This window comes from Cupriavidus sp. 22TCCZM01-5 (assembly GCF_057798915.1).
In genome coordinates, this window is record NZ_JBYOJR010000003.1 from 223,171 (window position 1) to 279,946 (window position 56,776).

Annotated in this window: 54 protein-coding genes, 1 tRNA gene and 1 riboswitch (2 of these 56 running past the window's edge); of the genes, 21 read left to right on the forward strand and 34 right to left on the reverse strand. The window is 65.2% G+C overall.

All coding sequences use genetic code 11. The features are described from left to right. The 19 genes from nuoL to AC3FNH_RS04760 form a co-directional block, all read right to left on the reverse strand. Positions 1-808, reverse strand: partial view of an NADH-quinone oxidoreductase subunit L gene (gene nuoL / locus AC3FNH_RS04670; protein ID WP_276097942.1) — the 5' portion only. It extends 1,280 nt beyond the left edge of the window; only the first 808 of its 2,088 coding nucleotides appear in the window; its start codon is at positions 806-808; its stop codon lies beyond the left edge, outside the window. 61 nt (positions 809-869) lie between these two features. Next, complete coding sequence (nuoK, locus tag AC3FNH_RS04675) at positions 870-1,175, reverse strand: NADH-quinone oxidoreductase subunit NuoK (protein WP_039010981.1); 306 nt, start codon at positions 1,173-1,175, stop codon at positions 870-872. 17 nt (positions 1,176-1,192) lie between these two features. Then, a complete protein-coding gene (locus tag AC3FNH_RS04680) occupies positions 1,193-1,837 on the reverse strand; it encodes an NADH-quinone oxidoreductase subunit J (RefSeq protein WP_276097943.1) in 645 nt (214 codons plus the stop codon). Positions 1,838-1,985: 148 nt separating this feature from the next. Next, the gene (gene nuoI, locus AC3FNH_RS04685; protein ID WP_011297152.1) at positions 1,986-2,477 is read right to left on the reverse strand and encodes an NADH-quinone oxidoreductase subunit NuoI; all 492 of its coding nucleotides are present in this window, start codon (positions 2,475-2,477) and stop codon (positions 1,986-1,988) included. A 71-nt stretch (positions 2,478-2,548) separates the two neighbouring features. Then, complete coding sequence (gene nuoH / locus AC3FNH_RS04690) at positions 2,549-3,613, reverse strand: NADH-quinone oxidoreductase subunit NuoH (RefSeq protein ID WP_276097944.1); 1,065 nt, start codon at positions 3,611-3,613, stop codon at positions 2,549-2,551. A 27-nt stretch (positions 3,614-3,640) separates the two neighbouring features. Then, positions 3,641-6,016 carry an NADH-quinone oxidoreductase subunit NuoG gene (nuoG, locus tag AC3FNH_RS04695; protein WP_276097945.1) on the reverse strand — a complete coding sequence of 792 codons (2,376 nt, stop codon included), beginning with the start codon at positions 6,014-6,016 and terminating at the stop codon, positions 3,641-3,643. A 12-nt stretch (positions 6,017-6,028) separates the two neighbouring features. Beyond that, the gene (gene nuoF, locus AC3FNH_RS04700; protein ID WP_276097946.1) at positions 6,029-7,324 is read right to left on the reverse strand and encodes an NADH-quinone oxidoreductase subunit NuoF; all 1,296 of its coding nucleotides are present in this window, start codon (positions 7,322-7,324) and stop codon (positions 6,029-6,031) included. Position 7,325: 1 nt separating this feature from the next. Continuing rightward, positions 7,326-7,826 carry an NADH-quinone oxidoreductase subunit NuoE gene (gene nuoE / locus AC3FNH_RS04705; RefSeq protein WP_211947722.1) on the reverse strand — a complete coding sequence of 167 codons (501 nt, stop codon included), beginning with the start codon at positions 7,824-7,826 and terminating at the stop codon, positions 7,326-7,328. Between the two features lie 181 nt (positions 7,827-8,007). Beyond that, positions 8,008-9,261: an NADH-quinone oxidoreductase subunit D gene (locus tag AC3FNH_RS04710; protein ID WP_276097947.1), complete on the reverse strand. Its 1,254-nt coding sequence runs from the start codon at positions 9,259-9,261 to the stop codon at positions 8,008-8,010. A gap of 9 nt (positions 9,262-9,270) precedes the next feature. Continuing rightward, positions 9,271-9,870, reverse strand: a complete 600-nt coding sequence (locus tag AC3FNH_RS04715; protein WP_488719218.1) for an NADH-quinone oxidoreductase subunit C — start codon at positions 9,868-9,870, stop codon at positions 9,271-9,273. A gap of 1 nt (position 9,871) precedes the next feature. Beyond that, a complete protein-coding gene (locus tag AC3FNH_RS04720; protein WP_011297145.1) occupies positions 9,872-10,354 on the reverse strand; it encodes a NuoB/complex I 20 kDa subunit family protein in 483 nt (160 codons plus the stop codon). A gap of 6 nt (positions 10,355-10,360) precedes the next feature. Continuing rightward, positions 10,361-10,720: an NADH-quinone oxidoreductase subunit A gene (locus AC3FNH_RS04725; RefSeq protein WP_488719219.1), complete on the reverse strand. Its 360-nt coding sequence runs from the start codon at positions 10,718-10,720 to the stop codon at positions 10,361-10,363. A 165-nt stretch (positions 10,721-10,885) separates the two neighbouring features. Continuing rightward, a tRNA-Leu gene (locus AC3FNH_RS04730) sits at positions 10,886-10,970 on the reverse strand. Between the two features lie 186 nt (positions 10,971-11,156). After that, complete coding sequence (secG, locus tag AC3FNH_RS04735; RefSeq protein ID WP_488719220.1) at positions 11,157-11,522, reverse strand: preprotein translocase subunit SecG; 366 nt, start codon at positions 11,520-11,522, stop codon at positions 11,157-11,159. Positions 11,523-11,574: 52 nt separating this feature from the next. Continuing rightward, positions 11,575-12,312, reverse strand: a complete 738-nt coding sequence (tpiA, locus tag AC3FNH_RS04740) for a triose-phosphate isomerase (protein ID WP_488719221.1) — start codon at positions 12,310-12,312, stop codon at positions 11,575-11,577. A gap of 98 nt (positions 12,313-12,410) precedes the next feature. Next, the gene (locus AC3FNH_RS04745; RefSeq protein WP_276097950.1) at positions 12,411-13,415 is read right to left on the reverse strand and encodes an NAD(P)H-quinone oxidoreductase; all 1,005 of its coding nucleotides are present in this window, start codon (positions 13,413-13,415) and stop codon (positions 12,411-12,413) included. Positions 13,416-13,580: 165 nt separating this feature from the next. Next, positions 13,581-15,749, reverse strand: coding sequence for a polyribonucleotide nucleotidyltransferase (pnp, locus tag AC3FNH_RS04750; RefSeq protein ID WP_488719222.1), 2,169 nt, complete (start codon positions 15,747-15,749; stop codon positions 13,581-13,583). 434 nt (positions 15,750-16,183) lie between these two features. After that, positions 16,184-16,453 carry a 30S ribosomal protein S15 gene (gene rpsO, locus AC3FNH_RS04755; RefSeq protein ID WP_010809136.1) on the reverse strand — a complete coding sequence of 90 codons (270 nt, stop codon included), beginning with the start codon at positions 16,451-16,453 and terminating at the stop codon, positions 16,184-16,186. A gap of 173 nt (positions 16,454-16,626) precedes the next feature. Further along, positions 16,627-17,877 (reverse strand): branched-chain amino acid ABC transporter substrate-binding protein, encoded by a 1,251-nt coding sequence (locus AC3FNH_RS04760; protein ID WP_488719223.1) that lies wholly within the window; start codon positions 17,875-17,877, stop codon positions 16,627-16,629. A 202-nt stretch (positions 17,878-18,079) separates the two neighbouring features. On the opposite strand from AC3FNH_RS04760, the gene AC3FNH_RS04765 reads away from it, so the two are divergent. Then, positions 18,080-18,607, forward strand: a complete 528-nt coding sequence (locus AC3FNH_RS04765) for a hypothetical protein (RefSeq protein ID WP_488719224.1) — start codon at positions 18,080-18,082, stop codon at positions 18,605-18,607. 132 nt (positions 18,608-18,739) lie between these two features. Here the strand turns inward: AC3FNH_RS04765 and AC3FNH_RS04770 are convergent, their stop codons facing one another. The 7 genes from AC3FNH_RS04770 to AC3FNH_RS04800 all read right to left on the reverse strand — a co-directional run bounded on the left by AC3FNH_RS04770 (position 18,740) and on the right by AC3FNH_RS04800 (position 26,465). Continuing rightward, positions 18,740-20,281: a 2-isopropylmalate synthase gene (locus AC3FNH_RS04770; RefSeq protein WP_276097954.1), complete on the reverse strand. Its 1,542-nt coding sequence runs from the start codon at positions 20,279-20,281 to the stop codon at positions 18,740-18,742. Between the two features lie 317 nt (positions 20,282-20,598). Then, positions 20,599-21,102, reverse strand: coding sequence for a peptidoglycan-binding protein LysM (lysM, locus tag AC3FNH_RS04775; protein WP_276097955.1), 504 nt, complete (start codon positions 21,100-21,102; stop codon positions 20,599-20,601). 131 nt (positions 21,103-21,233) lie between these two features. After that, entirely contained in the window at positions 21,234-22,133 is a 900-nt protein-coding gene (gene pssA / locus AC3FNH_RS04780; protein ID WP_276097956.1) for a CDP-diacylglycerol--serine O-phosphatidyltransferase, read from the reverse strand. 25 nt (positions 22,134-22,158) lie between these two features. Then, positions 22,159-22,812 (reverse strand): phosphatidylserine decarboxylase, encoded by a 654-nt coding sequence (locus tag AC3FNH_RS04785; protein WP_488719225.1) that lies wholly within the window; start codon positions 22,810-22,812, stop codon positions 22,159-22,161. Between the two features lie 252 nt (positions 22,813-23,064). After that, positions 23,065-24,081 carry a ketol-acid reductoisomerase gene (ilvC, locus tag AC3FNH_RS04790; protein WP_018005431.1) on the reverse strand — a complete coding sequence of 339 codons (1,017 nt, stop codon included), beginning with the start codon at positions 24,079-24,081 and terminating at the stop codon, positions 23,065-23,067. 128 nt (positions 24,082-24,209) lie between these two features. Next, positions 24,210-24,701, reverse strand: coding sequence for an acetolactate synthase small subunit (gene ilvN, locus AC3FNH_RS04795; RefSeq protein WP_211947708.1), 492 nt, complete (start codon positions 24,699-24,701; stop codon positions 24,210-24,212). After that, complete coding sequence (locus AC3FNH_RS04800) at positions 24,702-26,465, reverse strand: acetolactate synthase 3 catalytic subunit (RefSeq protein WP_276097958.1); 1,764 nt, start codon at positions 26,463-26,465, stop codon at positions 24,702-24,704. 342 nt (positions 26,466-26,807) lie between these two features. Here AC3FNH_RS04800 and AC3FNH_RS04805 point away from each other — a divergent pair, with 342 nt between their 5' ends. The 10 genes from AC3FNH_RS04805 (at position 26,808) to AC3FNH_RS04850 (ending at position 34,304) form a co-directional block, all read left to right on the forward strand. Then, positions 26,808-27,374, forward strand: a complete 567-nt coding sequence (locus AC3FNH_RS04805; protein ID WP_276097959.1) for an RNA polymerase sigma factor — start codon at positions 26,808-26,810, stop codon at positions 27,372-27,374. Then, on the forward strand, positions 27,371-27,808 hold the full coding sequence (locus tag AC3FNH_RS04810) for a DUF3619 family protein (RefSeq protein WP_276097960.1): 438 nt from the start codon (positions 27,371-27,373) through the stop codon (positions 27,806-27,808). The genes AC3FNH_RS04805 and AC3FNH_RS04810 overlap by 4 nt, the downstream gene beginning before the upstream one ends. A gap of 2 nt (positions 27,809-27,810) precedes the next feature. Then, entirely contained in the window at positions 27,811-28,569 is a 759-nt protein-coding gene (locus tag AC3FNH_RS04815; RefSeq protein ID WP_488719226.1) for a DUF3106 domain-containing protein, read from the forward strand. Positions 28,570-28,697: 128 nt separating this feature from the next. Next, positions 28,698-29,234 carry an RDD family protein gene (locus AC3FNH_RS04820; protein ID WP_276100769.1) on the forward strand — a complete coding sequence of 179 codons (537 nt, stop codon included), beginning with the start codon at positions 28,698-28,700 and terminating at the stop codon, positions 29,232-29,234. Next, a complete protein-coding gene (locus AC3FNH_RS04825) occupies positions 29,231-30,208 on the forward strand; it encodes an esterase/lipase family protein (RefSeq protein ID WP_488719227.1) in 978 nt (325 codons plus the stop codon). Before AC3FNH_RS04820 ends, AC3FNH_RS04825 begins: the two co-directional genes overlap by 4 nt. A gap of 112 nt (positions 30,209-30,320) precedes the next feature. Beyond that, positions 30,321-31,319: a UDP-2,3-diacylglucosamine diphosphatase gene (locus AC3FNH_RS04830; RefSeq protein WP_276097963.1), complete on the forward strand. Its 999-nt coding sequence runs from the start codon at positions 30,321-30,323 to the stop codon at positions 31,317-31,319. A gap of 56 nt (positions 31,320-31,375) precedes the next feature. After that, the gene (locus AC3FNH_RS04835; protein WP_488719228.1) at positions 31,376-32,515 is read left to right on the forward strand and encodes a glycosyltransferase family 4 protein; all 1,140 of its coding nucleotides are present in this window, start codon (positions 31,376-31,378) and stop codon (positions 32,513-32,515) included. Further along, positions 32,430-32,915, forward strand: coding sequence for a diacylglycerol kinase (locus tag AC3FNH_RS04840; RefSeq protein WP_276097965.1), 486 nt, complete (start codon positions 32,430-32,432; stop codon positions 32,913-32,915). Before AC3FNH_RS04835 ends, AC3FNH_RS04840 begins: the two co-directional genes overlap by 86 nt. A 100-nt stretch (positions 32,916-33,015) precedes the next feature. Next, positions 33,016-33,693 (forward strand): TetR/AcrR family transcriptional regulator, encoded by a 678-nt coding sequence (locus tag AC3FNH_RS04845; protein WP_276097966.1) that lies wholly within the window; start codon positions 33,016-33,018, stop codon positions 33,691-33,693. Between the two features lie 26 nt (positions 33,694-33,719). Then, positions 33,720-34,304, forward strand: a complete 585-nt coding sequence (locus AC3FNH_RS04850; RefSeq protein WP_488719229.1) for an LOG family protein — start codon at positions 33,720-33,722, stop codon at positions 34,302-34,304. A 34-nt stretch (positions 34,305-34,338) separates the two neighbouring features. Here the strand turns inward: AC3FNH_RS04850 and AC3FNH_RS04855 are convergent, their stop codons facing one another. From AC3FNH_RS04855 to AC3FNH_RS04875, 5 genes are all read right to left on the reverse strand, one after another. Continuing rightward, positions 34,339-34,944, reverse strand: coding sequence for a DUF924 family protein (locus AC3FNH_RS04855; protein ID WP_276097968.1), 606 nt, complete (start codon positions 34,942-34,944; stop codon positions 34,339-34,341). 34 nt (positions 34,945-34,978) lie between these two features. After that, complete coding sequence (locus tag AC3FNH_RS04860) at positions 34,979-35,398, reverse strand: group II truncated hemoglobin (protein WP_488719230.1); 420 nt, start codon at positions 35,396-35,398, stop codon at positions 34,979-34,981. A 36-nt stretch (positions 35,399-35,434) separates the two neighbouring features. Beyond that, positions 35,435-37,939: an ABC transporter permease gene (locus tag AC3FNH_RS04865; protein WP_488719231.1), complete on the reverse strand. Its 2,505-nt coding sequence runs from the start codon at positions 37,937-37,939 to the stop codon at positions 35,435-35,437. Positions 37,940-38,056: 117 nt separating this feature from the next. Beyond that, positions 38,057-38,659 carry a DUF4126 domain-containing protein gene (locus AC3FNH_RS04870; protein ID WP_488719232.1) on the reverse strand — a complete coding sequence of 201 codons (603 nt, stop codon included), beginning with the start codon at positions 38,657-38,659 and terminating at the stop codon, positions 38,057-38,059. Between the two features lie 94 nt (positions 38,660-38,753). Next, complete coding sequence (locus AC3FNH_RS04875) at positions 38,754-39,851, reverse strand: substrate-binding domain-containing protein (protein ID WP_488719233.1); 1,098 nt, start codon at positions 39,849-39,851, stop codon at positions 38,754-38,756. Positions 39,852-40,047: 196 nt separating this feature from the next. Here AC3FNH_RS04875 and AC3FNH_RS04880 point away from each other — a divergent pair, with 196 nt between their 5' ends. Continuing rightward, the gene (locus AC3FNH_RS04880; RefSeq protein ID WP_488719256.1) at positions 40,048-40,827 is read left to right on the forward strand and encodes an ABC transporter substrate-binding protein; all 780 of its coding nucleotides are present in this window, start codon (positions 40,048-40,050) and stop codon (positions 40,825-40,827) included. A gap of 56 nt (positions 40,828-40,883) precedes the next feature. Here the strand turns inward: AC3FNH_RS04880 and AC3FNH_RS04885 are convergent, their stop codons facing one another. Next, positions 40,884-41,831 carry a LysR substrate-binding domain-containing protein gene (locus AC3FNH_RS04885; protein WP_276097973.1) on the reverse strand — a complete coding sequence of 316 codons (948 nt, stop codon included), beginning with the start codon at positions 41,829-41,831 and terminating at the stop codon, positions 40,884-40,886. 209 nt (positions 41,832-42,040) lie between these two features. Between AC3FNH_RS04885 and xdhA the strand changes: the two genes are divergently transcribed. The 8 genes from xdhA (at position 42,041) to ilvD (ending at position 53,772) form a co-directional block, all read left to right on the forward strand. Further along, positions 42,041-43,543 (forward strand): xanthine dehydrogenase small subunit, encoded by a 1,503-nt coding sequence (gene xdhA, locus AC3FNH_RS04890; RefSeq protein WP_488719234.1) that lies wholly within the window; start codon positions 42,041-42,043, stop codon positions 43,541-43,543. 12 nt (positions 43,544-43,555) lie between these two features. Next, positions 43,556-45,928 carry a xanthine dehydrogenase molybdopterin binding subunit gene (xdhB, locus tag AC3FNH_RS04895; RefSeq protein ID WP_488719235.1) on the forward strand — a complete coding sequence of 791 codons (2,373 nt, stop codon included), beginning with the start codon at positions 43,556-43,558 and terminating at the stop codon, positions 45,926-45,928. A 165-nt stretch (positions 45,929-46,093) separates the two neighbouring features. Beyond that, on the forward strand, positions 46,094-47,086 hold the full coding sequence (gene xdhC / locus AC3FNH_RS04900) for a xanthine dehydrogenase accessory protein XdhC (RefSeq protein ID WP_488719257.1): 993 nt from the start codon (positions 46,094-46,096) through the stop codon (positions 47,084-47,086). A 20-nt stretch (positions 47,087-47,106) separates the two neighbouring features. Continuing rightward, complete coding sequence (locus AC3FNH_RS04905; protein WP_276097976.1) at positions 47,107-48,162, forward strand: adenosine deaminase; 1,056 nt, start codon at positions 47,107-47,109, stop codon at positions 48,160-48,162. A 62-nt stretch (positions 48,163-48,224) separates the two neighbouring features. Then, positions 48,225-49,547: a guanine deaminase gene (guaD, locus tag AC3FNH_RS04910; protein ID WP_488719236.1), complete on the forward strand. Its 1,323-nt coding sequence runs from the start codon at positions 48,225-48,227 to the stop codon at positions 49,545-49,547. 171 nt (positions 49,548-49,718) lie between these two features. After that, entirely contained in the window at positions 49,719-50,861 is a 1,143-nt protein-coding gene (locus AC3FNH_RS04915; RefSeq protein ID WP_276097978.1) for a fatty acid desaturase, read from the forward strand. A 51-nt stretch (positions 50,862-50,912) separates the two neighbouring features. Then, a riboswitch (yybP-ykoY riboswitch) is annotated at positions 50,913-51,137 on the forward strand. Positions 51,138-51,167: 30 nt separating this feature from the next. Further along, positions 51,168-51,743 carry a TMEM165/GDT1 family protein gene (locus AC3FNH_RS04920; RefSeq protein WP_488719237.1) on the forward strand — a complete coding sequence of 192 codons (576 nt, stop codon included), beginning with the start codon at positions 51,168-51,170 and terminating at the stop codon, positions 51,741-51,743. Positions 51,744-51,912: 169 nt separating this feature from the next. Next, complete coding sequence (gene ilvD, locus AC3FNH_RS04925) at positions 51,913-53,772, forward strand: dihydroxy-acid dehydratase (protein ID WP_488719238.1); 1,860 nt, start codon at positions 51,913-51,915, stop codon at positions 53,770-53,772. Between the two features lie 475 nt (positions 53,773-54,247). Here ilvD and AC3FNH_RS04930 read toward each other — a convergent pair whose 3' ends face one another. Both AC3FNH_RS04930 and uraH read right to left on the reverse strand, forming a co-directional pair. Beyond that, positions 54,248-55,459: a urate hydroxylase PuuD gene (locus AC3FNH_RS04930; RefSeq protein WP_488719239.1), complete on the reverse strand. Its 1,212-nt coding sequence runs from the start codon at positions 55,457-55,459 to the stop codon at positions 54,248-54,250. A gap of 31 nt (positions 55,460-55,490) precedes the next feature. Further along, positions 55,491-55,844, reverse strand: a complete 354-nt coding sequence (gene uraH / locus AC3FNH_RS04935; protein WP_276097983.1) for a hydroxyisourate hydrolase — start codon at positions 55,842-55,844, stop codon at positions 55,491-55,493. A 339-nt stretch (positions 55,845-56,183) separates the two neighbouring features. Here uraH and AC3FNH_RS04940 point away from each other — a divergent pair, with 339 nt between their 5' ends. Next, a protein-coding gene (locus tag AC3FNH_RS04940) for a GntR family transcriptional regulator (RefSeq protein ID WP_276097984.1) crosses the window boundary here: on the forward strand, positions 56,184-56,776 show its 5' portion. Its footprint extends 157 nt past the window's final position; the window shows 593 of its 750 coding nt (coding positions 1-593); the start codon lies at positions 56,184-56,186; the stop codon falls past the right edge of the window.

Genomic DNA, 56,776 nt, shown 5'->3' on the forward strand with positions numbered 1-56,776 from the left:
CGGAAATCGGGGTCGGGCCTTCCATCGAGTCAGGCAGCCAGACGTGCAGCGGGAACTGGGCCGACTTGCCCATGGCGCCGATGAACAGGCAGATGCAGGCCACCGTCAGCATCATCCAGTCGGTGCCCGGGAAGATCACCGTCGCCAGCTTTTCGCGGGCGGCGAACACGTCCGTGTAGTTCATGCTGCCGCTGTAGGCCAGCAGCAGGCCGATGCCCAGGATGAAGCCGAAGTCACCGACGCGGTTCACCAGGAACGCCTTCAGGTTGGCGAAGATCGCGGTCGGTCGCGTGTACCAGAAACCGATCAGCAGGTACGACACCAGGCCCACCGCTTCCCAGCCGAAGAACAGCTGCAGGAAGTTGTTGCTCATCACCAGCATCAGCATCGAGAAGGTGAAGAGCGAGATGTAGGAGAAGAAGCGGTTGTAGCCGGGGTCTCCGTCCATGTAGCCGACGGTGTAGATATGCACCATCAGCGACACGAAGGTCACCACCACCATCATCATCGCCGTCAGCGAGTCGACCAGGAAGCCGACCTCCATCTTCAGGTCGCCGATGGCCATCCACTCGTACACGGTGCCGTTGTAGCTGGCGCCGTTCATCACATCGAGCAGCACCATCACCGACAGCACGAAGGAAATGGCTACGCCCAGGATCGTGGCGGAATGGGCCACAATCCGGCCGCCGCGCGACTCCGAGGAAAACAGGTCGAAGAACTTGGTGCCGAACAGGCCGGCGATGGCTGAGCCGACTAGCGGCGCCAGCGCAATCGCGAGCAGCAGGTTGGGGTTTAGCGTGGTTGCCATAGGACGCTTATAGGTGTGCGAGCGGTGAGCGGTCTTGGTTCATTGCGTAGTGCGTCACGGATCAGTACTTCAGGGTATCCATGTCGTCCACGTTGATCGTGTCCAGGTTACGGAACAGCACGACCAGGATTGCCAGACCGATAGCCGACTCGGCTGCGGCCACCGTGAGGATGAAGAAAACGAAAACCTGTCCGGCCAGGTCGCCCATGTAGTGCGAGAAGGCGACGAAGTTGATGTTGACCGCAAGCAGCATGAGTTCGATCGCCATCAGCAGCACGATCACGTTCTTGCGGTTCAGGAAAATACCGACGATGCTGATCGCGAACAGGATCGCACCGAGCACGAGGAAATGGGCGAGAGAGAGCACAGCGTTTCTCCGTGGCTTTAGTTCTTGTTGGCAGTCGCTGCGGCGTCGGCCTGGGCGGCCGGGCTTTCCGCCGCCATCGACACCAGGCGCACGCGGTCATCGCGACGGGTACGCAGCTGCGACGGGATATCCTGGCCCTTGACGTCCTTGCGGCGACGCAGGGTCAGCGCGGTGGCCGCGATGATCGCCACCAGCAGGATGATGCCGGCGACCTCGAAGGCGTAGATATAGTCGTTGTAGATCAGCTTGCCGAGCGCGGCGGTGTTCGAGTAACCGGGGTCCTGCGAACCGGCAGCCACCACCGGCGCGGTCGTGCCGATGAAGTTGCGCACCAGCACGATGGCCATCTCGGCGATGATCAGCGCGCCGACCACCGAAGCAAGCGGCACGTAGGTCCAGAAGTCGCGGCGCAGGTGCTCGATGTCGATATCGATCATCATCACCACGAACAGGAACAGCACCATCACGGCGCCGACGTACACCAGCACCAGCAGGATGGCGAGGAATTCCGCCTTGAGCAGCAACCAGATCGCCGCAGCCGTGAAGAACGACAGTACGAGGAACAGTGCGGAGTGCACCGGATTCTTCGCGGTGATGACTTTCAGTGCGGAGAGCACCAGCACCAGCGCAAAGACGTAGAAGATGGTGGTCGTGAGTTCCATGGTCCTTGTCGGATCCTCTCTTGGCCTTTGGCACAGCCCTTCCCTGTCGGGTGGTCCGCGCCTGCGGCATCCTTCCATTGGCCCCTTGCGGAGCCCGATTCAAATTCACTTGCAGCACCGGCTGGCTGCGCCGGCGCCAACGGATATATCAGCGGTACTTCGCGTCCGCGGCCTTCGCCGCGGCGATCTGCGGCTCGTAGCGGTCGCCCACTGCCAGCAGCATGTCCTTGGTGAAGTACAGGTCACCGCGCTTCTCGCCGTGGTATTCCAGGATCGGCGTCTCGACGACGGCGTCGACCGGGCAGGCCTCTTCGCAGAAGCCGCAGAAAATGCACTTGGTCAGGTCGATGTCGTAGCGCGTGGTGCGGCGGGTTCCATCGGCACGCACGTCCGACTCGATCGTGATGGCCAGCGCCGGGCACACGGCCTCGCACAGCTTGCAGGCGATGCAGCGCTCTTCGCCGTTCGGGTAGCGGCGCAGCGCGTGCAGGCCACGGAAACGCGGCGAGATCGGCGTTTTCTCTTCCGGGAACTGGACGGTGACCTTGCGCGCGAAGAGATAGCGGCCGGTCAGGGCCATACCCTTGAAGAGTTCCTTCAGGAGCAGGCTGTTGAAGAAGTCCTTGATGGCGAGCAGCATGACGATTGCTTCCTAGTGTTTCCCGAGGCGCGCGCTGCACGGTTGCAGCCGGCGCGCGCTCGTTTGGCCGTTCAGTGCCAGATGTTCCACGGCGACTTGATCCAGATCGCCACGATGATCAGCCACACCACGGTCAGCGGGATGAACACCTTCCAGCCCAGGCGCATGATCTGGTCATAGCGGTAGCGCGGGAACGAGGCACGGATCCAGATGAAGACCGACAGCAGCAGGAATACCTTGATCAGCAGCCAGAAGAAGCCGGGGATCGCGTTGGTCAAGAAGCTCGAGAACGGAGGCGCCCAGCCGCCCAGGAACATCAGCGCGGTCATCGTCGAGATGATGATCATGTTGATGTACTCGGCCAGGAAGAACAGCGCGAACGCCATCCCCGAGTATTCGATCATGTGGCCAGCCACGATTTCCGATTCGCCTTCCACTACGTCGAACGGGTGGCGGTTGGTTTCGGCCACGCCGGAGATGAAGTACACCCCGAACATCGGCAGCAGCGGAATCCAGTTCCACGACAGGACATTGAGGCCCATGTCGGCGAAATAGCCCGCGTTCTGGCTGTTGACGATGGCCGACAGGTTCAGGCTGCCCGACACCATCAGCACGGTCACCAGGGCGAAGCCCATGGCGATTTCATACGACACCATCTGCGCGGCGGCGCGCATGCCGCCCAGGAACGCGTACTTGGAGTTCGAGGCCCAGCCGGCCAGGATCACGCCATACACGCCCACCGAGCTGATCGCCATCACGTACAGCAGGCCGGCGTTGACGTTGGCCATCACCACTTCGGCCTGGAACGGGATCACGGCCCAGACCGCCACGGCCGGCATCAGCACCATCAGCGGGGCAACCAGGTACATGCCCTTGCTGACGTGCGTCGGCGTCATGACTTCCTTGAGCAGCAACTTCAGCACGTCGGCAATCGGCTGCAGCAGGCCCAATGGGCCCACGCGGTTCGGGCCCAGACGCACGTGCATCCAGCCGATCAGCTTGCGCTCCCACAGAATCAGGTAGGCCACGCACAACAGCAGCGGCACCACAATGAGCACGGCACGGATGAGGATCCACAGCGGCGTCCAGGCGCCACCGAAGATGGCTTGGCCTTGCGAGGTAATCCAGTCGATCATGTTGCTTTCTCGCTATTCTCGTATGGCTCAGGCCGCCCCGGCCGTTGCCGCAGCCTTCTGGCCGGCGGACAGGTCCACGGCCTTCTCGACCTTGACCGTACCGAACATCGCACCGAGGCTCATCGCAGCCGGGGTTGCGGCCGGGACGCGCACGGTGTTGGCCGGCAGCGTGTTTTCCAGCACGCCCGGCAACACCACGCTGCCTTCGCCCTGCGTCACGCGGACCGGATCACCCGACTGGATGCCCAGGCCGGCGAACAGGTCGGCCGACAGCGCCACCTGCTGCGCGCGGCGGGCCGCGGCGGTCAGCTGCAGCGATTCGGCGCGGCGCACGATCGGGTCGGCGTGGTAGATCGGCACATCGGCAATGCGCTCGATGCCATTGGCAGCGGCCGCGGTCACGCGGATCGGCGCATCGGTGGCATTGCTCAGTTGCGGTGCAACCGGGCCGGCCAGCACTTCGGCGCGGACGGCTTCCGCACTGTCGTAGTCGAAACCGGCGACGTCCAGCAGGTTGCCCAGCACGCGCAGGACCTTCCAGCCCGGACGCGATTCGCCAAGCGCACGCACGACACCGTTGAAGCTTTGCGGCAGCCCTTCGCAGTTGACGAAGGTGCCCGCGGTTTCCGTGAACGGCGTGACCGGCAGGATCACGTCGGCATACTGCATGGCCGCTTCCGAACGGAACGGCGACAGCACCACCACAGTGCCAGCCTGGGCCAGCGCGGCCAGGGCCTTCTGCGGGTCGGCAACGTCGAACTCCGGCTCGGTGTTGAGCAGCACGTAGGCCTTGCGCGGCGATTCGAGCATCGCCTGTGCGTTGGCACCGCCCTGCTTCGGCAGCGCGCCGGCGATGTAACCGCCGACGGTGTTGGCAGCCTCGGTCAGGAAGCCGAGCGTGGCGCCCGTTTCCGTGGCGATCCACTGTGCCAGCGCATGCAGCGCGGCGAATTGCGGATGACGCACGGCCTCGTTGCCGAGGAACACGGCACGGCGCTCGCCCGACAGCAGGGCTTCCGCGGCCTTGCGGGCAACATCGCCACCATCAAAGCCCTCGGTACCAGCCGGTGCGGCCACACCCTTTGCAGTTGCCACGGCGCGGGCGACACCGGCCAGCGCTGCGGTCCAGCCCGACGGCGCCACGTCGATACGCGCGGCCAGCGGCATCAGCAGGTCTTCGCCGCCGGCGCCCAGCACGGCAACGCGTGCGCCCTTCTTGCCAGCCTGGCGCAGGCGCGATGCCAGCAGCGGGTGGTCCTTGCGCAGCGACGAGCCGATCACCAGCACGCGTTGCAGCGTGGACACGTCAGCCACCGGCATGCCGAGCCACGGCGCGCCCTTCAGCGCTGCCGAGAAGTCGGACTGGCGCAGGCGGAAGTCGACGTTGTCGCTGCCCAGGCCGCGCATCAGCTTGCCCAGCAGGAACAGCTCTTCGAGCGTGCTGTGCGGGCTCGCCAGCGCAGCGATCTGGTCTGCGCCATGGTCGCGCTTGATGCTCGCCAGGCCATTGGCCACATATTCGAGCGCGGTCTGCCAGTCGGTCTCGATCCACTCGCCGCCCTGCTTCAGCAGCGGACGGGTCAGTCGGTCGGCGCTGTTCAGGCCTTCATACGAGAAGCGGTCCTTGTCCGAGATCCAGCACTCGTTGATGTCCTCGTTCTCGAGCGGCAGCACGCGCATGACGCGCTGGTTCTTGCTCTGGACCACGACATTGGCACCGAGGCCGTCGTGCGGCGACACCGACTTGCGGCGAGCCAGTTCCCAGGTACGGGCCGAGTAGCGGAACGGCTTGCTGGTCAGCGCGCCGACCGGACACAGGTCGATCATGTTGCCGGACAGTTCCGAATCCACGGTCTGGCCGACGAAGGTCGTGATTTCCGAGTGCTCGCCGCGGTTCAGCATGCCCAGCTCCATCACGCCGGCCACTTCCTGGCCGAAGCGCACGCAGCGGGTGCAGTGGATGCAGCGGGTCATCTCCTCCATGGAGATCAGCGGGCCCACGTTCTTGTGGAACACCACGCGCTTCTCTTCCTTGTAGCGCGACTCCGATGCACCGTAGCCCACGGCCAGATCCTGCAGCTGGCATTCGCCGCCCTGATCGCAGATCGGGCAGTCGAGCGGGTGGTTGATCAGCAGGAATTCCATCACGGACTTCTGCGCCTTGACGGCCTTCTCCGAATTGGTGAAGACCTTCATGCCAGGCGTCACGGGCGTGGCGCAGGCGGGCAGCGCCTTGGGCGCCTTTTCAACTTCGACCAGGCACATGCGGCAGTTCGCCGCGATGGACAGTTTGCGGTGGTAGCAGAAGTGCGGGATGTAGGTGCCCAGCTTGCGGGCGGCTTCCATCACCAGGCTGCCTTCTGCAACCTCTACCTTCTTGCCGTCGATCTCGAGTTCAACCATGTTCTGCCACGCTTAGATGTAGGCCGGAACCATGCACTGCTTGTGTTCGACGTGATATTCGAACTCTTTCCAGTAGTGCTTGAGCATGCCGCGGACCGGCATCGCCGCGGCATCGCCGAGCGCGCAGATGGTGCGGCCCATGATGTTTTCCGCGACGTTGTTGAGCAGGTCCAGGTCTTCCTGGCGCCCTTCTCCGTGTTCAATGCGATTGACCATGCGATACAGCCAGCCGGTGCCTTCGCGGCACGGCGTGCACTGGCCGCACGATTCTTCAAAATAAAAGTACGACAGGCGCAGCAGCGAGCGCACCATGCAGCGCGTCTCGTCCATCACGATCACGGCGCCCGAGCCCAGCATCGAGCCGGCCTTGGCGATCGAGTCGTAGTCCATGTCGGACGCCATCATCATCTCCCCCGGCACCACCGGTGCGGACGAACCACCGGGGATCACGGCCTTGATGCGCTTGCCGCCGCGCATGCCACCGGCCAGTTCCAGCAGCTTGGCGAACGGGGTGCCCAGCGGAATCTCGTAGTTGCCCGGACGCTCGACGTCGCCGGAGATCGAGAAGATCTTGGTGCCGCCGTTGTTCGGCTTGCCCATCTTCAGGTAGTTCTCCGGGCCGACGGCCAGCAGGAACGGCACCGCGGCAAACGTCTCGGTGTTGTTGATGGTGGTCGGCTTGCCGTACAGGCCGAAGCTGGCCGGGAACGGCGGCTTGAAGCGCGGCTGGCCCTTCTTGCCTTCCAGCGATTCGAGCAGCGCGGTTTCCTCGCCGCAGATGTACGCGCCATAGCCATGGTGGGCGTGCAGCTGGAAGCTGAAGCCCGAACCCAGGATGTTGTCGCCGAGGAAGCCGGCGGCGCGTGCCTCTTCGAGGGCTTCCTCGAAGATCTTGTATTCGTTCCAGATTTCGCCGTGGATGTAGTTGTAGCCCACGGTGATTCCCATCGCGTACGCGCCGATGGCCATGCCTTCGATCAGCGCGTGCGGGTTGTAGCGGATGATGTCGCGGTCCTTGAACGTACCGGGCTCGCCTTCATCGGTATTGCAGACGAGGTACTTCTGGCCCGGGAACGTACGCGGCATGAAGCTCCACTTCAGGCCGGTCGGGAAGCCAGCGCCGCCGCGACCGCGCAGGCCCGAGGCCTTGACGTCGGCGATCACCTGCTCGGGCGGGACCTTCTCGGTCAGGATGCGCTTGAGCTGCTGGTAGCCGCCGCGCTTGACGTAGTCTTCCAGGTGCCAGTTCTTGCCGTCCAGGCCGGCCAGGATCAGCGGCTGGATATGGCGGTCGTGCAGAGAGGTCATGTTACTTTGCCCCCTTGGCGGCAGCGTCGGCCTTCAGCTCTTCGACCAGCGCGTCGAGCTTGTCGTCGCTCATGAAGCTGCACATGCGGGTATTGTTGACGATCATTACCGGTGCATCGCCGCAAGCGCCCATGCACTCGCCCTCTTTGAGGGTGAAGCAGCCGTCGGCAGTGGTCTCGTTGTAGTCGATGCCGAGCTTGCGCTTGAGGTACTCGCCGGCCCGCTCGCCGCCCGACAGGGCGCACGGCAGGTTGGTGCAGACGGCGAGCTTGTACTTGCCCACCGGCTTGGTGTCGTACATGTTGTAGAAGGTCGCCACCTCTTCCACCCACACGGGCGGCATGTCGAGGTAGCTGGCGACGAACTGCATGACTTCGGGGGAAACCCAGCCCACTTCGCCCTGTGCCACGGCAAGCGCCGCCATCACGGCCGACTGCTTCTGGTCGGCCGGATACTTCGCGATCGCGCGATCGATTTCCTTGAGAGCTTCTGCTGATAGCATGGTCATTGCAGTAAAACGGCGGAGGCAGCGCTCTGGGGCTTGCTTCCGCAGGTTTGCAGCCGTCGCTGCCTGTTCCGCCGGCGGGCCTGAGGCCCTGCCGTTCCGCCGCGGGTTTCCCCGCCGCTTCTTGCCAATTCGGCAAAAAAGCGCCCGGATCGTCGTCCGGGCCGGCGGTCCGTGATTAGCGGTCGATTTCGCCGAAGACGATGTCCTGCGTACCGATGATCGTCACCGCGTCAGCAATCATGTGTCCCTTGGCCATCTCGTCCAGAGCGGCCAGGTGCGCGTAGCCGGGCGCGCGAATCTTCAGGCGGTAAGGCTTGTTCGCGCCGTCCGAGATCGCATAGATACCGAATTCGCCCTTCGGGTGCTCCACCGCTGCATAGGCCTCGCCTTCGGGCACGTGGATGCCTTCGGTGAACAGCTTGAAGTGGTGGATCAGCTCTTCCATGTTCGACTTCATGTCCACCCGCGACGGCGGCGCAACCTTGTGGTTGTCCGTGATCACGGGGCCCGGATTGCGGCGCAGCCATTCGATGCACTGCTTGATGATGCGGTTGGACTGGCGCATTTCCTCGACACGCACGAGGTAACGCGCGTAGCAGTCGCCACCCACGCCCACCGGCACATCGAAGTCCATCTTGTCGTACACCTCGTACGGCTGCTTCTTGCGCAGGTCCCAGGCAATGCCCGAACCGCGCAGCATCGGGCCGGTAAAGCCCATCTGCAGCGCGCGCTCCGGGCTGACCACGCCGATGTCCACCAGGCGCTGCTTCCAGATCCGGTTGTCGGTCAGCAGCGTCTCGTACTCGTCGACGTATTTCGGGAACCGGTTGGTGAAGTCCTCGATGAAGTCCAGCAGCGAGCCCGAACGCGCTTCGTTCATGACCTTGATGGCACGCTCGTTGTGAACCTTGGACGCCCGATATTGCGGCATTGTGTCAGGCAGGTCGCGATAGACGCCGCCCGGACGGTAGTAGGCCGCATGCATGCGCGCGCCCGACACCGCCTCGTACATGTCGAACATGTCCTCACGCTCGCGGAAGGCGTAGAGGAACACCGCCATGGCACCCACGTCGAGCGCATGCGCGCCGATCCACATCAGGTGGTTCAGCAGGCGGGTGATTTCGTCGAACATCACGCGGATGTACTGCGCGCGGATCGGCACTTCAATGCCGAGCAGCCGCTCGATCGCCATCACGTAGGCGTGTTCGTTGGACATCATCGACACATAGTCGAGACGGTCCATGTAGGGCACGTTCTGGATCCAGCTCTTCTGCTCGGCCAGCTTTTCGGTGGCACGGTGCAGCAGGCCGATATGCGGATCGGCGCGCTGGATCACTTCGCCGTCCAGCTCCAGCACCAGGCGCAGCACGCCGTGCGCGGCCGGGTGCTGCGGGCCGAAGTTCAGGGTGTAATTCTTGATATCTGCCATGGCGCGTAATCAGTGCTGCGTGCCGCCGTAGTTTTCCTCGCGGATCACGCGTGGCGTGATTTCGCGGGGCTCGATCGTGACCGGCTGGTAGATGACCCGCTTCTGCTCCGGGTCATAGCGCATTTCCACGTAACCGGAGGTCGGGAAATCCTTGCGGAACGGATGGCCGACAAAGCCGTAGTCAGTCAGGATGCGGCGCAGGTCCGGGTGGCCTTCGAACACGATCCCGTAGAAATCGAAGGCTTCGCGCTCGAACCAGTTCACCGAATTCCACACGTCGATCACCGACGGCACGACCGGGAAATCATCATCCGGGGCAAACACGCGCACGCGCAGGCGCCAGTTGTGGGTCACGGACAGCAGGTGCGATACCGCGGCAAAACGCAGGCCGTCCCAGGCGCCGTCGCCGTACTCGGAATAGTCCACGCCGCACAGGTCGATCAGCTGCTCGAAACGCAGCGTCGGATCGTCGCGCAGGATGCGGGCCACTTCCAGGTAGTCGCCTGCCTTGACGACCAGCGTCAGTTCGCCAGTCGCTTCAATCAGTTTCTGCACGCGCTTGTCGAGAGCTTTCTCGAGCGCGGCCTTCAGGATCTCAAGCTTCGCCATGTCAGCCCTTGCGCGCGATGGTGTTGGTACGCTTGATCTTGTTCTGCAGCTGGATTACGCCATAGATCAGCGCTTCAGCCGTGGGCGGGCAGCCCGGCACGTAGATGTCCACCGGCACAATCCGGTCGCAGCCGCGCACCACCGAGTACGAGTAGTGGTAGTAGCCGCCGCCATTGGCGCAAGAGCCCATCGAGATCACCCAGCGCGGCTCGGCCATCTGGTCGTAGACCTTGCGCAGCGCGGGCGCCATCTTGTTGCACAGCGTGCCGGCCACGATCATCACGTCCGACTGGCGCGGGGACGGGCGGAACACCACGCCGAAGCGGTCCAGGTCGTAGCGCGCGGCGCCGGCATGCATCATTTCCACGGCACAGCAGGCCAGGCCAAAGGTCATCGGCCACAGCGACCCGGTGCGGGTCCAGTTGATCAGCTTGTCAGCGGTAGTCGTGACAAAGCCTTCGTTGAGAACGCCTTCGATTGCCATTTCACATCACTCCCAATCGAGCGCGCCCTTTTTCCAGATGTAGACGAAGCCCACGATGAATTCCAGCAGAAACACGCCCATGGCGATGAATCCCGACCAGCCGATATCCTTGAGGGCAACGCCCCACGGAAACAGGAAGGCGGTTTCGAGATCGAACAGGATAAAAAGGATGGCGATGAGGTAGTAGCGCACGTCGAACTTCATGCGCGCATCCTCGAACGCTTCGAAGCCGCACTCGTACGGCGACAGCTTCGCGGGATCAGGTTTGTTCGGGCCGAGAATCCGACCAATCGACATCAGCGCCACGCCAAGCACAACGCCGAAGATGATGAAGATGAGAACGGGGAAGTAGGCTTCGAGAGTCAAGATACGGCCAGCCTTATCTGGAATGTTGTCAACAGCACCAGCTGAAGCGGCGTCCTGTTGCCCACCCCAGGCGCTATGCCGAAAACTCCCGGCGCGCCGCCTTGCGGATTGCCGGAGCCCCCTTGCCGGGAGCATTGCCCGACAGAGAACTCCGATCAAGTTGTTTGGTGCCGACGGCGAGACTCGAACTCGCACAGCTTTCGCCACTACCCCCTCAAGATAGCGTGTCTACCAATTTCACCACGTCGGCTGGGGGAGAAACAATATTGCCTGGCGCCGGGTTTTGAGGCCCTTCAGGGCTTTTGCAGAGGCTTTTGCCTTTGCTCAAGCCCCATCGCTGGGGAATCGTTTCAAGCCTTGGATTCTAACCCGGTTTGCTGCATTGTTCAACGCACAACTGCAAAAAAAATCAGGAATCAAATACAAGACTGCTTGATTATTTCGGAACAGCAGGCGCAGCCGGGGCCGAAGCGTCCGCAGCCGCAGCAGCAGGCGCCGAGGCAGCGGCCGGAGCCGGCGCGGAAGCCGGGGCCGACCCCATCACGCCCAGCGACGCGGCAGGCTTGTAGTTGCCCATCAGCGTCAGGCTGAGCGTACAGATGAAGAACAGCGTCGCCAGCACCGCAGTCGTACGCGACAGGAAATTTGCCGAACCCGTTGCGCCGAACAGGCTACCCGAAGCGCCTGATCCGAATGCCGCACCCACATCGGCACCCTTGCCGTGCTGAATCAGCACCAGGCCGATGACGCCGAGTGCCGACAACACCTGCACCAGTACCAACAAAGTCTTGAAAATTGCCATTTGGATAAAGTTAGCGTTACTTGCCTGATCGGATGTTCGGTGCGACAGGCATTCAGGCGTTGCCGATCGCGAGAAAATCTTCCGATTTCAGCGAGGCACCACCAATCAGGCCTCCGTCGATATCGGACATGGAAAACAATTCGACCGCATTGTCCGGCTTCACACTACCGCCGTACAAAATGGCCATGCGCTCGGCCACGCCAGCGTCGCGCTCGCGCACCTTGCCGCGCAGGAACGCATGCACGGCCTGTGCCTGCTCGCTGGTCGCGGTCTTGCCCGTGCCGATCGCCCAGACCGGCTCGTAGGCCAGCACCACGCGACCCAGCTGCTCGACCGACAGCGCATCGAGGACTGCCTGCAACTGGCGACCCACGACAGCCTCGGTTTCACCGGCTTCGCGCTCGGCGAGCGTTTCGCCAACACAGATCACCGGCAGGATGCCGAATTCCAGGGCACGCAGCGCCTTGGCGGCAACGACTGCATCGGTTTCCGCATGGTAGGTACGACGCTCCGAGTGGCCAACCAGCACATAAGTGCAGCCAAACTCACCCAACATGGACGCCGCCACTTCACCGGTGAAAGCCCCGCGCGCCTCGGCGGACACGTCTTGCGCCCCCCAGGCCACTTGCGAGCCATTCAGCAGCGCCTGGCACTGTGCAAGATAGGGGAAAGGCGCGCAGACCGCCAGCCGCGCACGCGCGGGGGCCGCCTTGATTCCCTCGAGCAGCGCGGCGTTGGCGGCCAGGCTGCCGTGCATCTTCCAGTTGCCGATGACGAGCTTTTGTCTCACGGGGTCCCCTCCCAAATCAAACCCGGTATTGTAGCTTGCGGCAGGGGGCCGACGCTACCGCGCGCGGGCGAAGCCGGCGCGGCAACATTGCGAGGCAATTACCAGGTCAGGACGATCTTGCCGATGTGCTCGCTAGACTCCATCAGCCGGTGCGCTTCAGCCGCCTGCGCGGCGGGAAATACCTTGTGGATCACCGGCTTGATCTTGCCCGCCTCGAGCAACGGCCACACCTGCTGATGTAGCGCCTGGGCGATCTGCCCCTTGAATGCCGCAGATCTCGGACGCAGCGTCGAGCCCGTGACCGTGATCCGGCGGCGCAGGATATCGCCGAGCGGGATTTCCGCCTTGGCACCACCCAGCAGAGCGATGATGACAATGCGGCCGTCATCGGCAATGCACTTCAGCTCGCGCCCGAGATAGGAGCCAGCCACCATGTCGAGGATCACGTCAACGCCTTTGCCTCCGGTCAACGTGGCAACTTCGGCAACGAAATCCTGGGTCTTGTAGTTGATGGCACGGTCTGCGCCGAGATCCTCGCAGGCCTTGCACTTCTCGTCGGTGCCGGCAGTGACGAACACCTTGTAGCCGAGCGCCTTGGCAATCTGGATCGCGGTCGTACCGATGCCGCTCGAGCCGCCCTGGATCAGCAGCGTCTCATCCTTCCCGCGCGGGCCCTGGCCGAGATAGCCACGGTCAAACACATTGCTCCAGACCGTGAAGAACGTTTCCGGCAGCGCGGCGGCCTCGATGTCGCTCAACCCTTTCGGGGCCGGCAGGCATTGGGCCACCGGGGCCGTGCACAGCTGCGCATAGCCGCCACCCTGCACGAGCGCGCAGACGCGATCACCGACCTTCAGGCCGAAGCGATTGTCCGCATGGGAGAGGTCGCCGCCAACCACCACGCCGGCCACTTCCAGGCCAGGCAGGTCGGACGCGCCGGGCGGCACCGGGTAGTTGCCGGTGCGCTGGAACACGTCTGGACGATTGACCCCGGCCGCGGCGACGCGGATCAGGATCTCGCCAGCGCCCGGCACCGGGTCCGGCCGCTGCGCCTCCTGCAGGACTTCGGGGGCACCGTATTCGCGAATCTCGATGGCTTGCATTGCTGCTCCTTTTCTTGGTCTGGCGCGCGAAGCGTAGAGGCCATCGCGGCGTGTCGGTGAGAGCGGTCGCTCAATTGGGTTGCCCGGCAGTGTAAACAAAAAAACGGCTGGACATCGCCAGCCGTTTTCTCTTCCATGCCGCCTGATGGCGGCACCGCACTCAGCTTACTGCTGCTGGTCCGACGCAGCCGCCGGAGCCGGCGCGGCCTCGGCGGTGTTCTGCGGGCTGATGCTGCCGCCCTCTTCCGCCAGCGCGGCCTTCAGCGACAGGCGCAGACGGCCCTTCTCGTCAGCCTGGATCAGCTTGACGCGCAGTTGCTGGCCTTCCTTCAGCCAGTCCTTGATGTCCTTGACGCGCTCGTTGACGATCTCCGAGATATGCAGCAGACCGTCCTTGCCCGGCAGGATGTTCACGATCGCGCCGAAGTCCAGCAGCTTCAGCACCGTGCCGTTGTAGATCTTGCCCACTTCGGCTTCGGCGGTGATGCCCTCGATGCGGCGCTTGGCTTCGGCCATGCCCTCGGTCGAGGTCGAGGCGATGGTGATCGTGCCGTCTTCCTGGATGTCGATGGTGGTGCCGGTTTCCTTGGTCAGCGCCTGGATGGTCGAACCGCCCTTGCCGATCACCTCGCGGATCTTGTCCGGATGGATCTTCATGGTGATCATGCGCGGAGCGTGCGCCGACAGCTCGGTGCGGGCGTGGCCCATGGCACCCTGCATCGCGCCCAGGATATGCAGGCGGCCTTCCTTGGCCTGCGCCAGGGCAACCTGCATGATTTCCTTGGTAATGCCCTGCACCTTGATGTCCATCTGCAGTGCGGTGATGCCGTTGTCGGTACCCGCAACCTTGAAGTCCATGTCGCCCAGATGGTCTTCGTCGCCGAGGATGTCGGTCAGCACGGCAAACTTGTTGCCTTCCAGGATCAGGCCCATGGCCACGCCGGCCACGTGCGCCTTGACCGGAACGCCGGCGTCCATCAGTGCCAGGCAGCCGCCGCAGACCGAAGCCATCGACGACGAACCGTTGGATTCGGTGATCTCCGAAACCAGGCGAATCGTATAGGCGAACTCGTCATCTCTCGGCAGCACCGGGATCAGTGCGCGCTTGGCCAGGCGGCCATGGCCGATTTCGCGGCGCTTCGGGCTGCCCACGCGACCGGTCTCGCCGGTAGCGAACGGAGGCATGTTGTAGTGGAGCATGAAGCGGTCGCGGTATTCACCGGCCAGCGCGTCGATGATCTGCTCGTCGCTCTTGGTACCGAGCGTGGCCACCACCAGAGCCTGCGTCTCGCCGCGGGTGAACAGCGCCGAGCCGTGGGCGCGCGGCAGGACCGACGAACGGATCTCGATGGGGCGCACGGTACGCGTGTCGCGGCCGTCGATACGCGGCTCGCCGGCCAGCACCTGGCCGCGCACGATCTTGGCTTCCAGGTCGAACATGATGTTGCCGACTTCCACCTTGTCGGCTTCCACGCCGGCGGCTGCCAGTGCGGCCGTCACGTTGGCGGACACTTCCTTCAGCTTCTGGCTGCGGGCCGACTTCTGGCGCAGCTGGTAGGCTTCCTGCAGCAGCGGCAGCGCAACTTCAGTGACCTTGGCGATCAGCGCTTCGTTCTTCGGCGCAGGAGCCCAGTCCCACTCAGGCTTGCCGCCTTCGCGCACCAGATCGTGGATCGCGTTGATGGCAATCTGCATTTGCTCGTGGCCGTACACCACGGCGCCCAGCATCACGTCTTCCGACAGCTGGTTGGCTTCGGATTCCACCATCAGCACGGCGCGCTCGGTACCGGCGACGACGAGGTCGAGGTCCGAAGTCGCCATTTGCGAACGGGTCGGGTTCAGCAGGTACTGGCCATCCTTGTAGCCAATGCGGGCAGCGCCCACCGGGCCGTTGAACGGAATGCCCGACACGGCCAGCGCGGCCGAGGCACCGATCAGCGCGGGGATGTCAGCCGGCACTTCCGGGTTCAGCGACACCACGTGCACGACCACCTGCACGTCGTTGTAGAAGCCTTCCGGGAACAGCGGACGCAGCGGACGGTCGATCAGGCGCGAGGTCAGGGTCTCGTTTTCCGACGGACGGCCTTCACGCTTGAAGAAGCCACCGGGGATCTTGCCGGCAGCGTAGGTCTTTTCGATGTAGTCGACGGTCAGCGGGAAAAAGTCCTGACCGGGCTTCGGGCTCTTGGCGGCGACAACGGTCGCCAGCACGACGGTGTCTTCCACGTCGACCAGCACGGCACCGCCAGCCTGGCGGGCGATTTCACCGGTTTCCATGCGGACCGTATGCTGGCCCCACTGGAACTGCTTGACTACTTTGTTGAACATGGACATTTGCATTCCTTGTCTTGCGTGCACGCCGGAATCATTGCTCGGCGCGCCCCGCCTGCGTTCTCAGCCGCAGGCTAACTGCCGGATGCGGTCGCAGTCGCAGGGAAGTGCTATGCCATTCCAGCGCGGCACGGTTGCCGATGCCGCGTTGGAATGACACAAAGCCCTGTTTCCTTGGCCGGTCCGGATACTAAAACCCTTGAAAAAGAGCAACTTACTCCGTTGCGGAGCTTGCCGCAACGGGGGGCCGGCGAATCGGAATTCCCCAAACCCGGTGAAGCGAAAATCACTCGCCGCATATATTGCGTTTTCCGGCCGGGCGCGAAATCCGCCCGCCAGAAATGCAAAATGCCTGCCCCAGCAATGCTGAAGCAGGCATCGAGGCCTCACGCGAAACCGTGCAAACCCTGGAATCGCGCTGCCATGCCAGCCAATCCTTACTTGCGCAGGCCCAGCTTTTCGATCAGGGCGCGGTAACGATCAGCGTCGTTGGACTTGAGGTAGTCCAGCAGGCGACGACGACGGCTCACCATGCGCAGCAGACCGCGGCGGCTGTGGTGATCCTTCATGTTGGCCTTGAAGTGCGGGGTAAGTTCGTTGATGCGGGTGGTCAGCAGGGCCACCTGGACTTCGGGGCTGCCAGTGTCGTTGGCGCCACGGGCGAACTGCTTGATGACTTCGGACTTGTTGATATCGGCAACTGCCATGATGATTTCCTTTCACTTGCGAACGCCACAGCGCGGGATGCGCCGCTTGCGTCGTGCCATGCATAAACAGGCATCTGCCCTCATGCCGGCGTTGGCCGGATGACGACAGCGGCGGATTATAACGGAAAGCGGTACCGGGGGCCAGCCCGCTGGCCGTCTTCACCCTGCGGGCCTCAGGGGCGCTGCATACGGCACGTGGTAGGCAATGTGGTCTGAGCCGTCTTGAGCTTGCGCACCGTCCGGAAACCATAGCCCGAGCCCTCGTTGTCGAACCGCACTTCGCCGCCCTGCCGCTCCATCACCGAGACGTAGAGCGGCTGCAGCACCTGGTGGTCTTCAGCGCGTATGGTGGCCTCATGGAAGTCGTTGACGTAGCGCATATTCTCCAGCGCGCGGGCGACCTGGACCGCATCGGTCGATCCGGCCTTCTCGATCGCCCGCGCCAGCATTTCCACCATCATCTGCATGCGCAAGTGCACGTAATCGTCCCTGGGCTCCGGGTAGCGCGCGCGGAACTGTTCATAGAAGGCGTCCGATGCGGCGCCACCAACATTCGGGTGCCATTCCGCCACGGCCAGCACACGGCCCACGCCGGCATCGCCCATTGCGGCCGGCGCGCCGAGGCCATTGCCATAGAAGGTGTAGAACTTTGCCTGCAGGCCGCCTTCGCGCGCGGCCTTGACCATCAGCGTGAGGTCATTGCCCCAGTTGCCGGTCACGACGGCGTCAGCCCCGCTGGCCTTGATCTTGGCGATGTAGGGTGCAAAGTCCTTGATCTTGCCGATCGGGTGGAACTCGTCGCCAACGAACTGAACGTCCGGCCGCTTGGCAGCCAGCATGTCGCGCGCAGAGCGCGACACTTGGTGGCCGAAGCTGTAGTCCTGGTTGACCAGGTAGACCCGGCGCACCGAGCGGTCCTGCCGGATGACTTCGGCCAGTGCCTGCATGCGCATGTCGGCGCTGGCGTCGAAGCGGAAATGCCAGAAGCTGCAGTTTTCGTTGGTCAGGCTCGGGTCGACGGCGGAATAATTCAGGAACAGCACTCGCGCCTCGGGATGTCGCGCGTTGTGGCGGTTGATGGCCGCCACCAACGCGCTTGCCACCGCCGAACTGTTGCCCTGCAAGACAAAAGGAATGCCCTTGTCCACCAGGCTGCGGAACTGGATCAGGCTTTCGTCGACATTGCCCTTGCTGTCGAACGTGACCAGTTCCATGGGCCGCTGCCCCTGCGCCGTCTTCACACCGCCGCGTGCATTGATCCGCTCGATCGCGAGGCGCAGGTTCCGGACCACGGCATCGCCGGCATTGGCAAACGGCCCGGACAACCCGTCAATCATGCCGAGCCGGATCGGCTCCTGCGCCTGGGCTCCTGCTGCCAACCACATCAGGCCAACCGCCAGCCAGCCCTTCGCCAGTTTCCACATGCCATGCCTCCACGAAAGCGCGCATGGTAAGGCAGCGCCCGCGCCGCCGCAAATCGCAAGGCTCTGTCGGCCCAAGGCTGAGATGCGGCGTCCATGCGCGGATTTGCCGGGAGTTCAGCGAAAAAGAGACGAAGAATGCGCGCTTGTCGAGTGCGAATCGCTAAACTCCCACACTATTCAAATCGACAACGGGGAAGCAGACATGAAGATCTTGCTGCGCGCCTGCCGCACCTTGGCGCTGGCGGCTGGCATCACTGTATTGTCGGCCTGCGCCACGCTGATGCCGGTGGATGAGGGCCGCAAGCTGATCGGCGCACCGCAGGCAGCCGTGCAGGCGCGTTTCGGACCGCCGCCCGAAGTCTATGCACTGCGCGACGGCACCTCGCGCTGGATTTACTCGAAGCAGCCACTCGGCCAGCAAGCCTACGCGGCCGACTTCGACCGCAACGGCAACCTGACCGACTTCCGCAACATGCTTGAGACGCCCGAGCTCTACAAGGCCGAGATCGGCAAGTGGACCCGGCGCGATGTGCAGGAGCACTTCGGCATGACGCGCGAGCCGGTCGAGTATTTCCCGCGCATGAAGCGCGAAGTCTGGACCTACCGTTTCCGCCATGAGGGCGTGTGGCCGTCACTGTTCAACTTCTATTTTGACGACGACGGCATCCTGCGCCAGACGCAGATCACTCCGGACCCGCTCAACGACCCGGACCGGCGCAGGCGCTGGTAAGCCTGCTCAATGAAAATAGCCCGCGGACCGCGTCTGGCGGCCAACGGGCTGATTCGGGCGCTCGGGCCGGATAGGCCCTTCGCCGCCGGCGCCACTCCGGATGTGAGCGGCGCCAGGATGCGGGTCTGAAAATCAGATCTGCGGGTTGATCTTCTGAACGGCCTTGTCGTGCAGCTTGTTCAGCGCGGCCAGGTAGGCCTTGGCCGAGGCCGCCACGATATCCGGGTCGGTCCCGACGCCGTTGACGATACGGCCAGCCTTGGACAGGCGCACCGTCACTTCGCCCTGCGCCTCGGTACCGCCGGTGATGGCGTTCACCGAATACAGCACCATCTCGGCGCCGCTGTTCACCTGCGATTCGATCGCGTGCAGCGTGGCGTCGACCGGGCCGTTGCCCTCGCCTTCGCCGGCGTGCTCCTGGCCGTCCATGCTGAAGACGACGCGGGCCCGCGGGCGCTCACCGGTTTCCGAGCGCTGCGACAGCGAGATGAAGCGGTAGTGTTCGTTGGCGTCATGCTGGGCCTCGTTCGAGACGATGGCCATGATGTCCTCATCGAAGATCTCGGCCTTCTGATCGGCCAGCTCCTTGAAGCGGCCGAAGGCAGCGTTGACCTCGGCTTCGCTTTCGAGCTCGACGCCCAGTTCCTGCAGGCGCTGCTTGAATGCGTTGCGGCCCGACAGCTTGCCCAGCACGATCTTGTTGGCGGTCCAGCCCACGTCCTCGGCGCGCATGATCTCGTAGGTGTCACGCGCCTTCAGCACGCCGTCCTGGTGGATGCCCGAGGCATGCGCGAACGCGTTGGCGCCAACCACGGCCTTGTTCGGCTGCACCACGAAGCCGGTGATCTGCGACACCAGCTTCGAGGCCGGCACGATCTGCGTGGTGTCGACGCCGACATCGAGGTTGAAGTAGTCGCGGCGGGTCTTCACCGCCATCACCACTTCCTCGAGGCTGGTATTGCCGGCGCGTTCGCCCAGGCCGTTGATCGTGCACTCGATCTGGCGCGCGCCGCCCAGCTTCACCGCGGCCAGCGAGTTCGCCACGGCCATGCCGAGGTCGTTGTGGCAATGGACGGACCACACGGCCTTGTCCGAGTTGGGGATGCGCTCGCGCACCGAACGGATCAGGTCCGCGTAGCCCTCCGGCACCGCGTAGCCCACGGTATCGGGCAGGTTGATGGTGGTCGCGCCTTCGGCGATCACCCCCTCAAGCACGCGGCACAGGAAATCCATGTCCGAGCGGCTGCCGTCTTCGGGCGAGAACTCGATATCGTCCGTGAACTGGCGCGCAAAGCGCACGGCCAGGCGGGCCTGCTCGTACACCTGGTCCGGCGTCATGCGCAGCTTCTTCTCCATGTGCAGCGCCGAGGTGGCGATGAACGTGTGGATACGGAAGGAATTGGCCGGCTTGAGGGCCTCGGCGGCGCGCGCGATGTCCTTGTCGTTGGCGCGGGCCAGCGAGCAGATGGTGGAATCCTTCACGACCTGGGCAATCGCGCGGATGGCTTCGTAGTCGCCGTTGGAGCTTGCTGCAAAGCCAGCTTCGATCACATCGACCTTCAGCCGCTCCAGCTGCTTCGCAATGCGGATCTTTTCCTCGCGCGTCATCGAGGCGCCGGGCGACTGCTCGCCATCGCGCAAGGTGGTGTCGAAAATGATGAGTTTGTCAGACATTGTGGAGCTCCTGGGCTTTATCGTGTGCTGTCCCCGCCATCGTGCCGCCGGGTACCGCCTGTTCCGCGCCTTCACTGCGAGTGAATGCAAAACGCCCCGGCGTGCATCGATGCAGGCCGGGGCGTTGGAAAATTCCTTGGTGATTCCGCGCTAAGGAATGGATAGCCTTAGCGCACGCGCGTCCCGACCTGATGGCCTAGTAGGCCACCTAGGGTGGTGCGGGCGAGTAGGGCTTGGCGCGAAATCATGGCAACGAATATAGCGGAGTTGCCGCGCGCGTGCAAGACGGGGAATCACGGGCGCGGCGAACGCCGTACTCAGTCCTTCGGCGGGATCCGCAGTTTCTGGCCCGGATAGATCTTGTCGGGATGGGACAACATCGGCGTGTTGGCCTCGAAGATGCGGTTGTATTCGGCGCCGTTGCCATAGGCTGCCTGCGCGATCGCCCACAGCGTGTCGCCCTTGACCACGGTGTGCCACTGCGACTCGGACGACTCCACGTTGACCGACATCTTGTCTTCGACCTTGTCCACGCCTTCGACATTGCCGCAGCACAGGATGATCTTTTCACGCGTGGCCTGGTCAGGGGCCACCCCGAACACGGTCACAAGTCCCTGGGAGCCGTCCACCTGCACCATCAGCCCGGTGGCGTCGAGCCCCATCTTCTTGATATATGCCTCGATGGCATCGCCGGCAGCCCGGTTGGCCGCATCCACCTTCTCGGCCGATGCATCGGCCGCCGCGGCGTCCTGCGCGGCCTTGGCCTCGCCGGTGCCGAACAGCTTTTCCCCCGCTTCCTTGATGAAGTCAAACATGCCCATGATGCCCTCCTGACGGTGAGTGGAAAACACGGTATGCATGCCATGGTTGCGGCCACGGCAATTCGGATCTGGCCGGCAGCGGCCGTAGCAAAGCATGAAGGGCGCCGCAGCGCCCTTCCCTTTCGCGCGGCTCAGTGACCGCCGCTATCGACGTTACCGCGCGCCCGCTTTGCCACCCCCGGCTGGCCGTGCATGCCTCGCCAGGCCCACAGCACGTAGCCGGATATCGCGTAGGCGACAAACAGCGCAAACAGGGCGACTGGCGGATCGGTCGACACCAGCACGAACAGCACCAGGACCAGCACCATCATGCCGAACGGCACACGGTAGCGGACATCGAGCGCCTTGCCGCTGTAGAACGGCGCATTCGACACCATCGACAGCCCGGCGTACAACGTGATGCCAAACGCCACCCACGGCATCCACAGTTCCTTGACCGGCAGCTTGTTGTCGATCACAAGCCAGACAAAGCCTGCTACGAGCGCCGCCGCCGCGGGGCTCGGCAGTCCCTGGAAAAAGCGCTTGTCGACTACGCCGATATTGGCGTTGAAGCGCGCCAGCCGCAGCGCCGCGCAGGTGCAATAGACAAAGGCTGCGATCCAGCCCCACTTGCCCAGGTCATGCAGGATCCATTCGTACATCACCAGCGCAGGCGCCACGCCAAACGACGTCATGTCCGACAGCGAGTCGTACTGCTCGCCGAACGCGCTCTGCGTATTGGTGATGCGCGCCACGCGCCCGTCCATGCCATCGAGCACCATCGCCGCGAAGATGGCAATGGCCGCCACATCGAAGCGCATGTTCATGGCCTGCACGATGGCGAAGAATCCCGCGAACAGCGCGGCTGTCGTGAACGCATTCGGCAGCAGGTAGATACCGCGGCGGCGCGGGCGCTCGTAGACGATGTCCTGGTCATCGGCGGCATCGTCGTCCAGGTCGTCCGCGCCGCGCAGCTGGTTGTGGCGGAACGGACGCAGGTGCGTCACGTTGCCGTTGGAAGTCCGCTTGTTGCGTCGGTGGAAGGCAACCATTACAGCGCTCCTGTCTGGTTGTCGCTTACTTCAGTTCATCCAGCTCGGCGAGGATGGTCGACGATGCCGACACCTTTTCGCCGATCGTGACACGCGGCCGTGCGCTCGGCGGCAGGTAGACGTCCACCCGGGAGCCGAAGCGGATAAAGCCATAGCGCTGGCCGCGCGACAGGTTCTCGCCCACCTTGGTGTAGCACAGGATGCGGCGCGCCACCAGGCCAGCCACCTGCACCAGCGTCACGATCTGGCCATCGGCTGCGCGGCGGATGACAACCGCATTGCGCTCGTTTTCGGTGGATGCCTTGTCGAGGTCGGCGTTGACGAACTTGCCGGGGAAGTATTCGAGCTTCTCGACCTTGCCGTCAATCGAAGCGCGGTTCGAATGTACGTTGAAGACATTCATGAACACGCTGATCTTCAGCGCCTCACGGCCGGCATAAGGATCCTGCGCCTTTTCCACGGAGACGATGCGTCCGTCCGCAGGAGCCAGCACGGCATTCGGTTGCGACGGGATCGGCCGCGGCGGATCACGGAAGAACTGGAGCACGAACAGCGTGATGATCCACAACGGCAATGCCCACCAGAAACCCGCGCTGACATGGACCAGCAGCGAGATGAGAAAGGCGCCGGCCAGGAACGGCCAGCCTTCACGGGCGATGAGCGGATGAGGATAGTTCATGCAGTGCTTGTTTGGTTGAGAGGAAAAGGCACGATCGCGCACTCAGGTGCCACGGGTACGGCCACTGGCAGGGCCTGAAGGCACCGACGCGGGGCAGGATAAGGCACGCCCCGTCCAAAGTCCGACAAGGATAACAAAAAGCCGTTCAGGCCCCGCGAATCCCTTCCCAACTATAGAAGGCATCCGCGAGACACTGAACGGCCACGGCAGTGCCGCCCGTCGGGTGGCACTGCCTTCCAGCTGGCACGCAGCTTAGTTCTTCGATTGGTCGACCATCTTGTTCTTGGCGATCCACGGCATCATCGCGCGCAGCTTCTCGCCAACCACTTCGATCTGGTGCTCGGCGTTCAGGCGGCGGCGCGAGATCAGGGTCGGGGCGCCGGCCTTGTTCTCCAGCAGGAAGCTCTTGGCGTACTCGCCGGTCTGGATGTCCTTCAGGCACTGCTTCATCGCCTTCTTGGTCTCCTCGGTCACCACGCGCGGACCGGTGACGTATTCACCATATTCAGCGTTGTTGGAGATCGAGTAGTTCATGTTGGCGATGCCGCCTTCATAGATCAGGTCGACGATCAGCTTCAGTTCGTGCAGGCACTCGAAGTAGGCCATTTCCGGCGCGTAGCCGGCTTCCACCAGGGTCTCGAAGCCGGCCTTGATCAGCTCGACGGTACCGCCGCACAGCACGGCCTGCTCGCCGAACAGGTCGGTTTCGGTTTCTTCGCGGAAGTTGGTCTCGATGATGCCGGCACGGCCGCCGCCGTTGGCGGTGGCGTACGACAGCGCGATGTCACGGGCGGCGCCGGACTTGTTCTGGTGCACGGCGATCAGGTGCGGCACGCCGCCACCCTGGGTGTAGGTGGCACGCACGGTGTGGCCCGGAGCCTTCGGCGCGATCATGATCACGTCCAGGTCGGCGCGCGGGATCACGGCACCGTAGTGCACATTGAAGCCGTGGGCGAAGGCCAGCGCGGCACCTTCCTTGATGTTGGCGTGCACTTCGTTCTTGTACACGTCGGCGATCTGCTCGTCCGGCAGCAGGATCATGACCACGTCGGCGTTCTTGACGGCCTCGGCCACTTCCTTCACCTGCAGGCCGGCGTTGACGGCCTTGTTCCACGACGCGCCGCTCTTGCGCAGGCCGACCGTCACGTTCACGCCCGAATCCTTCAGGTTCAGCGCGTGGGCGTGGCCTTGCGAGCCGTAGCCGATGATGGTGACGTTCTTGCCCTTGATCAGGGAGAGGTCGGCGTCCTTGTCGTAAAACACTTTCATGATAATTCCTTCAGTCTCAATCTTTGTATGAGGAGGCGGCATCATCAGGCGCATCTCGCGTGCGCCCGGATCGCGCCGCCCGGGGGGATACTGCGTAAAGTTTCCGCGTGCGTTGCGGGACGTCCCGGTCAGACCTTCAGGATGCGCTCGCCGCGGCCGATGCCCGAGCCGCCCGTGCGGACGGTTTCGAGAATCGCGGTGCGGTCGATGGCATCGAGGAACGCATCGAGCTTGACGCCGTTGCCGGTCAGCTCGATCGTGTAGGTCTTCTCGGTAACGTCGATGATGCGGCCACGGAAGATGTCGGCGGTGCGCTTCATTTCCTCGCGCTCCTTGCCGACCGCGCGCACCTTGACGAGCATCAGCTCGCGCTCGATGTGCGCGCCCTCGGTCAGGTCGACCACCTTGACCACCTCCACCAGCCGGTTCAGGTGCTTGGTGATCTGCTCGATCACGTCATCCGAACCGGTCGTGACGATCGTCATGCGCGACAGCGACGCATCTTCAGTGGGGGCCACCGTCAGCGTCTCGATGTTGTAGCCGCGGGCCGAGAACAAGCCCACCACGCGCGACAGCGCGCCCGGTTCGTTTTCCAGCAGGACCGAAATGATGTGTCGCATTTACAGGTCCTCCGCGCCGAGCAGCATTTCGGAAATGCCCTTGCCCGCCTGGACCATCGGCCAGACGTTTTCGGTGGGGTCGGTCTGGAAGTCCAGGAACACGGTACGGTCCTTCAGGCGGAAGGCCTCGCGCAGCGCCGGCTCGACGTCGGACGTCTTTTCCACGCGCATGCCGACATGGCCATAGGCCTCGGCCAGTTTCACGAAGTCGGGCAGCGCATCCATGTAGGAGTGCGAGTAGCGGTTGTCGTACTCGATTTCCTGCCACTGGCGCACCATGCCCAGGTAGCCGTTGTTGAGCGAGCAGATCTTGACCGGGGTGTCGTACTGCAGGCAGGTCGACAGTTCCTGGATACACATCTGGATCGAGCCTTCACCCGTGATGGTGACGACTTCCTTCTCCGGGAACGCCTTCTTGATGCCCATGGCGTACGGCAGGCCCACGCCCATCGTGCCCAGGCCACCGGAGTTGATCCAGCGGCGCGGCTCGTTGAACTTGTAGAACTGCGCGGCCCACATCTGGTGCTGGCCGACGTCGGAGCAGATGAAGGCATCGCCCTTGGTCAGTTCCCAGATCTTCTCGACCACGTACTGCGGCTTGATGATCTCGGAGCTGCGGTCGTACTTGAGGCAGTCCACCGAGCGCCATTGCTCGATCCGCTCCCACCACTTCGCCAGGGCCTCGCGCTTGGGCTTGACGTCGCTGGCCTGGAGCTGGGCGATCAGCTCCTGCAGCACGTCCTTGACGTTGCCGACGATGGGGATATCCACCTTCACGCGCTTCGAGATCGACGACGGGTCGATGTCGATGTGGATGATCTTGCGCGCCTGCGAGGCGAAGTGCGCCGGGTTACCGATCACGCGGTCATCGAAACGCGCGCCCACGGCAATCAGCACGTCGCACTCCTGCATGGCCATATTGGCCTCGTACGTACCGTGCATGCCGAGCATGCCGACGAACTGCTTGCTGGTTCCCGGGAATGCGCCCAGGGCCATCAGCGTGTTGGTCACCGGGTGGCCCGTCATGGCAGCGAGCTGGCGCAGCTCTTCACTGGCGTTGGCCAGCACCACGCCGCCGCCGGCGTAGATGTACGGACGCTCCGCGCCCTGCAGCAGCGCCACGGCCTTGCGGATCTGGCCCGAATGCCCCTTGTTCACCGGGCTGTACGAGCGCATGTCGATCGACTTCGGGTACTCGTACTTGCAGGTGTTGCGCGAGACATCCTTGGGAATGTCCACGACCACCGGGCCCGGACGGCCGGTAGAGGCAATATAGAACGCCTTCTTGATGGTCGATGCGAGGTCGCGCACGTCCTTCACGAGGAAGTTGTGCTTGACGATCGGGCGGGTAATCCCGACGGTATCGCATTCCTGGAAGGCATCCTGGCCGATCGCGTGGGTCGGCACGTTGCCGGTGATCACGACCATCGGGATCGAATCGAGATACGCGGTGGCAATGCCCGTGACGGCATTGGTCACGCCGGGACCCGAGGTCACCAGGGCGACGCCCACCTTGCCGGTTGCCCGCGCATAGCCGTCTGCGGCATGGACCGCGGCCTGCTCGTGGCGCACCAGGATGTGCTCGAATTTCGTTTGTTTGTGAAGCTCGTCGTAGATATACAGCACCGCGCCGCCGGGATAACCCCAGACGTATTCAACGCCTTCTTCGGCAAGTGCATGAACGAGAATTTCCGCACCGATCATTTCGGGTGCGGCAGATGAATTGCTGTCTGCGTGGGAGAATTCCGCGCTGGGCATGTTCATTTCAGTCCTTTGCAATTTTCGGCAAAAAATTGTTTGGATGCTCTCTGCCGGGCTTGTGGCACGGGTTCAAGCGGTGCGCGTCTGCATGGAAGACCGCCTCATAAGCGGCCGGATGAGACAACCACTGATGTCGTGAACCGTCGATGATACTGCAATGCACCAGTGCGGTCTACGTTCTTTTGAGTCGTCCGGGCGGCACTTGGCATGCAGGTTCTTGTATTAGGGACAATACAGAAGTGGTCATGGCCAGTTGTTTTTTGCTAGCATCGCACCACTCCGGGTACGCCGCGAGCCGTTCGCAGCACATCCGCCAGCACAGAGATATCGTTTTCACCCGCCTGCATGGCTACCGATCAGGAACTGTCCGACTTTCTCGCCAGCGTCGAGCGGCGCGCCTTCAAGCAGGCGGTCTTTGCCGTGCGTGACGATGAAGCGGCGCTGGACATCGTCCAGGACGCCATGATCAAGCTGGCGGAAAAATACGGCGACAAGAGCGCCGCGGAATTGCCCCCGCTGTTCCAGCGCATCCTCCAGAACACCATCCACGACTGGTTCCGCCGCCAGAAGGTGCGCAACACCTGGGTGTCGCTCTTTTCGACGTTGCGCGACGAGCGCGATGGCGACGACAACGACCTGCTCGACACGCTCGAAGCCCAGGCCGGTTCCGAGTCGGCCGAAAGCAGCGCCGACAAGGTCGAGCGGGCGCAGGTGATGCACATTATCGAGCAGGAAATCCAGCGTCTGCCCACGCGTCAACGCGAGGCATTCCTGATGCGTTACTGGGAGGATATGGACGTCGCCGAAACCGCCGCGGTCATGGGGTGCTCAGAAGGCAGCGTCAAGACGCACTGTTCCCGTGCCACGCATACCCTGGCGCAAGCATTGCGCGCACGGGGGGTTCGACTATGAGCAGAAACGACAGAGAAATTCAGGAACTACGCTTCGCGCATGAGGTTCGCGCTGCACTTGACGCATCAGCCGACAACTTGCCGGCTGATGTGAGCGAGCGGCTGGCGGCCGCGCGCCGTATGGCGCTGGCCCACAAGAAGGCCGAGGCCCCGGTGCGCGTACCGCAGTTTGCCATGCCGGCCGGCCACCACGTGCCGTCGCTCGACGATGAAGACGACTCAGCCTTGCACCGGGTCGGTGCGTGGCTCAAGCGGGGCGCGCTGGTCTGGGCCCTGGTCGCGCTCGGCGCTGGCCTGATCGGTATCTATCACTGGCAGCAACAGAAGCGCGTCGAGGAACTGGCGGACATCGATGCCGCCATGCTGCTCGACGACCTTCCCCCAACGGCCTACGCCGACCAGGGCTTCCACGTGTTCCTGAAGCGCGGGCAATAAACATGGCCCGCGCGACTTCCCACTCCGACGCAACACGCCGCCGGCTGGAAGCCCTGCTGCTGTCGGGTTTCTTTGCCGTCGCCATCTGGTGCCTGACGCCGCCGCCAGCCCATGCGCAGGGGCCGGCGTCAGCGCCGCAGGCCACGCACGCGGTCAATGCACATCCCACCTGGTCGGAACTCACGCCCGTCCAGCAGCGCATCCTGGGGCCGCTGCAGCCGCTGTGGGACACGATGCCCGAACTCAACCGGCGCAAGTGGCTGCGCATTGCCGAACGCTACCCGAAGTTTTCGCCGGAAGAACAGACGCGGCTGCAGACCCGCATGGCCGAGTGGGTCAAGATGACGCCGCAGCAACACCGCCTTGCGCGTGAGAACTACCAGATCACGCGGGCCCTGCCGGCGGAAAAGAAGGCCGAGGCCTGGGACAAGTACCAGCAGCTGCCCGAAGAGCAGAAGAAGAAGCTGGCCGAGGCGGAGCGGGTGCCGCGCCGGCCAGGCGCCGTCAGCGCGCTGCCCAGCGGCAAGCGCCTGCCCAGCGACACCAGCCGCCAGATTCACCAGGACAAGAAGCCTGCCGCGCTGACTGCCAGGCCGGCCTCGTCGGCCGCCGCCAAGGGCGCCGCCGCCGATGCGTCGGTTGCCGCTCCCGCGGCAACGCCGCCGGCGAACACCCCGGCATCCCCCACGCCGCCGGCCGCTCCGGAAGGCGGATCCGAAGCCGCTGCCGCCACGCAGGCCGACGGCACAATCCGGCAGTAAAGCGACCCGCGAACGGGCATTTGGCATAATCGCCGGATTCCGCACGTGACCACGCCAGACCCGGTCACCGCTGGAATGCCTGCCCAAGGTCACCCCAAGGTCACCCCAAGGTCACCCGTTTCCGTGCCATGCCTGCCGCTACCCTCGCTCCGTCGCCCTCCACCGCCCCGCATCCCACCGCTCCGTCGCTACGTCGCCGCATCGCCTGCATGCTGTATGAGGGCGTGCTGCTGTTCGGCGTGCTGAGCGCGTCGACGGCACTGTTCCTTCTGGCCCGCCCGGCGCTGCAGAAGCTTGGCCTGGACAGCCCCTACGCCATCCAGGGCTGGAGCTTCGTGGTGATGGGGCTCTACTTCACGTGGTTCTGGCAGCGCAGCGGCCAGACGCTGGCCATGCAGACCTGGCGCATGCGGATCGAAACCGCCCAGGGTGAGCCGCCGCGCTGGCCACAGGCGGCACTGCGCTACGTGCTGGCCTGGCTGTGGCTGCCGCCCGCGGCCGCCCTCGGGCATTGGCTCGGCCTGGTGAAAGGCCCGTTCGTCGGCGTGCTCTGCGCCGGGCTCCTGGTGTGGATCCTGCTGGCGTGGCTGGATCCGCGCCGCCAGTTCGTGCACGACCGCCTGGCGCGCACGCGCCTGACCGACTTGCGCACGCCGCGCCCATGACCCTGAGCGCCGCCGGCACACGCCGCGTGGCGGTCATCCTGCAGGCGGGCACGGCCGCCGGCATCGGCTGGCAACTTACGCTGCAGGCCGGCTGGAGCTGGCCGGCGGCACTGCTGGCCGGGGTCGTGGCGGTGCTGGCCGGACTTGCCGCAGGCATCGGGCTGGCGTTCGCCATGACGTTGCGCGGTGCCGGTGTTGCACACCACCACCGCCCTCCGCCTGCGCCGGCTGCGCTGGGCAGCGGCAGGCTGCCGCTGCGGCTGGCAGAAATCATCCGGTGCTTTGCCAATGAGTACATCGCGGTGTTCCGCATGTTCAACTGGCTGCAACCATTCTGCGCTCACCGCCGCTATGTGCCGCCTGCGGCCCCATTCGCCGCCCGCCAGATGCCCACTGTGCTGCTGGTGCATGGCTACGCCTGCAACCATGCCGTCTGGCTGGACCTGCAACCCGCGCTGGCGGCCGCCGGCTATCCCTGCGAAGCGATCGACCTGGAGCCAGTCCTCGGTGATCTCGACGACTATGCCGACGTCCTGCGGCGCCATATCGGCCAGGTCAAGGCGAATACCGGCCAGCCCCCGCTGCTGGTGTGCCACAGCATGGGCGGCCTGGTCGCACGGGCGGCGCTGGCGCGCGCCGGCGAGAATCTCGGCGCCGGTGTCGTCACGCTAGGCACCCCGCACCACGGCTGCGCCCTGGCCCGTTTCGGCGCCGGCCACAATGCCAGGCAGATGCGCTGCGGCAGCCCCTGGCTGACAGCGCTGGCCAAAGCGGAAACACCCGCCTTGCGTACGCGCATGGTGTCGATCTTCAGCTGGCACGATTCCATCTCCGGCCCGCCGTGCACGAGCTGGCTCGACGGTGCGCAGCACAAGGCGCTGGCGGGTATCGGCCATGTATCGCTGCTGCGCGATCCGCGCGCCCTCGCGGCCGTAGTCGAAGCGCTGGCCGCGCTGCGTACGACCGCATCCTGATATCCCCGCTGCTGTCGGATGGCGGCAACGTTTCATATGTCATTCATGTTTCCGTCACCGCTCCGTCATGGCGCACTGGCTGAATGCAGCCATCGCCGTCATCGGGGCCGCCATGGTTCAAGCAATCCGATCCGCACTCGGATATCTGTCTGGAGTCTCGCACAGGCTGCGCGGCAGCCCTGATCCCGAACTCTCCCAGGTCTTGTCGCGCATCGCCGCGCTCGCGGCCTTCGTGCCGGCGCCGGCCGAGCCCCCCGCCCTTGCGGCGCTGGCACCGCCGTCCGATGCCAGCCCGCCCTTCCCGCCCGAGCCGCACCCGATCCGGCAGTACCGTGCGATCTGGCTGTCCGACATCCACCTGGGCACCGCCGGCTGCCAGGCCGACTACCTGCTCGACTTCCTCAAGCACAACGAATCCGAACGGCTCTATCTGGTCGGCGACATCATCGACGGCTGGCAGCTCCGGCGCGGCTGGTACTGGCCGCAAAGCCACAACGACGTGGTGCAGAAGCTGCTGCGCAAGGCGCGCAAGGGCACCGAGGTCATCTACGTACCCGGCAACCATGACGAAGTCGCCCGGCAGTTCGACGGCCTGGCGTTCGGCGACATCACGGTGCGCGAAGAAGCCGTCCACGTGACGGCCACCGGCAAGCGCCTGTGGGTCGTGCACGGCGACCTGTTCGACGGCGTTGTGCAGCACGCGCGCTGGCTGGCGTATCTCGGCGATTCGCTGTACACGGTGATCCTGGCGATGAACCGCCACTTCAACCGCGTCCGGGCGCGGCTCGGCTTTCCATACTGGTCGCTGTCGCAATACCTGAAGCACCAGGTCAAGAACGCGGTGAACTACATCAGCTCGTTCGAGCACGCGATGGTCGACGAGGCGCGCCGGCGCGGCTGCGACGGCGTGGTCTGCGGCCATATCCACAAGGCCGAGATCCGCGAGGTCAGCGGCCAGCTCTACTGCAACGACGGCGACTGGGTCGAAAGCCTGTCCGCCCTGGTCGAGACCATGGAAGGCGAGCTGAAGATCGTCTACTGGACCACGCTGCTCGACCCGCCCCAGGCCCAGTCGCGCAAGCGCCGCCGCGCAGCCGCCATCAGCGGCTGAACCGCCGGCCCGATCCCAACCTTTCAAGAACGCGGCCATACCAACGAGGAGTCCGCATGAAGATCCTGATCGTCACCGATGCCTGGGAACCGCAGGTCAATGGCGTGGTGCGCACGCTCAAGTCGACCCGCCGCGAGCTGGAAGCCATGGGTCACACGGTCGACATGATCACGCCGCTGGAATTCCGCACCGTGCCCTGCCCGACCTATCCGGAGATCCGCCTGTCGCTGCTGCCGTCGGCGCGCGTCGCGCAGCGCATCCGCGACTTTGCGCCGGACGCGCTGCATATCGCCACCGAAGGCCCGCTGGGCATGGCCGCGCGCCGCTACGCGCTGCGCCGGGAAATGCCGTACACGACGGCCTACCACACGCGCTTTCCCGAATACGTGCAGGCGCGCTTCGGCATTCCGCTGTCGTGGACGTACCGCTTCCTGCGCTGGTTCCACGGCCCCGCGCAGGCCGTGATGGCGCCGACGCCCGTGGTGCTGGACGACCTGCAGCGCTACGGCATCGGACACTGCGTGCTGTGGACCCGCGGCGTGGACCTGGATGTCTTCAAGACGCAGCGCGTCAACGTGCTCAACACCGCGCACCCGATCTTCCTCTATGTCGGCCGCGTGGCCGTGGAAAAAAACGTCGAGGCCTTCCTGGCACTGGACCTGCCGGGCTCCAAATGGGTGGTCGGCGACGGCCCCGCGCTGGCTTCGCTGCGCGCGCGCTACCCCGGCGCAAACTACCTCGGCGTGCTGAGCCAGCCAGAACTGGCCAGGGTGTATGCTTCGGCTGACGTTTTCGTGTTTCCGAGCCGCACCGATACCTTCGGGCTGGTGCTGCTTGAAGCGCTGGCCAGCGGCCTGCCGGTGGCGGCCTATCCGGTAACCGGCCCGATCGACGTGCTAGGCGACAGCCCCGCCGGCGTGATGCACGAAGACTTGCGTGAAGCCTGCCTGGAAGCGTTGCGCATCGACCGCATGACCGCCCGCGCCCATGCCGAGCGGTTCTCGTGGCGCGCCGCCTCCGAGCAGTTCCTGGCGCACCTGCGTCCGCTATCGGCCGGCGGCAATCCCGGCAGCGCGGGCGAGGTGCCAACCCAACCAGTCCCGCAGAGCCATGCCGAAACCAACTCAGCCGCTGCCGTCCGATCCGTCGCTGGGGGGGCAGGCACCTCGCCCGCCAGGCAGCGACTACTCGATTGAGCAGAACCCGCACAAGGGCAACCGCGGCCTGGCCCGTGCCTGGCATGCCGCGATCAATTCCCTGTCCGGGCTGCGCTACGCCGTACTCGAAGAAAGCGCGTTCCGCCAGGAGCTGACGCTGGTGGCGATCCTGACGCCATGCGCGTTCATGCTGCCCGTCGGCACGGTCGAGCGCATCATGCTGCTCGGCACGCTGCTGGTGGTGCTGATGGTGGAACTGCTGAATTCAAGCGTCGAGGCGGCGATCGACCGCATCTCGCTGGAGCGGCACAGCCTGTCCAAGCGTGCCAAGGACTTCGGCAGCGCCGCGGTCATGCTGGCACTGATCCTGTGCGGTGGCACGTGGATCGCGATTGCCGGGCCGCACGTCATGCACTGGCTGCGCCAGCTGGCGGGCTGAGCCCCCTCTCGACCCCGGGGACACAGCGGGGGCGACAAGCGATGCAGGCCGATTGCTTATAATCGCTACCTGCCCAGATTTACCGACCGCCCGGACGCCCATGGAACCCAAACCGCAAGCCGGTCCCCGCCGCACCAGGGACCGCATCCTCGACGTCTCGCTGCGCCTGTTCAACGAAGTCGGCGAACCCAACGTCACCACCACCACCATTGCGGAGGCGATGGAGATCAGCCCCGGCAATCTCTACTACCACTTCCGCAACAAGGACGACATCATCAATTCCATCTTCGTGCGCTTCGAGCAGGAGATGGAACGCCGCCTGAAGCTGCCCGATGACCACAAGGCCACGCTGGACGAGAGCTGGGGCTACCTGCAGTACATGTCGGAGTTCATGTGGAACTACCGCTTCCTGTACCGGGACATCAACGACCTGCTGGCACGCAACCGCATGCTGGAAACCAACTTCAAGCGCATCGTCGAACAGAAGAAGCGCTTCGCGCTGGAGATCTGCCGCCAGTTCATTGAAGATGGCGAAATGGAAGCGACGCCGGAACAGGTCGAGGCGATCTGCACCAACATCGTGGTGATCGCCACCTACTGGCTGTCGTTCCAGTTCGTGCAACACCCGCGCCAGTACAACGACCCCGAGCAGATCCGCGGCTGCCTGCACGGCTCGAGCTACCACATCTTCTCGATTCTGGCGCCCTACCTGCGCGGCCGCGCCCGCGACGCATTCGACCAGCTCGCGCGTGACTACGCGGCGTCCAAGGCGGCCTAGGAAAGTCAGTCAGACAAGGACAAGAAGTGAAATCCGTTTGCGTGTATTGCGGTTCCAGCCCCGGCAACCGCCCCGAATATGCCCAGGCCGCCCGAGCGCTGGGCCAGGCCCTGGTGGAAAACGACATGTCGCTGGTCTATGGCGGCGGCAAGGTCGGCCTGATGGGCGTCGTGGCCGACGCCGTGCTCGAGCACGGCGGCACCGCCATCGGCATCATTCCCGACGCGCTGATGCAGAAGGAAGTTGGCCACCGCGGCCTGACCGAGCTGCACGTGGTGCGCAATATGCACGAGCGCAAGCAGATGATGGCCGACCGCGCCGATGCCTTTATCGCCATGCCCGGCGGCGTGGGGACTTTCGAGGAGCTGTTCGAGACCTTCACGTGGCTGCAGCTCGGCTACCATGCCAAGCCGGTCGGCCTGCTCAACGTCGCGGGCTTCTATGACGGCATGCTGGGCTTCCTTTCGCACGCGGTGCAGGAAGGCTTCCTCAAGCAGGTGCACGCCGACCTGCTGCACGTGGCCGACACACCGGCCGCGCTGCTCGGCAAGCTGGGCAAGGCCCCGCGCGAGATTGTCGACAAGTGGCAGGAACGCCGCGACGAGACCTGAAGCCAGGTCCCCGGGGCCGGGCAAGCCGCGACGCTCAGAACGTCGAGCCCGGCTCCTTCAGGAAGGCCAGTTCCTCCGGCGTGCTCTGCCGGCCCAGGATGGCATTCCGGTGCGGAAAACGACCGAAGCGCGCGATCACCGCGCGGTGCTTTTCCGCCCAGTCCACGACATCCACCTTCCCGGCGGTGTCCTCGCGCAGCTGCGTCGTCAGCCTGACGCTCTCGTCCTGGTCTTGCAGCGACTCCGAGTGCTCGAACGGCAGGTAGCAGAACATGCGGTGGTAGCCGGTCGGCAGTTCGCGGTCCATGCCGCCTTCGACGATCCGCCGTGCCAGCGCCAGTGCCTGGGCGTCGGTCGCGAAGCTGCGCGGGTCGTTGCGGAACAGGTTGCGCGGGAACTGGTCCAGCAGCACCACGCGGGCGCAGGCGCCTTCATGCGTGGCGCACCAGTCCTCGCCGTCATCGGGATCGCCGGAGTGCGCCGTCTCCCACAGCGTCAGGAAGCGCGAGCGGATCACGTCGTCGAACGCCGCGGACTTGGTGAACCATTCGCGCCGTTCCGTGTTCCAGACGGGCGAGCCATGGTGGCCGAACCAGAACTCCAGCAGTTCGTGGGCGGCTTCGGGCAACTTGTCTTGCATCGTCCTACCCTTTCTCGAAAAGATCCGGGCCGCTTCAGCGGGCCACGTTGCGCATCCAGTCGGCGGTCTGGAACAGGGCCTGCATCAGGCGCATCTGCAGGTCCTCCGACAGGCCGACGTCCTGCATCGCCAGCGCCATGCAGCGCATCCACTGGTCGCGCTCGCTGATGCCGATCTCGAACGGCATATGGCGCGCGCGCAGGCGCGGATGGCCAAAGCGCTCGATGAAATGGTTGGGACCGCCCAGCCAGCCGCACAGGAACCAGAACAGCTTGTCGCGCGATCCGTCCAGCGACGACGGGTGCAGCGCGCGCAGGCCGGCGAACTCGGGTTCCAGGTCCATCAGGTCGTAGAAGCGGTCCACCAGTTCGCGCACGCGCGCTTCGCCGCCGATCAGGTCGAAGGCGGTGACTTCGGTGCCGGCCTTGCCGGTGGATTCGGGTTCGGTGGTCATTCAGGTACTCGCAAACAGCGCAGGGGCGCCAGGGCATCACGCGTCACGCAAGGTCGCCAGCGCCGGCTGGCGCAGCACATCGCGCAGGCCCAGCCAGCCGCCCGCAAAAGCGCACAGCATGCCAGAAACCACGCCGGTCGGCACGATCCACGGATTGAAGCGGTACGGGAAGTCGAAGACGTGCTGGGACAGCCCCCAGCCGACCGCGATCGCGCCCAGGCTGGCCAGCAAGCCCGCGAGCCCGCCAACCACCAGGAACTCCGCGTACTGCGTCTGCCTGACCTGCGCGGCTGACGCTCCCAGCGCCTTGAGCAGGCCGGCATCGCGCATGCGCTCGTCGCGCGCGCCGGATAGTGCCGCGTACAGCACCGTGATACCCGCTGCCAGCGTGAATACAAAGAGGAATTCCACCGCGGCGATGACCTGGTCCAGCACTGCCTGGATCTGCCGCAGGATCAGGTCGGTATTGACCACGGTGATGTTGGGAAACGCCGCGATCAGCCGGTTGCCGAGCGCCGCGCTCGCGGCCGGCAGATGGAAGGCGGTGATGTAGGTCTCGGGCAAACCCTGCATGGCGGCCGGCGGCAGGATCACAAAGAAATTGACGCGCATCGATCCCCAGTCGAGCTTGCGCAGCGACGTCACGGGCGCCTGAACAGTCTGGCCGGCGACGTCAAAGCGCAAGGTATCGCCAAGCCGGATGCCGAGCGTCTTGGCGATGCCCTCCTCGACCGAGGCGCCCGCGCCGGAACCATTGAGCCAGTGCCCGGCCACCACCTGGTTACCTTCGGGCAGCGCGTCGGTATAGGACAGGTTGAACTCGCGCTCCACCAGGTTGCGCGCGCGCCCTTCGGCGTAGCTGTCCGCACGGATCGGACGCTGGCCGATCTGCGTGAGGCGGCCGCGCACCATCGGATACAGCAGGTCATGGATGCCCGCCGCGGCCAGCATGCCGCGCAGCGGTTCGCGCTGGTCCGGCTGGATGTTGATGATGAAGCGGTTGGGCGCATCGGCCGGCGTCGCGTTGCGCCAGGAATCGATCAGGTCGTTGCGCGTCATGCCAAGCAACAGCAGCGCCATCAGGCCCACCGCCAGGGCCACGGTCTGCAGCACAGTCACGCCGCGGCGCCGCTCCAGCACGGCCAGCGCGAAGCGCCAGCCCACGGCGGACCGGCCGGACAGCCGGCCGCGCAGCGCGCGCGACAGCAATGTCAGCAGCCCCAGTGCCAGTAGTGCGAACACGGCACCGGCCGCGGCAAACCCGCCAGCAGTCGTCAGGCCGAGGCGCAGGTCGCGCGCCGCCACCAGCAGCAGCGCGACGAAGGCGCCCAGGCCCAGCGCGTAGGCCGCCCAGGCCGACACCGGCGGCGGCCCGATATCACGGCGCAGCACGCGCAGCGGCGCTATGCGCGTCAGGGCAAGCAGAGGCGGCAGGGCAAAGCCCGCCAGCAGCACGAGCCCGGCCAGCACGCCCACCATCGCCGGCAACAACGACGGCTGCGGCAGCGATACCTGCAGCAGCCCGCCCAGCGACAGCAGCAGCCCGTAGTGCGCCAGATAGCCCAGCACCACGCCCACCATGGCGCCGCCCGCGCCGAGCAGCAGGAATTCGATGCCGAAGGCCGCCAGGATCTGCCGGCGCGACAGCCCCATGCACTTGTAGACCGCACACGCATCGGTGTGCCGCTGCATATAGCGGCGCGCCGACATGGCGATCGCCACCGCGGCGATCATCGACGACAGCACCGCGACCAGCGACAGGAAGCGCTCGGCCCGGTCCAGCGTGGCGCGCATCTGCGGCTGTCCCGATTCGAGCGATTCCACACGCGTGTTGCGCAGCTTGAGGCGGTCGATCTCGCCAGCGGCCCAGCGCTGGTAGGCACGGCCCGCGGCGTCCGGGCCCGCGGCCAGCAGGCGGTAGCTCACGCGGCTGCCCCAGCCGATCAGGCCGGTGCTGTCGAGGTCCGACAGCGGCATCAGCACGCGCGGCGCGAAATTCATGAAGCCCGCGCCGCGATCGAGTTCCTGCGTGACGATGCGGTCGATGCGGAACGTGCGGCTGCCAAGCTGCAGGGCATCGCCCACGCGCAGCCCCAGCGCGCCCAGCAGCGCCTCGTCCACCCAGACCGTGCCGGGAGCCGGAATGCCCTCGGCGGCCTGTTCCGGGCCGCCCGGCGTGGCCGCGACCTTCAGCTTGCCGCGCAGCGGATAGCCGGGGCTGACCGCCTTGAGCGCGGCGAGCTGGCTCGGCGCTTCGGCGCCAGCCGGGACATCGGCCCGGCGTGCGGTCGCCATGCTCGGGAAGGTCACGGTATGCGCCACGGCCAACCCGTTTTCGGCTGCATGGCTGGAGAACGCGGCATCGAACGGGTGGTCCGACACCAGCAGCACGTCCGCCGCGATCATCTGCCGCGCATCGCGCTCGAGCCCCAGGCGCATGCGGTCGGAGAGGAAGCCGACGCTGGTCAGCGCGGCGACCGCCAGCACCAGCGCGAACAGCAGCAGGGTCAGTTCGCCGGCCAGCCAGTCGCGCCGGGCCATGCGCAAGGCCTGGCGCCAGGCGGAGAATCGGCGTCCCGGCGGCGCATGGAATGCAGCAGGTCGGGAAACGGCAGTATCGGGCGCGGCAGCGGGCTCGGTTGGCATTAGTCGTGGTGGTCAGGTTCGTCTTGCGGGCGGCTCCGGGCGGTTGCGCAAGCTGGCATGGAGCCGACGCACGCCACGCCATAGCCTGGGCAGCAGCCAGACGGCAATCAGCAGGAAGACAGCCAGCAGGACCAGGAACAGCACCGGCAGGAAAAAAGCCAGCAGCAGGCTTCCGGTCGCCGTGACGTCCTCAGTGAATGAGGCCAGCCAATTGGAGAACGGTTCCGGCGAGACATTGATCAGCGCGCGCGTGCCGGCCTTGGCGACATGGGCCGTGCCGGCGAGGGTCCCGCCGATCAGCCCGGCCGCGACCATCCACTGCGGATCCATCTGGCCGAATGCCGCCGCGGCCAGGATGGCGCCGGCGGGAATGCGCACGAAGGTATGGATGGCGTCCCACGCCGAATCGAAACCCGGGACCTTGTCGGCGATGAACTCCGCGAGCGCGAGCACCGCCGCCACGCCGATCACCCACCAGGACTCCAGCGCGTGCAGCCCGGGCGGCAGGTGCAGCCAGCCGAGGCGCGACAGCACGCCGGCGGTCAGGACGGCCAGGTAGAGGCGAAAGCCGCTGGCCCAGGACATGCCTGCGGCCAGCGCGGCGGTTTCCAGCATAGGGCTCCTTGGGATGGCGGGAAGGATGGTCCGGGCCTTGCAAGGAGTGTAGCGCGAACGCCGTGCCGGCAATCGGGCCGGCGCCGCCAGCGTTTCAGGTGCCCTCCTTGCCGTCCGCCCCGTACCACGGCAACGCTTCCTGGGGCGTCAGGATGCCGGCGGGCTCGGCCATGGCGTATCCCGGCAACGCCTCGATGCGGCGCGCGAATGCGGGGTCCGCCAGCAATGCCAGCAGGCCTGACATCCAGCCCGCGGTCTGGTCGTTCTTGCGCAGTGCCAGGTAGTACGCCTCCCGCGTGAGCGGCACGAAGCCCAGGCCCAGGGCCTCGGCATTCATGCGCAGCCCGAAACCGACCTGCGCCCGCCCCGCATGGACGGCTTCCGCCACCTTTTCGTTGCTGAATTCAGGTTCGTCGTAGCCGGCGATCTGGTCCGGATAGAGTCCCTGGGTTGCCAGGAGCTGGTCGAACAGCATACGCGTGCCGGAACTGCGCTGCCGGTTGACGAAACGCGCCTGGGTGCGCACCAGGTCACGCAGGTCATGGATTTCGCCAGCCATGCCCGGCGCCACGATCAGGCCCTGCTCGCGCCACGCGAGGCGCAGCAGGCGCACCGATGCGGGCCGTAGCCACTTGCGCAGGGTCAGGTGCGCAACGGACCCCGCGGTCTGCACCGGCGAAACATAGAAACCGGCCAGCTCCGACTGCCGTTCCTGCAGGCAGATCAGCCCTTCCACGCTGCCGCAGAACACGGTATCGAGCTGGAGTCCCGACGTCTGGGCCTTGAGGGCGCCGGCAAGCACTTCGATGGCGGGGTCGTGGCTGCCGGAAAAATGCACGCTGGTCTGGGGCTGGGCCGCGTCATCGAGCTCGGCAATGAACTCCGCCATGGCGCGCTGCATGGCCGGGTCGAGGGTCTCGCGCAGGCGCATTTCCGCACGCAGCAGGCGTTCGCCAAAGCGTGTCAGCGACGCCCCGCGGCCGCGCTCCATGTCGAGCACGGAGCGGCCGAGCATGGCCTCCCATGTGCGCATCACGCCCCAGGCATGACGGTAGGACAGGCCGATCTCGCGCGCCGCGCGGTGCAGCGAACCGGTCTCGCGCACGGCCTTGAGCAGTTGGAATACCTTGCCATTGGCTCGCGGGTTGTCGTCCGCGGCAATCACAGGGAACAGGTCAAAACGGAATGTCATATGTTCCGCCTTGCATATTTACATCTTGAATGTGCGTCGATGACAATGGTTCACCCCGCTTTTCGTATAGTTTTCCGCATTCTCCACGACCCGTCTTGGCGTGGCAATTATGTTTCTTGAAACATAACTAGAGGGACTCCACTTGTTACGGACCGTCTTCCGCAAGCTCCCCGTCGTAGCCGGCATCGCCTGCCTGATGGCGCTCTCCGCTGCGCAGGCGGGCGAACTGAAACTTGCCACCACGACCAGCACGGAAAACTCGGGGCTGCTCAAGTACCTGCTGCCCAAGTTCGAGCAGAAGACCGGCGTGAACGTCAAGGTCATCGCCGTGGGCTCGGGCAAGGCCATGAAAATGGGCGAGATGGGCGACGTGGACGTGCTGCTCATGCACGCCCGCAAGATGGAAGACAAGTTCGTGTCGGGCGGCTACGGCGTCAACCGCCGCGACGTCATGTACAACGACTTCATCGTGGTGGGTCCGGCCAGCGATCCGGCGGGCATCAAGGGGGGCAAGGACGTACTGGCGGGCTTCCGTAAGCTCGCAGGCAGCGGCAGCAAGTTCATCTCGCGCGGCGACAACTCCGGCACCGACGTCATGGAGAAGGACTACTGGAAGCAGCTCGGCATCGAGCCGAAGGGCCAGCCCTGGTATGTCAATGCAGGCCTGGGCATGGGCGAGGTGCTCACCATGGCCGCGCAGATGCCGGCCTATACGCTGTCGGACCGCGCCACCTATGGCGCCTACCGCGCCAAGACGGGGCTGGCCATCGCCGTGCAGGGCGACCCGAAAATGTTCAATCCGTACGGCATCATCGCGGTCAACCCGGCCAGGCACCCGGGGACCAACTACACCGACGCGATGAAGCTGGTGGAGTGGATTACCTCGCCGGAAGGCCAGCAGGCTATCGCCGGCTACAAGGTCGAGGGCGAGCAGCTGTTCTTCCCGGACTACAAGGCTACCCAAGCCAGCAAGTAAGCTGGTCAACGCCACGACTGCGGATCACGGGCAGCCCGGCGCTGCCCTTACCCGTTTCAGCCCGCCTCCGCCTCCAGCCTCGGCAGCTGTGGCAGGTCGGCGGCGACTTCGGCAATCATCCTGCGCATCCACATGACGTCAGGCGCCGCGTGGCAGCGCTCATGCCAGAGCTGGTAGAAGCGCATGCGCGGGAACGTGACCGGCGACGGCACCATGCGGATCGGCAGGTACTGCGCATAGTGCGCAGCAAACTGGCGGCCGGTGGTGAACACCATGTCGGTCTTCATCAGCACATATGGCACCAGCCCGAAATACGGCAGCGTCACCTGGATATTGCGTTTGTACCCCTGTTCGGCCAGCGCCTGGTCGATCATGCTGCGCTGCATCGACGCATAGGGCGCGGGTGCCAGGTGAGGCATCTCCAGGTAGTGCTTGAGCGTCAGCCCCTTGCGCGCCAGCGGATGCTGGGCGCCCAGCATGCAGACCACCTCGTCGTCGAACAGCGGCGAGATATGCAGGTGCTCCGGCGGCGACAGCCAGTTGCCGACGACGATGTCCAGCTGGCCCTGCTCCAGGTCTTCAAGGAAGTCGCCCGACGAGGTCATGGGGTGCACGAACAGCTTGGCGCCAGGGGCCAGCCGGCGCATGCGCTCGACGATGTTGGGCAGGAAGAAGGCGTCCAGGTAGTCCGGCGCGCCCAGGTGGAAGGTACGGGTGGTGGTGGCCGGGTCGAACTGCTGCGGCGGCCGTGCGATGCGGTCCATCGCCGCCAGGCTCTGTTCGGCCAGCTCCAGCAGTTCGCGCCCGCGCTCGGTCGGCACCATGCCGCTTTTGCCCCGCACCAAAATGGCGTCGCCGGTGATCTCGCGCAGGCGCTTGAGCGTATTGCTGATGGCCGGCTGCGACTGGCCCAGGCGCACGGCCGTGCGGGTCACGCTCTGCTCGGTCAGCAGGGTGTGGAGCACCCGCAGCAAATAGGTATCGAGATGGTCGCGTCCGTGCATGGCGATAGGGGTGCTGCCGGGGCTTGGCCGGGAGGCTGGCGTGGGGGAAGGGAACGGCGCATAGTGTATGTCAGGCAACCCGCCATCGGTCAATCCGGGCGTGGGAGGGCCGATGGATGGGCTTTCTGATGGGGCATATCACCTGGGCCGAATATTGCATGAATTGCACCGATGCTATGTTTCCGCCATCACAGAACGAGATAAAGACCATGGAGACGCAAACCATCCGCTTTTTCCATCGCGGCCAGGTCAGGGAAGTATCCGACGCCCCCGTTACCCGCACCGTGCTGCAGTACCTGCGCGAGGACGTGCGCTGCACCGGCACCAAAGAAGGCTGCGCCGAAGGCGACTGCGGCGCCTGCACCGTCGTGATCGGCGAGCTGCAGGACGGCGGCGATGTCGAATTCAAGGCCGTCAACGCCTGCATCCAGTTCCTGCCCACGCTCGACGGCAAGGCGCTGATCACCGTCGAGGACCTGCGCCAGGCCGACGGCACCCTGCACCCGGTGCAGGAAGCCATGGTCGAATGCCACGGTTCGCAATGCGGCTTCTGCACGCCCGGCTTCGTCATGTCGCTGTGGGCGCTGTACCAGCAGCACACCCCGGGCGGCGAAGCCCCGCCGCGCCAGACCATCTGCGACGCGCTGACCGGCAACCTGTGCCGCTGCACCGGCTACCGCCCGATCATCGACGCCGGCGAGCGCATGATGGCCCTGCCCGCGCCGCACGCGAGCAAGCTCGACCCGAAGCAGATCGCCGACAAGCTGCGCAGCCTGAAACGCGGCGAGACCTTCCGCTACAGCGCCCAGGGACAGAACTTCTACGCCCCGCGCACCGCGGCGGAGTTCGGCGCGATCAAGGCTGCCGAACCGGGCATCCGCATCCTGGCGGGCAGCACCGACGTGGGCTTGTGGGTGACCAAGCAGTTCCGCGAGCTAGGCAACCTGCTCTATATCGGCCAGGTGGAAGACCTGCAGTCCGTCACGGAGTGCGACGGCATGATCGAGATCGGCGCCGGCGTGACGCTGGAGAAGGCCTATGCGGCGCTGACCGCCGCGCACCCCGAGCTCGAAGAAATGTGGAAGCGCTTCGCCTCGCTGCCGATCCGCAATGCCGGCACGCTCGGCGGCAATATCGCCAACGGCTCGCCGATCGGCGACTCCATGCCGGCCCTGATCGCGCTGGGTGCCGAAGTGGTACTGCAACGCGGCGAGACGCGCCGTACGCTGCCGCTCGAAGACCTCTACCTGGCTTACCAGAAGACGGCCATGGCCGAGGGCGAGTTCGTCGCCGCGCTGCGTGTGCCGGTCAAGGGACCCCAGCACTTCAGGACCTACAAGCTGTCCAAACGCTTTGACGAGGATATTTCCGCCGTGTGCGCCGCGTTCGGCATCACGGTCGAGCAAGGTGTGATCACGCAGGCGCGCGTTGCGTTCGGCGGCATGGCCGCCACGCCCAAGCGCGGCGCGGCCACCGAAGCCGCGCTGACCGGCCAGCCGTGGAACGAGGCCGCCGTGCGCGCCGGCATGGCCGCCCTTTCTCAGGACTTCACGCCGCTGACCGACATGCGTTCGACCGCCTCGTACCGCACACGCGGTGCCGCCAACCTGCTGTACCGCTTCTGGCTGGAGACGCGCGCCGATGCGCTGCCCGCATCCGCCGTCAACGTCCGCGCGATCGGCGCCGGCGCCACCGCAACCGTCACGGCCTGAGGAAAGATCGGCATGAACAAGCAAACCGAACCCTTCCTGCTCGACGCCAGCGTGGCCGACGAGACCGTGCCGCAGGTCGGCATCTCGCGCCCGCACGAATCGGCGCACCTGCACGTGGCGGGCACCGCCACCTATACCGACGACATTCCCGAGCTGGCCGGCACGCTGCACGCGGCGCTCGGCATGAGCAGCCGCGCCCATGCCCGCATCAGGTCGATTTCGCTCGACAAGGTGCGCGCGGCGCCGGGCGTGGTGGACGTGCTGACCGTGGACGACATTCCCGGCGTCAACGACTGCGGCCCGATCATCCACGACGATCCGATCCTGGCACGCGACGTGGTGCAGTTCATCGGCCAGCCGATCTTCGTGGTGGTGGCGACGTCGCACGATGCGGCGCGCCGCGCGGCAAGGCTCGGCGTCATCGAATATGAAGACCTGCCCCCGGTGCTGTCGCCCGAGGCCGCGCACGCGGCGGGCAGCTACGTGCTGCCGCCGATGCACCTGACCCGCGGCGAGCCGGTTCAGCATATCGCCGCTGCCGCGCAGCGCGACGCCGGCAATATCCGCCTGGGCGGCCAGGAGCAGTTCTACCTGGAAGGCCAGATCGCCTACGCCGCGCCGCGCGAAAACGACGGCATGCATGTGTGGTGCTCGACCCAGCACCCGACCGAGATGCAGCACGCCGTGGCCCACATGCTGGGCTGGCATGCGCACCAGGTGCTGGTGGAATGCCGCCGCATGGGCGGCGGCTTCGGCGGCAAGGAATCGCAATCGGCCATGTTCGCTTGCTGCGCATCGCTGGCGGCGTGGAAGCTGATGTGCCCGGTCAAACTGCGTCCGGACCGCGACGACGACATGATGATCACCGGCAAGCGCCATGACTTCGTGTTCGACTACGAGGTCGGCCACGACACGGAAGGCCGCATCGAAGGCGTAAAGATCGACATGGTGTCGCGCGCCGGCTTCTCGGCCGACCTGTCCGGCCCGGTGATGACCCGCGCGATCTGCCACTTCGACAACGCCTACTGGCTGCCGAACGTGCAGATCGACGGCTACTGCGGCAAGACCAACACGCAGAGCAATACCGCGTTCCGCGGCTTCGGCGGCCCGCAGGGCGCGTTCGCGATCGAGTACATCCTCGACAACGTGGCGCGCAATGTCGGCAAGGACTCGCTGGACGTGCGCCGCGCCAACTTCTACGGCAAGACCGAGCGCAATGTCACGCCGTATGGGCAGACCGTGGAAGACAACGTCATCCACGAACTGATCGACGAACTGGTGGCGACCAGCGAATACCGCGCGCGCCGCGCGGCCACGCGTGCGTTCAACGCGGCCAGCCCGGTCCTGAAGAAGGGCATCGCGATCACGCCGGTGAAGTTCGGCATCTCGTTCAACGTGGCCCACTACAACCAGGCCGGCGCGCTCGTGCACGTGTACAACGACGGCTCGGTGCTGGTGAACCACGGCGGCACCGAAATGGGCCAGGGCCTGAACACCAAGGTGGCGATGGTGGTGGCGCATGAACTGGGCATCCGCCTGGAGCGCGTGCGCGTGACCGCGACCGACACCAGCAAGGTGGCCAATACCTCGGCCACCGCCGCGTCGACGGGCGCCGACCTGAACGGCAAGGCCGCGCAGGACGCCGCGCGCCAGATCCGCGAGCGCCTGGCTGCGTTCATCGCCCGCAAGGCGGGTGTCGAGGTCGATACCGTGCGCTTCAACGACGATCTGGTCATCGCCGGCGAACTGCGCGCGTCCTTCGGCGACCTCGCCCGCGAAGCCTATTTGGCGCGCGTGCAGCTGTGGTCCGACGGTTTCTACACCACGCCCAAGCTGCACTGGGACCAGAAAAAGCTGCATGGCCGGCCGTTCTATTACTACGCTTACGGTGCGGCCTGCTCCGAGGTGCTGGTGGACACGCTGACCGGCGAATGGAAGCTGCTGCGCGCCGACGCCCTGCACGATGCGGGCAAGTCGCTGAACCCGGCCATCGACATCGGCCAGGTGGAGGGCGCCTTCATCCAGGGCATGGGCTGGCTGACGACCGAGGAACTGTGGTGGAACCAGGACGGCAAGCTGATGACGCATGCCCCGTCCACCTACAAGATCCCGACCATCAACGACTGCCCGGAAGAATTCAACGTGCGCCTGTTCCAGAACCGGAACGTGGAAGACAGCATCCACCGCTCCAAGGCTGTGGGCGAACCGCCGCTGCTACTGCCGTTCTCGGTGTTCTTCGCGATCCGCGACGCGATCGCGGCCGTGGGTGACTACCAGGTCAACCCGCCGCTGCGCGCGCCGGCCACCAGCGAAGCCATCCTGGACGCCGTGGAAGCGGTACGCGAGGTACGGGCTATGCCCGAACGCGCCGCACAGCCGGCCTGACGCGCGCGCCTGCCGGGCCCGCCGGACTTTCCCCCCTTGCCCGCCCGCCGACGGGCCAGGGGCCGGCCGCTCGCGCAGGCGCGCGCCACCCCCAGGCAGCCAACCGACAGCACGATTGACAACGAGACCGGCATGAGCCGGCGTCACCGACCAAAGGCCCCCGACATGCAGGATGCACCGCTCAAACCCTTCCGCTTCGCCGATGCCGCGCGCATGGTGCGCACCGGCGTGCCGGTGGCAATGGTCACCATCGTCGAAGTCAAGGGCTCCGCGCCGCGCGAGCCAGGCATCCGCATGCTGGTCAGCGCCAACGACCTGGTCGGGACCATCGGCGGCGGGCATCTCGAATGGCGCGGCATGGATATCGCGCGTGCCATGCTCGATGAAGGCAAGGAGCAGCGCCGCATCGAGCGCATTCCGCTGGGCCCGGCGCTGGGCCAATGCTGCGGCGGCGTCGTGCAACTGGCTTTCGAAGTCCTCGGCAAGGATGACCTGCACTGGCTGGATGCCGTGGAGGCCGCTTTTGCCGCGGGCAAGCCATTGCAGCGCTCGGTGCCGGCCCATGGTGCCGTGACCTTTGCGCAAGCCCGTGCGGTCGTGCCGGCCGTCACACTGGAAGCCGACGGCTCATGGACCGACACCCTGGTGCCCGACGAAATGCACGTCGTGCTGTTCGGCGCGGGCCATGTCGGCCATGCCCTGGTGAAAGTCCTAGCCAACCTGCCCTGCTGCGTGCACTGGGTCGACGAGCGCGACACACTGTTCCCGGCCGGCCTGCCCGACAACGTCGAGGCCGAGGCCAGCGACACGCCCGAAGCCGTGGTGGCACAGGCGCCCGCGGGCAGCTATTTCCTGGTCATGACGCACAGCCACGCGCTGGACCAGACCCTGTGCGAGGAGATCTTCCGGCGCACGGACTTCGCGTACTTCGGGCTGATCGGGTCCAAGACCAAGCGCGCTCGCTTCGAACACCGGCTTGCGGACCATGGCGTCGACCCGGCACGCTTCCCGGAAATGACTTGCCCGATGGGGGTATCGGGGATCACAGACAAGGCTCCGGCTATGATTGCGGTAGCCATCGTCGCCCAGTTGCTGCAGGTCCGCGACCAGCGCCTCGCCGCGCTGCACGCGAGCCACGGGGAGACGGTGCATCCGTAACCACAAGACCGAGGCCCCCCATGACCATCGATGCCGCGCTGGCGGACAAGATCCGCCGTACCCCCAAGGCTGAACTGCACGTGCATATCGAAGGCACGCTCGAACCCGAGCTGATCTTCCGGCTGGCCCAGCGCAACCACGTGACCCTGCCCTACCCGAGCGTCGAGGCCCTGCGCGCGGCGTATGCATTCACCGACCTGCAATCGTTCCTGGATATCTACTACGCCGGCGCCAGCGTGCTGCTGACGGAGGAAGATTTCTTCGACATGACCATGGACTACGTCAAGCGCGCCGTCGCCGACAACGTCCGCCATGCCGAGATCTTCTTCGATCCGCAGACCCATACCGCGCGCGGCGTGCCGATCGGCACCGTGATCGACGGCATCGCCGACGCGCTGGCCCAGGCGCGCACCGAATACGATTTCTCGAGCAGCATGATCCTCTGCTTCCTGCGGCATCTGCCGGAGGAGGACGCATTCGCGACGCTGGAAGCCGCGCTGCCGTACCGTGACCGCTTCGTCGGCGTCGGGCTCGATTCTTCGGAACAAGGCAACCCGCCCGAGAAATTCGCGCGCGTGTTCGCGCGTGCCCGCGAACTCGGCCTGCACCTCGTGGCCCATGCCGGCGAGGAAGGCCCCGCGCAGTATGTCAGCGACGCGCTCGACATCCTCAAGGTCGAACGCATCGACCACGGCGTGCGTTCGATCGACGATGCCGCGCTGATCGAGCGCCTGGCGCGCGAGCGCGTGGCGCTGACGGTATGTCCGCTGTCGAACCAGAAGCTCAAGGTGCACCCGGACCTGCGCGAGCATCCGCTCAAGCGCATGCTCGATGCCGGCGTCATGATCACGCTGCACTCGGACGACCCGGCCTACTTCGGCGGCTACATGAACGCCAACTGGGAAGCCACGTTCGAGGCGCTGCCGCTCGATGCCGCCGATGCCCACCAGCTCGCGCGCAACAGTTTTGAAGCGGCCTTCCTGCCCCCGGTGCAGAAAGCCGAGTTCCTGGCGGAAGTCGACCACTTCTGGTCGGCAACGCCCACTTCCCCGCCCGCCACGGCCCCTGCGGCCTGAGCGCGGCGCATACCTATGCCCGGCCCTGCGCGCTTGCGCGGGCCGGTCCCGAGAGACAGACCATGACGACCACTCCCCCGACCCCGTCCATTACCCGCGCGATCCGCGGCCGCGTGCTGCATTTCCTGCGCGACCCGCAGTTCCATGAGGACGCCTATCAGTATTGGGAGGATGGTCTGCTGATCGTCACGGCTGGCCGCATCGTCGCGGCCGGCGACTACACCGCGCTCGCTTCGCGCATCCCGGCCGGCGCCGAGGTGGTGGACCACCGCGGCAAGCTGATCGTGCCGGGCTTTATCGACACCCACGTGCACTACCCGCAGACCGACATCATCGCGTCGCCGTCGCCGGGCCTGCTGCACTGGCTGGACACCTACACCTTCCCCGAGGAACGCCGCTTTGCCGAGCCCGAATACGCGCGCGCGGTGGCCGGCTTCTTCACCGATGAGCTGCTGCGCAATGGCACCACCAGCGCGGTGGTCTGGAGCACCGTGCACAAGGCCTCGGCCGAGGCGCTGTTTGCCGAGAGCGAGCAGCGCAACCTGCGCATGATCACCGGCAAGGTGATGATGGACCGCAACTGCCCCGAATTCCTGCGCGACACTGCCGAAACCGGCGCGCGCGATTCGGCCGACCTGCTGTCGCGCTGGCATAACAAGAGCCGCCTGGCCTACGCCATCACGCCGCGTTTCGCGCCGACCTCGACCGAAGCGCAGCTTGCCGCGTGCGGCGAGCTGGCCAGGGCCTATCCGGACGCGTTCATCCAGACCCACGTGGCCGAGAACCGCGACGAGGTGAAGTGGGTGGCCGAGCTGTTCCCGGACGCGCGCAGCTACCTGGACGTGTACGACCGCTACGGGCTGCTGCGCCCGGGCGCGTTCTACGGCCACGCGATCTACCTGGACCAGGATGACCGCCGGCGCCTGGCCGACAGCGGCGCCGCGGTCGCGCACTGCCCGACCTCGAACCTGTTCCTCGGCAGCGGCTTCTACGACTTCCACCAGTCCGACGCCAACCGCCTGAACGTGACGCTGGCGACCGACGTCGGCGGCGGCACCTCGTTCTCGATGTTCCGCACCATGAACGCCGCGCACAAGGTCGCGCGCATGGGCGGCTACCACCTGACGGCGCTGCGCATGTTCTACCTGGCCACGCGCGCCGCGGCCGAGGCCCTGGGCTGGTCCGACCGCATCGGCAGCTTCAGCGAGGGCTGCGAGGCCGACTTCGTCGTGCTGGATCCGCAAGCCACGCCGCTGATTGCACGCCGCAGCGGCCGCTCCGAATCGCTGGAAGAGCAGCTGTTCGCCTTTGCCATGCTCGGCGACGACCGCGTGATCGATAGCGTCTATGTGATGGGCGAGGCGGTGCAGGCGACGGTCATGTGATGACTGATCTACCTGCGGCCGTACCGCGCGGCCGCAGGTCGTTATTACCCGCGAGCGCTCCGGCATGAATTGACGGGGGTCAAGACTCGGAGCGGCGAAGCCCTCTAACCTTTACGGTTCCGTTGCCGGCCAAATCAGGCCTTCAGCAACGCCTGCAACCTGAAGGTTTCCATGACCACCACCGCTGCCACGCATCCCGAGGTAACGTTTGAAGCACCGGCCCGTGCCGACCAGCCGTTTCCCGAACCGATTGCCCCCGACCAGCCGCTGCCCTCGCGAAAGATCATCCGCGGCTGGCTGATCCCGCTGGGCCAGCGCAGCACGCCGCGCGCGCTGATGCTATTCGCCTTCGACTACCTGCTGTTCGCGGCCACGCTGGCCGGCATTGTGCTGGCCCCGCACTGGGCGGCCAAGCTCGGCCTGGGTGTGCTGGCCGGCCTGATCATCGCCCGGCTGTTCATCATCGGGCACGACGCCTGCCACCAGAGCCTGACGCCGCGCCGCGGCCTGAACAAGTGGCTGGGCCGCCTGACCTTCCTGCCGTCGCTGACGCCCTACAGCCTGTGGGAAGTCGGCCATAACGTCGTGCACCACGGCTACACCAACCTGAAGGGCTTCGACTTCGTCTGGGCGCCCTATTCGCTCGAGGAATTCCAGGCACTGCCGCGCTGGCGCCGGGTGATGGAGCGCATCTACCGCAACGGCTTCGGCGCCGGACTGTACTACCTGATCGAGATCTGGTGGTTCAAGCTGTTCTTCCCGAGCAAGCGCCAGATGGCCACGCGCCGGCCCATCTTCATGGCCGACTGCGCGCTGGTGGCCGCCTTTGGCGTCGCGTGGATCGGCGCGCTGGTGTGGGCCGCACTGGCGACCGGGCAATCGGCCTGGATCATGGTCGGTGCCGGTTTCGTACTGCCGTTCCTGGTCTGGAACCTGACGGTCGGCTTCGTGCTGTACGTGCACCACACCCATACCAGCGTGGCGTGGTACGACACCAAGAGCATGTGGGCCAAGGCCCAGCCCTTCGTCTCGACCACCGTCCACCTGCGTTTCCGCCATGGCATCGGCTCGGCGCTGCACCACATCATGGAGCACACGGCGCACCACGTGGACATGAGCGTGCCGCTGTACCGCCTGAAGCGCGCCCAGGCGCTGCTGGAACACGCGCTGCCGGGCCGCATCATCATCGAGAACTTCTCGTGGCGCTGGTATTTCGACACCGCGCGCCGCTGCAAGTTGTACGACTTCAAGGCCCTGTGCTGGACCGACTTCCGCGGCCGCCGCACCAGCGAGCAGTCGCCGGTGCCGGCCTGACAAGGCACGTTTTCCCGGCGGTGGACGCTCACCGCCGGCGCCGCTATAATCGCGGCTTCCATTGGGGAGTAGCCGCCCTGCTCTGAACGCGCCGCGCAATGCGGAATCCGGCAGACAGGGGCGTACGTCAACAGACTTGACCGCTTGCGGTTATGGCGTGCGCAGCTCCGGACCCGGCTGGCCATCAGGCCCAGCCCGATCCAAGGCCTGGCGAGACCGATGACCATACCTTTCTGGCCGGGCCGGGAAAGGTGTGCGTCATTGGCATCTCGCGATGCATGCGGCCCGGGTTACTCACACAACAACATGGAAGCCTTCCTCGTCTCCACAGGCATCGTCGCGCTCGCCGAAATGGGCGACAAGACGCAGTTGCTCTCGCTCGTCCTGGCCGCACGCTATCGCAAGCCCCTTCCCATCATCCTTGGCATCCTGATCGCCACCGTCGTCAATCACGGCTTTGCCGGCGCACTGGGCGGATGGATCACGCATGTGCTCGGCGACACGCTGCTGCGCTGGATCCTGGGCCTGGGCTTCATCGCCATGGCCGGCTGGATGCTGATCCCCGACAAGTTCGACGACGAAGAGGAAGCCAAACCCGTCAAGGACGCGCTCGGCATCCTGGCCACCACCATCGTCGCGTTCTTCTTTGCCGAGATGGGCGACAAGACCCAGATCGCCACTGTTGCGCTGGCCGCCCGCTTCAACGGCGCGGTCCTGGCCGTGGTCGCCGGCACCACCTTCGGCATGATGCTGGCCAATGCGCCGGCCGTGCTGCTCGGCGACAAGTTCGCCAACAAGATGCCGATCGGCCTCGTGCACAAGATCGCCGCCTGCATCTTCCTGGTGCTGGGCGTGCTGGCGCTGCTGAATATCGGCGGCTGACCTTCGCAAGCGCCATCATGGGCGCGCCGGCTACACGCGCCCGGCGGTGTGGGATAATCGCGAGTTCTGCCCAGGGCGCAGCTCAAGAGGTTGTACGCACGGGCGCGCGAGGGGTCCCTATTCCCGTGGCCCCGGATCCTTTCTGCGATATCGACTCAACCACCCCACAATGCCCGCATACCGTTCCAAGACTTCCACCGCCGGCCGCAACATGGCAGGTGCGCGCTCCCTGTGGCGCGCCACCGGCATGAAAGACGACGATTTCAACAAGCCGATCATCGCGGTGGTGAACTCGTTCACCCAGTTCGTGCCCGGCCACGTCCACCTGAAGGACCTGGGCCAGCTGGTCGCGCGCGAGATCGAGGCCACCGGCGGCGTGGCCAAGGAATTCAACACCATCGCGGTCGATGACGGCATCGCCATGGGCCACGACGGCATGCTCTATTCGCTGCCGAGCCGCGACATCATCGCCGACTCGGTCGAATACATGGTCAACGCGCACTGCGCCGACGCCATGGTGTGCATCTCGAACTGCGACAAGATCACCCCGGGCATGCTGATGGCAGCGATGCGCCTGAACATTCCCGTGATCTTCGTCTCGGGCGGCCCCATGGAAGCCGGCAAGACGCGCCTGGCCAACCCCGTCACCAAGGCCGTTGAATTCAAGAAGCTCGACCTCGTCGACGCCATGGTGATCGCCGCCGACTCGTCCTATTCCGACGCCGACGTGGCCGAGGTGGAGCGCTCCGCCTGCCCGACTTGCGGTTCCTGCTCGGGCATGTTCACGGCCAACTCGATGAACTGCCTGACCGAGGCGCTGGGCCTGTCGCTGCCCGGCAACGGCACGGTGGTCGCCACGCACGCGGACCGCGAGCAGCTGTTCAAGCGCGCCGGCAGCCGCATCGTGGAACTCGCCCGCCAGTACTACGAACAGGAGGACGCGCGCATCCTGCCGCGCTCGGTCGGCTTCAAGGCCTTCGAGAACGCGATGACGCTGGACATCGCCATGGGCGGCTCGACCAACACCATCCTGCACCTGCTGGCGATTGCGCAAGAAGCCGGCATCGATTTCACGATGACCGACATCGACCGCCTGTCGCGCGTCGTGCCGCAGCTGTGCAAGGTCGCGCCCAACACCAACAAGTACCACATCGAGGATGTGCACCGCGCGGGCGGCATCATGGCGATCCTCGGCGAGCTTGAGCGCGCCGGCAAGCTGCACACCGATGTGCCGACCGTGCACGCCGCCACGCTCGGCGATGCGCTGAACCAGTGGGACATCACCCGCACGCAGGACGACGCCGTCAAGACCTTCTACATGGCCGGCCCGGCCGGCATTCCGACGCAGGTCGCATTCAGCCAGAACACGCGCTGGCCCAGCCTGGACCTGGACCGTGCCGAGGGCTGCATCCGCTCGTACGAGCACGCGTTCTCGAAGGAAGGCGGCCTGGCCGTGCTGACCGGCAATATCGCGCTCGATGGCTGCGTGGTGAAGACCGCCGGCGTCGATGAAAGCATCCTGGTGTTCGAGGGTTCGGCCCACGTTACCGAGTCGCAGGACGAAGCCGTCGAGAACATCCTCAACGACAAGGTCAAGGCCGGCGACGTGGTGATTGTGCGCTACGAAGGTCCCAAGGGCGGCCCCGGCATGCAGGAAATGCTCTACCCGACGAGCTATATCAAGTCCAAGGGCCTGGGCAAGGCGTGCGCGCTGCTGACCGACGGCCGCTTCTCGGGCGGCACCTCGGGTCTGTCCATCGGCCACTGCTCGCCGGAAGCGGCGGCTGGCGGCGCGATCGGCCTGGTGCGCGACGGCGACAAGATCCGCATCGACATTCCGAACCGCACGATCAACGTGCTCGTGTCGGATGAGGAACTGGCACGCCGCCGCGCGGAGCAGAACGCCAAGGGGTGGAAGCCGGCCAAGGCGCGTCCGCGCAAGGTGTCGGCTGCGCTCAAGGCGTATGCGAAGCTGGTCATGTCGGCGGACAAGGGTGCGGTGCGGGATCTGTCGCTGCTGGATGACTGATTCGGTATGGGCTAGTGGTCCGCCTGAAGCATAAGCCGCTCTTCGGAGCGGTTTTTTTTTGGTTCCTCGGCCGGGATTTGGTGGTGACTGGATTGTCGTTCTTGGCGGGCGCCGCTGTTTTGCCGGCGTGGCCGGCGGGGGGCTTTGTGGTGATGATTGGATCGGCGTTCCTCAGCCACGAAAACGCGTTTTTGGTTACTTTTGTCGCGAGACAAAAGTGACTCACCGGCCACTCCTGCGAAACAGCAGCGCCCGCCAAGCACGACAACCCCGTCATTACCCATTCCCCGCAATCCGGCGAAGAATCTCTCCCTCCCATCATGCCGAGCTCAAAAAAAACGGAGCCGAAGCCCCGTTCAAACCCTCGCCGGTCCGGTACTGACGGCCGCCAGACTGCGCGACCACCGGACCGTCGATCACCGATGCTCAGTTTTCGTGGGCCCGCTCGCCGGCGAGCCCTCATGCTGAATGAAGATCAGTTCGTCGTCTTGGCACCGCCTTCAAACCACTGCCCCAGCAGCGCACGTTCGTCGTCCGTGATCTGCGTCACATTCCCCAGCGGCATGGCCTTCTGCTGGACAGCCTGCTGGTAGATCAGCTGGGCGTGCGCCTTGATCTCGTCGGCGGTGTCGAGCTTGATGCCCTTGGCCGCGGTCGGCATCATCTTCGGCGCTTCGGCGTGGCACTGCACGCAGCGCGTATTGATCACTTCCTGGACCTTGGTGAAGCTCACCGCGGTGGCAGCGGCTTCAGCGCCACCGTTGCTGGCTACGACCGGACGCGGCTGCGGCGCGATCAACACGGCCACTACGCCGAGCGCGGCAACGCCGGCAGCAGGCCACAGCACATTGATCTTGCCCTTGTGCTTCAGGATGAAGAACTGGCGGATCAGCACGCCGGCCAGCATGATCAGGATCAGCACCAGCCAGTTGTTCTTGGCGGCGTAGGTCATGCTGTAGTGGTTCGACAACATGGCGAACAGCACCGGCAGCGTGAAGTAGGTGTTGTGCACGCTGCGCTGCTTGCCGCGCTTGCCGTGGATCGGGTCCACCGGCTGGCCGGCTTTCAGTGCCGCCACGACCTTGCGCTGGCCCGGGATGATCCACACCAGCACGTTGGCGCTCATGATCGTCGCCACCATCGCGCCGGTCAGCAGGAACGCCGCGCGGCCCGAGAAGATGTGGCAGGCGACGAAGGCCGCGGCCGCGATGTAGAGCGCCACCAGGATGCCGACCAGACGGTCGTTCTTGCCGAACAGGCGGCAGATGCTGTCATAGACGATCCAGCCCACCAGCAGGTACGACACCGCGAAGCCGACGGCCGCGCCGGGCGACATGTCGAACACGCTCTTGTCGATCAGGAACGTGCTGGCGTTGAACAGGTACAGCACCACCAGCAGCGCGAAACCGCTCATCCAGGTCGAGTACGACTCCCAGTAGAACCAGTGCAGGTTCTCGGGCAGCGACTTCGGCGCGGTCAGGTACTTCTGCGGGTTGTAGAAGCCGCCGCCGTGCACGGCCCACAGCTCGCCGTCCACGCCCTTCTCCTTCAGGTCGGGGGCGATGGGCTTGGTCAGGCTGTTGTCCAGCCAGACGAAATAGAACGAGGAACCGATCCATGCGATGGCGGTGATGACGTGCACCCACCGCAGGAGCATATTGGCCCAGTCGAGGATATAGCCTTCCATGTCTTGTCTCCTGTTTCCCTAGACCACCGGATCAGCTGCCGCGGTAGGTCGAGTACGACCACGGCGAAACCAGGAGCGGCACGTGGTAGTGCGCATTGGGGTCGGCAATGCCGAAACGCAGGGGCACGACGTTCAGGAACGCCGGTTCGGGCAGCTTCACGCCTTGCGCGCGGAAGTAGTCGCCCGCGGCGAACTCCAGCTCGTACTCGCCGACGGCAAGGTCGGCGCCTTCCAGCAGGGGCTGGTCGCAACGGCCGTCGTGGTTGGTGACCACGGTCTTCAGCGTTTCGCGGCGATTGTTGACAATTTTATGGAGAGTAATCGACATACCCTGGCCCGGCGTGCCGGCTGCGGTGTCGAGAACGTGGGTGGTCAAGCGTCCCATCGTATTGGTCCTTTTGCGATTGGGTTGTGAGGGGCGCCGCTGCCTTCACTAGCACCATATGTGGGAATGGTGCCCGCTCGGTACGTCATTTAACGCATCCCGGCGCTGGGTTGGTGCGTGGCGACAATGCGCCTGCACCGGCCCGGTTGACAACTGAGGGATAACCCTTAGTTGTCGAAAACCTGATTCTGTTTTGTTGACAATATTGAATGCCTAACCAAATAATTGTCAACAATTTTCGGATCACCGCTTGCTGATAGCCGGGATTTCCCGGCGCCACAGACGGTGGTCCCGCAGGGGCCGCGGCCCGCTGTTTCCGTCCTACCGCTTGGTGCCAAGATGTCCAAGAGCCTGAAGCTGATTGCCGGTGTCGCCGACGCCGCCCTGACCGAACAGAAATCCGAGAAGCCCGCACGCAAGGGCTCGGTCGAGGAGCGCATGTATCACGAGATCTACGACGCGATCATGGAGCACCGGCTGCCGCCGCGCACCAAGCTGACCGAGCATTCGCTTTGCGAGATCTATGCCACGGCACGGCACACGGTACGCAAGGTGCTGTCGCACCTGGCCGCTGACGGCATGGTGGACCTCGAACCCAACCGCGGTGCCTTCATCGCCAGCCCGTCCACCGACGAGGCGCACGACATGTTCGAACTGCGCCAGATGATGGAACGCGCCGTGCTCGACAAGCTCGCCGCCATGCCCGACGTGAAGACCGTGATCGCCCCGCTGCGCAAGATGGTGGCCAGCGAGCGCCAGGCCTTCCTCACGCACGACCGTCCTACCTGGATCCGCCTGTCGGCCGAGTTCCATACCGCGCTGGCCGAGCTGTCCGGCAACGCGTTGCTGGTCAACATGATGCGCCGGCTGGTCTCGCGCACCACGCTGATGATCGCCAGCGTGGAAGCGCCCGGCAATAACGCGTGCTCGTT

Bases quoted from the DNA above. Each gene is read 5' to 3' on its own strand.
- AC3FNH_RS04825 (WP_488719227.1), top strand. From the start codon at position 29,231: ATGACCCTGAGCGCCGCCGGCACACGCCGCGTGGCGGTCATCCTGCAG.
- AC3FNH_RS04870 (WP_488719232.1), bottom strand. From the start codon at position 38,659: ATGCTGGAAACCGCCGCGCTGGCCGCAGGCATGTCCTGGGCCAGCGGC.
- pssA (WP_276097956.1), bottom strand. From the start codon at position 22,133: ATGGTTGCCTTCCACCGACGCAACAAGCGGACTTCCAACGGCAACGTG.
- AC3FNH_RS04720 (WP_011297145.1), bottom strand. From the start codon at position 10,354: ATGGCAATCGAAGGCGTTCTCAACGAAGGCTTTGTCACGACTACCGCT.
- xdhC (WP_488719257.1), top strand. From the start codon at position 46,094: ATGCAGGATGCACCGCTCAAACCCTTCCGCTTCGCCGATGCCGCGCGC.
- AC3FNH_RS04765 (WP_488719224.1), top strand. From the start codon at position 18,080: ATGAAGATCTTGCTGCGCGCCTGCCGCACCTTGGCGCTGGCGGCTGGC.
- AC3FNH_RS04680 (WP_276097943.1), bottom strand. From the start codon at position 1,837: ATGGAACTCACGACCACCATCTTCTACGTCTTTGCGCTGGTGCTGGTG.
- uraH (WP_276097983.1), bottom strand. From the start codon at position 55,844: ATGGGACGCTTGACCACCCACGTTCTCGACACCGCAGCCGGCACGCCG.
- AC3FNH_RS04835 (WP_488719228.1), top strand. From the start codon at position 31,376: ATGAAGATCCTGATCGTCACCGATGCCTGGGAACCGCAGGTCAATGGC.
- AC3FNH_RS04710 (WP_276097947.1), bottom strand. From the start codon at position 9,261: ATGGCAGATATCAAGAATTACACCCTGAACTTCGGCCCGCAGCACCCG.
- nuoG (WP_276097945.1), bottom strand. From the start codon at position 6,016: ATGGTTGAACTCGAGATCGACGGCAAGAAGGTAGAGGTTGCAGAAGGC.
- AC3FNH_RS04880 (WP_488719256.1), top strand. From the start codon at position 40,048: ATGGCGCTCTCCGCTGCGCAGGCGGGCGAACTGAAACTTGCCACCACG.
- AC3FNH_RS04860 (WP_488719230.1), bottom strand. From the start codon at position 35,398: ATGACCACCGAACCCGAATCCACCGGCAAGGCCGGCACCGAAGTCACC.
- nuoH (WP_276097944.1), bottom strand. From the start codon at position 3,613: ATGATCGACTGGATTACCTCGCAAGGCCAAGCCATCTTCGGTGGCGCC.
- AC3FNH_RS04820 (WP_276100769.1), top strand. From the start codon at position 28,698: ATGCCTGCCGCTACCCTCGCTCCGTCGCCCTCCACCGCCCCGCATCCC.
- xdhA (WP_488719234.1), top strand. From the start codon at position 42,041: ATGGAGACGCAAACCATCCGCTTTTTCCATCGCGGCCAGGTCAGGGAA.
- ilvC (WP_018005431.1), bottom strand. From the start codon at position 24,081: ATGAAAGTGTTTTACGACAAGGACGCCGACCTCTCCCTGATCAAGGGC.
- AC3FNH_RS04770 (WP_276097954.1), bottom strand. From the start codon at position 20,281: ATGTCTGACAAACTCATCATTTTCGACACCACCTTGCGCGATGGCGAG.
- AC3FNH_RS04805 (WP_276097959.1), top strand. From the start codon at position 26,808: ATGGCTACCGATCAGGAACTGTCCGACTTTCTCGCCAGCGTCGAGCGG.
- guaD (WP_488719236.1), top strand. From the start codon at position 48,225: ATGACGACCACTCCCCCGACCCCGTCCATTACCCGCGCGATCCGCGGC.
- AC3FNH_RS04800 (WP_276097958.1), bottom strand. From the start codon at position 26,465: ATGAACATGCCCAGCGCGGAATTCTCCCACGCAGACAGCAATTCATCT.
- AC3FNH_RS04830 (WP_276097963.1), top strand. From the start codon at position 30,321: ATGGTTCAAGCAATCCGATCCGCACTCGGATATCTGTCTGGAGTCTCG.
- AC3FNH_RS04745 (WP_276097950.1), bottom strand. From the start codon at position 13,415: ATGCAAGCCATCGAGATTCGCGAATACGGTGCCCCCGAAGTCCTGCAG.
- lysM (WP_276097955.1), bottom strand. From the start codon at position 21,102: ATGGGCATGTTTGACTTCATCAAGGAAGCGGGGGAAAAGCTGTTCGGC.
- AC3FNH_RS04810 (WP_276097960.1), top strand. From the start codon at position 27,371: ATGAGCAGAAACGACAGAGAAATTCAGGAACTACGCTTCGCGCATGAG.
- secG (WP_488719220.1), bottom strand. From the start codon at position 11,522: ATGGCAATTTTCAAGACTTTGTTGGTACTGGTGCAGGTGTTGTCGGCA.
- AC3FNH_RS04845 (WP_276097966.1), top strand. From the start codon at position 33,016: ATGGAACCCAAACCGCAAGCCGGTCCCCGCCGCACCAGGGACCGCATC.
- AC3FNH_RS04760 (WP_488719223.1), bottom strand. From the start codon at position 17,877: ATGTGGAAACTGGCGAAGGGCTGGCTGGCGGTTGGCCTGATGTGGTTG.
- AC3FNH_RS04815 (WP_488719226.1), top strand. From the start codon at position 27,811: ATGGCCCGCGCGACTTCCCACTCCGACGCAACACGCCGCCGGCTGGAA.
- pnp (WP_488719222.1), bottom strand. From the start codon at position 15,749: ATGTCCATGTTCAACAAAGTAGTCAAGCAGTTCCAGTGGGGCCAGCAT.
- nuoE (WP_211947722.1), bottom strand. From the start codon at position 7,826: ATGCTATCAGCAGAAGCTCTCAAGGAAATCGATCGCGCGATCGCGAAG.
- AC3FNH_RS04930 (WP_488719239.1), bottom strand. From the start codon at position 55,459: ATGGAAGGCTATATCCTCGACTGGGCCAATATGCTCCTGCGGTGGGTG.
- xdhB (WP_488719235.1), top strand. From the start codon at position 43,556: ATGAACAAGCAAACCGAACCCTTCCTGCTCGACGCCAGCGTGGCCGAC.
- AC3FNH_RS04920 (WP_488719237.1), top strand. From the start codon at position 51,168: ATGGAAGCCTTCCTCGTCTCCACAGGCATCGTCGCGCTCGCCGAAATG.
- ilvN (WP_211947708.1), bottom strand. From the start codon at position 24,701: ATGCGACACATCATTTCGGTCCTGCTGGAAAACGAACCGGGCGCGCTG.
- nuoF (WP_276097946.1), bottom strand. From the start codon at position 7,324: ATGACCTCTCTGCACGACCGCCATATCCAGCCGCTGATCCTGGCCGGC.
- nuoI (WP_011297152.1), bottom strand. From the start codon at position 2,477: ATGCTGCTCGCCATCAAGGACTTCTTCAACAGCCTGCTCCTGAAGGAA.
- AC3FNH_RS04865 (WP_488719231.1), bottom strand. From the start codon at position 37,939: ATGGCCCGGCGCGACTGGCTGGCCGGCGAACTGACCCTGCTGCTGTTC.
- AC3FNH_RS04905 (WP_276097976.1), top strand. From the start codon at position 47,107: ATGACCATCGATGCCGCGCTGGCGGACAAGATCCGCCGTACCCCCAAG.
- AC3FNH_RS04875 (WP_488719233.1), bottom strand. From the start codon at position 39,851: ATGACATTCCGTTTTGACCTGTTCCCTGTGATTGCCGCGGACGACAAC.
- rpsO (WP_010809136.1), bottom strand. From the start codon at position 16,453: ATGGCAGTTGCCGATATCAACAAGTCCGAAGTCATCAAGCAGTTCGCC.
- AC3FNH_RS04785 (WP_488719225.1), bottom strand. From the start codon at position 22,812: ATGAACTATCCTCATCCGCTCATCGCCCGTGAAGGCTGGCCGTTCCTG.
- ilvD (WP_488719238.1), top strand. From the start codon at position 51,913: ATGCCCGCATACCGTTCCAAGACTTCCACCGCCGGCCGCAACATGGCA.
- AC3FNH_RS04885 (WP_276097973.1), bottom strand. From the start codon at position 41,831: ATGCACGGACGCGACCATCTCGATACCTATTTGCTGCGGGTGCTCCAC.
- AC3FNH_RS04715 (WP_488719218.1), bottom strand. From the start codon at position 9,870: ATGGCGAAGCTTGAGATCCTGAAGGCCGCGCTCGAGAAAGCTCTCGAC.
- AC3FNH_RS04915 (WP_276097978.1), top strand. From the start codon at position 49,719: ATGACCACCACCGCTGCCACGCATCCCGAGGTAACGTTTGAAGCACCG.
- AC3FNH_RS04840 (WP_276097965.1), top strand. From the start codon at position 32,430: ATGCCGAAACCAACTCAGCCGCTGCCGTCCGATCCGTCGCTGGGGGGG.
- AC3FNH_RS04855 (WP_276097968.1), bottom strand. From the start codon at position 34,944: ATGCAAGACAAGTTGCCCGAAGCCGCCCACGAACTGCTGGAGTTCTGG.